The sequence below is a fragment of the Acidovorax sp. SDU_ACID1 genome, assembly GCF_045291395.1.
In the GTDB taxonomy this organism is placed as follows: Bacteria; Pseudomonadota; Gammaproteobacteria; order Burkholderiales; family Burkholderiaceae_C; genus MR-S7.
In genome coordinates this window covers 5,038,056-5,094,492 of record NZ_CP152342.1, presented here as the reverse complement: position 1 = coordinate 5,094,492, position 56,437 = coordinate 5,038,056, and the positions used below count along the sequence as shown (strand labels likewise).

General features: G+C 70.1%; 48 protein-coding genes and 4 pseudogenes (2 of these 52 only partly in view). 30 read left to right on the top strand and 22 right to left on the bottom strand.

The features are described 5' to 3' along the window. The 8 genes from AAG689_RS24710 to AAG689_RS24675 form a co-directional block, all read left to right on the top strand. On the top strand, positions 1-787 hold the 3' portion of the coding sequence (locus AAG689_RS24710; RefSeq protein ID WP_406624207.1) for a PLP-dependent aminotransferase family protein. 395 nt of this gene lie to the left of the window's left edge; the window shows 787 of its 1,182 coding nt (coding positions 396-1,182); the start codon falls outside the window, past its left edge; the stop codon is at positions 785-787. Between the two features lie 153 nt (positions 788-940). Then, complete coding sequence (locus tag AAG689_RS24705; RefSeq protein WP_406624206.1) at positions 941-1,855, top strand: PhzF family phenazine biosynthesis protein; 915 nt, start codon at positions 941-943, stop codon at positions 1,853-1,855. Then, positions 1,852-2,568 (top strand): VOC family protein, encoded by a 717-nt coding sequence (locus tag AAG689_RS24700; protein WP_406624205.1) that lies wholly within the window; start codon positions 1,852-1,854, stop codon positions 2,566-2,568. Before AAG689_RS24705 ends, AAG689_RS24700 begins: the two co-directional genes overlap by 4 nt. Further along, positions 2,565-3,551 carry a threonine dehydratase gene (locus AAG689_RS24695; RefSeq protein ID WP_406624204.1) on the top strand — a complete coding sequence of 329 codons (987 nt, stop codon included), beginning with the start codon at positions 2,565-2,567 and terminating at the stop codon, positions 3,549-3,551. The genes AAG689_RS24700 and AAG689_RS24695 overlap by 4 nt, the downstream gene beginning before the upstream one ends. Before the next feature lie 135 nt (positions 3,552-3,686). Next, entirely contained in the window at positions 3,687-4,778 is a 1,092-nt protein-coding gene (locus AAG689_RS24690; protein WP_406624203.1) for a cyclase family protein, read from the top strand. A 25-nt stretch (positions 4,779-4,803) separates the two neighbouring features. Beyond that, a complete protein-coding gene (locus AAG689_RS24685) occupies positions 4,804-6,045 on the top strand; it encodes an ABC transporter substrate-binding protein (protein ID WP_020229914.1) in 1,242 nt (413 codons plus the stop codon). Next, the gene (locus AAG689_RS24680; RefSeq protein ID WP_406624202.1) at positions 6,042-7,157 is read left to right on the top strand and encodes an SDR family oxidoreductase; all 1,116 of its coding nucleotides are present in this window, start codon (positions 6,042-6,044) and stop codon (positions 7,155-7,157) included. The genes AAG689_RS24685 and AAG689_RS24680 overlap by 4 nt, the downstream gene beginning before the upstream one ends. Before the next feature lie 70 nt (positions 7,158-7,227). Continuing rightward, on the top strand, positions 7,228-7,899 hold the full coding sequence (locus tag AAG689_RS24675) for a histidine phosphatase family protein (RefSeq protein WP_020229912.1): 672 nt from the start codon (positions 7,228-7,230) through the stop codon (positions 7,897-7,899). A gap of 58 nt (positions 7,900-7,957) precedes the next feature. Here the strand turns inward: AAG689_RS24675 and AAG689_RS24670 are convergent, their stop codons facing one another. From AAG689_RS24670 to AAG689_RS24635, 8 genes and pseudogenes are all read right to left on the bottom strand, one after another. Beyond that, a complete protein-coding gene (locus AAG689_RS24670; protein ID WP_406624201.1) occupies positions 7,958-8,779 on the bottom strand; it encodes a creatininase family protein in 822 nt (273 codons plus the stop codon). A 52-nt stretch (positions 8,780-8,831) separates the two neighbouring features. After that, entirely contained in the window at positions 8,832-10,988 is a 2,157-nt protein-coding gene (locus AAG689_RS24665; protein ID WP_406624200.1) for a hypothetical protein, read from the bottom strand. Between the two features lie 69 nt (positions 10,989-11,057). Continuing rightward, positions 11,058-12,965 (bottom strand): IPTL-CTERM sorting domain-containing protein, encoded by a 1,908-nt coding sequence (locus AAG689_RS24660; RefSeq protein ID WP_406626402.1) that lies wholly within the window; start codon positions 12,963-12,965, stop codon positions 11,058-11,060. Between the two features lie 81 nt (positions 12,966-13,046). Beyond that, positions 13,047-13,493: pseudogene (locus tag AAG689_RS24655) on the bottom strand (DUF1566 domain-containing protein); the annotation flags it as partial. Between the two features lie 48 nt (positions 13,494-13,541). After that, a complete protein-coding gene (locus tag AAG689_RS24650) occupies positions 13,542-14,216 on the bottom strand; it encodes a DUF1566 domain-containing protein (protein WP_406624199.1) in 675 nt (224 codons plus the stop codon). Between the two features lie 95 nt (positions 14,217-14,311). Further along, complete coding sequence (locus AAG689_RS24645; RefSeq protein WP_406624198.1) at positions 14,312-14,920, bottom strand: hypothetical protein; 609 nt, start codon at positions 14,918-14,920, stop codon at positions 14,312-14,314. Next, positions 14,920-17,943, bottom strand: coding sequence for a C1 family peptidase (locus AAG689_RS24640; RefSeq protein ID WP_406624197.1), 3,024 nt, complete (start codon positions 17,941-17,943; stop codon positions 14,920-14,922). Before AAG689_RS24640 ends, AAG689_RS24645 begins: the two co-directional genes overlap by 1 nt. Next, positions 17,940-18,398, bottom strand: coding sequence for a hypothetical protein (locus AAG689_RS24635; RefSeq protein WP_406624196.1), 459 nt, complete (start codon positions 18,396-18,398; stop codon positions 17,940-17,942). The genes AAG689_RS24640 and AAG689_RS24635 overlap by 4 nt, the downstream gene beginning before the upstream one ends. Positions 18,399-18,637: 239 nt before the next feature. Here AAG689_RS24635 and AAG689_RS24630 point away from each other — a divergent pair, with 239 nt between their 5' ends. From AAG689_RS24630 to AAG689_RS24620, 3 genes are read left to right on the top strand one after another with little or no spacing between them, the layout of a single operon-like run. Then, a complete protein-coding gene (locus tag AAG689_RS24630) occupies positions 18,638-19,738 on the top strand; it encodes a helix-turn-helix transcriptional regulator (RefSeq protein WP_406624195.1) in 1,101 nt (366 codons plus the stop codon). Positions 19,739-19,743: 5 nt separating this feature from the next. Next, positions 19,744-20,844 (top strand): helix-turn-helix transcriptional regulator, encoded by a 1,101-nt coding sequence (locus AAG689_RS24625; RefSeq protein WP_406624194.1) that lies wholly within the window; start codon positions 19,744-19,746, stop codon positions 20,842-20,844. A 39-nt stretch (positions 20,845-20,883) separates the two neighbouring features. Further along, positions 20,884-21,621 (top strand): alanyl-tRNA editing protein, encoded by a 738-nt coding sequence (locus tag AAG689_RS24620; RefSeq protein WP_406624193.1) that lies wholly within the window; start codon positions 20,884-20,886, stop codon positions 21,619-21,621. Positions 21,622-21,692: 71 nt separating this feature from the next. Here the strand turns inward: AAG689_RS24620 and AAG689_RS24615 are convergent, their stop codons facing one another. Further along, positions 21,693-23,576 carry an IPTL-CTERM sorting domain-containing protein gene (locus tag AAG689_RS24615; protein WP_406624192.1) on the bottom strand — a complete coding sequence of 628 codons (1,884 nt, stop codon included), beginning with the start codon at positions 23,574-23,576 and terminating at the stop codon, positions 21,693-21,695. Beyond that, entirely contained in the window at positions 23,573-24,589 is a 1,017-nt protein-coding gene (locus AAG689_RS24610) for a tail fiber domain-containing protein (RefSeq protein ID WP_406624191.1), read from the bottom strand. Before AAG689_RS24610 ends, AAG689_RS24615 begins: the two co-directional genes overlap by 4 nt. A 201-nt stretch (positions 24,590-24,790) precedes the next feature. Here AAG689_RS24610 and AAG689_RS24605 point away from each other — a divergent pair, with 201 nt between their 5' ends. Then, entirely contained in the window at positions 24,791-26,980 is a 2,190-nt protein-coding gene (locus AAG689_RS24605) for a protein-disulfide reductase DsbD family protein (RefSeq protein ID WP_406624190.1), read from the top strand. 13 nt (positions 26,981-26,993) lie between these two features. Then, on the top strand, positions 26,994-27,617 hold the full coding sequence (locus tag AAG689_RS24600; protein WP_406624189.1) for a thioredoxin family protein: 624 nt from the start codon (positions 26,994-26,996) through the stop codon (positions 27,615-27,617). On the opposite strand, the gene AAG689_RS24595 is transcribed toward AAG689_RS24600, so the two are convergent. From AAG689_RS24595 to AAG689_RS24580, 4 genes and pseudogenes are all read right to left on the bottom strand, one after another. Next, entirely contained in the window at positions 27,614-30,031 is a 2,418-nt protein-coding gene (locus AAG689_RS24595; protein ID WP_406624188.1) for a TonB-dependent siderophore receptor, read from the bottom strand. The genes AAG689_RS24600 and AAG689_RS24595 overlap by 4 nt on opposite strands. An 87-nt stretch (positions 30,032-30,118) precedes the next feature. Further along, positions 30,119-30,571 carry a FecR domain-containing protein gene (locus AAG689_RS24590; RefSeq protein WP_406624187.1) on the bottom strand — a complete coding sequence of 151 codons (453 nt, stop codon included), beginning with the start codon at positions 30,569-30,571 and terminating at the stop codon, positions 30,119-30,121. A gap of 89 nt (positions 30,572-30,660) precedes the next feature. Continuing rightward, a pseudogene (locus AAG689_RS24585) lies at positions 30,661-31,059 on the bottom strand (DUF4880 domain-containing protein); the annotation flags it as partial. Further along, entirely contained in the window at positions 31,056-31,583 is a 528-nt protein-coding gene (locus AAG689_RS24580) for a sigma-70 family RNA polymerase sigma factor (protein ID WP_406624186.1), read from the bottom strand. The pseudogene AAG689_RS24585 and the gene AAG689_RS24580, both read right to left, overlap by 4 nt. Positions 31,584-31,692: 109 nt before the next feature. On the opposite strand from AAG689_RS24580, the gene AAG689_RS24575 reads away from it, so the two are divergent. The 5 genes and pseudogenes from AAG689_RS24575 (at position 31,693) to priA (ending at position 38,424) form a co-directional block, all read left to right on the top strand. Continuing rightward, the gene (locus AAG689_RS24575; protein WP_406624185.1) at positions 31,693-32,208 is read left to right on the top strand and encodes a CoA-binding protein; all 516 of its coding nucleotides are present in this window, start codon (positions 31,693-31,695) and stop codon (positions 32,206-32,208) included. Positions 32,209-32,264: 56 nt separating this feature from the next. After that, positions 32,265-33,599, top strand: a complete 1,335-nt coding sequence (locus AAG689_RS24570) for an O-acetylhomoserine aminocarboxypropyltransferase/cysteine synthase family protein (protein WP_406624184.1) — start codon at positions 32,265-32,267, stop codon at positions 33,597-33,599. A 6-nt stretch (positions 33,600-33,605) separates the two neighbouring features. Further along, the gene (locus AAG689_RS24565) at positions 33,606-34,508 is read left to right on the top strand and encodes a GGDEF domain-containing protein (RefSeq protein WP_406624183.1); all 903 of its coding nucleotides are present in this window, start codon (positions 33,606-33,608) and stop codon (positions 34,506-34,508) included. Positions 34,509-34,572: 64 nt separating this feature from the next. Beyond that, on the top strand, positions 34,573-35,670 hold the full coding sequence (gene hemE / locus AAG689_RS24560; protein ID WP_406624182.1) for a uroporphyrinogen decarboxylase: 1,098 nt from the start codon (positions 34,573-34,575) through the stop codon (positions 35,668-35,670). 625 nt (positions 35,671-36,295) lie between these two features. Then, a pseudogene (priA, locus tag AAG689_RS24555) lies at positions 36,296-38,424 on the top strand (primosomal protein N'). Positions 38,425-38,466: 42 nt separating this feature from the next. On the opposite strand, the gene AAG689_RS24550 reads toward priA, so the two are convergent. Then, on the bottom strand, positions 38,467-39,423 hold the full coding sequence (locus AAG689_RS24550) for an AEC family transporter (RefSeq protein WP_406624181.1): 957 nt from the start codon (positions 39,421-39,423) through the stop codon (positions 38,467-38,469). Positions 39,424-39,495: 72 nt separating this feature from the next. Here AAG689_RS24550 and AAG689_RS24545 point away from each other — a divergent pair, with 72 nt between their 5' ends. The 7 genes from AAG689_RS24545 to AAG689_RS24515 all read left to right on the top strand — a co-directional run bounded on the left by AAG689_RS24545 (position 39,496) and on the right by AAG689_RS24515 (position 46,717). Then, positions 39,496-40,812 carry a CitMHS family transporter gene (locus tag AAG689_RS24545; RefSeq protein ID WP_406624180.1) on the top strand — a complete coding sequence of 439 codons (1,317 nt, stop codon included), beginning with the start codon at positions 39,496-39,498 and terminating at the stop codon, positions 40,810-40,812. Next, positions 40,809-41,294: a universal stress protein gene (locus AAG689_RS24540; RefSeq protein ID WP_406624179.1), complete on the top strand. Its 486-nt coding sequence runs from the start codon at positions 40,809-40,811 to the stop codon at positions 41,292-41,294. The genes AAG689_RS24545 and AAG689_RS24540 overlap by 4 nt, the downstream gene beginning before the upstream one ends. After that, positions 41,294-42,433, top strand: a complete 1,140-nt coding sequence (locus tag AAG689_RS24535; protein ID WP_406624178.1) for an ABC transporter substrate-binding protein — start codon at positions 41,294-41,296, stop codon at positions 42,431-42,433. Before AAG689_RS24540 ends, AAG689_RS24535 begins: the two co-directional genes overlap by 1 nt. 51 nt (positions 42,434-42,484) lie before the next feature. Further along, complete coding sequence (locus AAG689_RS24530) at positions 42,485-44,533, top strand: ATP-dependent helicase (RefSeq protein ID WP_406624177.1); 2,049 nt, start codon at positions 42,485-42,487, stop codon at positions 44,531-44,533. 110 nt (positions 44,534-44,643) lie between these two features. Continuing rightward, the gene (locus AAG689_RS24525; RefSeq protein WP_406624176.1) at positions 44,644-44,973 is read left to right on the top strand and encodes a hypothetical protein; all 330 of its coding nucleotides are present in this window, start codon (positions 44,644-44,646) and stop codon (positions 44,971-44,973) included. Next, positions 44,970-46,139: a phospholipase A gene (locus AAG689_RS24520; protein WP_406624175.1), complete on the top strand. Its 1,170-nt coding sequence runs from the start codon at positions 44,970-44,972 to the stop codon at positions 46,137-46,139. The genes AAG689_RS24525 and AAG689_RS24520 overlap by 4 nt, the downstream gene beginning before the upstream one ends. 191 nt (positions 46,140-46,330) lie before the next feature. Next, complete coding sequence (locus tag AAG689_RS24515) at positions 46,331-46,717, top strand: hypothetical protein (protein WP_020229884.1); 387 nt, start codon at positions 46,331-46,333, stop codon at positions 46,715-46,717. Between the two features lie 57 nt (positions 46,718-46,774). Here AAG689_RS24515 and AAG689_RS24510 read toward each other — a convergent pair whose 3' ends face one another. Continuing rightward, on the bottom strand, positions 46,775-47,548 hold the full coding sequence (locus AAG689_RS24510) for an SDR family NAD(P)-dependent oxidoreductase (protein ID WP_406624174.1): 774 nt from the start codon (positions 47,546-47,548) through the stop codon (positions 46,775-46,777). 102 nt (positions 47,549-47,650) lie between these two features. Here AAG689_RS24510 and AAG689_RS24505 point away from each other — a divergent pair, with 102 nt between their 5' ends. Then, a complete protein-coding gene (locus tag AAG689_RS24505; RefSeq protein WP_406624173.1) occupies positions 47,651-48,565 on the top strand; it encodes a LysR family transcriptional regulator in 915 nt (304 codons plus the stop codon). Here AAG689_RS24505 and AAG689_RS24500 read toward each other — a convergent pair. Then, positions 48,562-49,023, bottom strand: a complete 462-nt coding sequence (locus tag AAG689_RS24500) for a universal stress protein (protein ID WP_020229881.1) — start codon at positions 49,021-49,023, stop codon at positions 48,562-48,564. The two genes, AAG689_RS24505 and AAG689_RS24500, sit on opposite strands and share 4 nt — an antisense overlap. Before the next feature lie 197 nt (positions 49,024-49,220). Between AAG689_RS24500 and AAG689_RS24495 the strand changes: the two genes are divergently transcribed. The 3 genes and pseudogenes from AAG689_RS24495 (at position 49,221) to tgt (ending at position 52,423) form a co-directional block, all read left to right on the top strand. After that, on the top strand, positions 49,221-50,243 hold the full coding sequence (locus AAG689_RS24495) for a Bug family tripartite tricarboxylate transporter substrate binding protein (protein ID WP_406624172.1): 1,023 nt from the start codon (positions 49,221-49,223) through the stop codon (positions 50,241-50,243). A gap of 7 nt (positions 50,244-50,250) precedes the next feature. Continuing rightward, positions 50,251-51,126 (top strand): annotated as a pseudogene (locus tag AAG689_RS24490) (ornithine cyclodeaminase family protein); the annotation flags it as partial. A 124-nt stretch (positions 51,127-51,250) separates the two neighbouring features. Continuing rightward, positions 51,251-52,423, top strand: a complete 1,173-nt coding sequence (gene tgt, locus AAG689_RS24485; protein ID WP_406624171.1) for a tRNA guanosine(34) transglycosylase Tgt — start codon at positions 51,251-51,253, stop codon at positions 52,421-52,423. Between the two features lie 93 nt (positions 52,424-52,516). Here the strand turns inward: tgt and AAG689_RS24480 are convergent, their stop codons facing one another. The 5 genes from AAG689_RS24480 to AAG689_RS24460 all read right to left on the bottom strand — a co-directional run bounded on the left by AAG689_RS24480 (position 52,517) and on the right by AAG689_RS24460 (position 55,811). After that, on the bottom strand, positions 52,517-52,909 hold the full coding sequence (locus tag AAG689_RS24480) for a DUF3597 domain-containing protein (protein ID WP_020229877.1): 393 nt from the start codon (positions 52,907-52,909) through the stop codon (positions 52,517-52,519). A 78-nt stretch (positions 52,910-52,987) separates the two neighbouring features. After that, on the bottom strand, positions 52,988-54,049 hold the full coding sequence (locus AAG689_RS24475) for a serine endopeptidase (RefSeq protein WP_406624170.1): 1,062 nt from the start codon (positions 54,047-54,049) through the stop codon (positions 52,988-52,990). Positions 54,050-54,130: 81 nt separating this feature from the next. Beyond that, positions 54,131-54,916 carry a DUF2145 domain-containing protein gene (locus AAG689_RS24470; RefSeq protein WP_406624169.1) on the bottom strand — a complete coding sequence of 262 codons (786 nt, stop codon included), beginning with the start codon at positions 54,914-54,916 and terminating at the stop codon, positions 54,131-54,133. Between the two features lie 3 nt (positions 54,917-54,919). Continuing rightward, the gene (locus tag AAG689_RS24465; protein ID WP_406624168.1) at positions 54,920-55,348 is read right to left on the bottom strand and encodes a hypothetical protein; all 429 of its coding nucleotides are present in this window, start codon (positions 55,346-55,348) and stop codon (positions 54,920-54,922) included. Positions 55,349-55,358: 10 nt separating this feature from the next. Then, the gene (locus AAG689_RS24460; protein ID WP_406624167.1) at positions 55,359-55,811 is read right to left on the bottom strand and encodes a YiaA/YiaB family inner membrane protein; all 453 of its coding nucleotides are present in this window, start codon (positions 55,809-55,811) and stop codon (positions 55,359-55,361) included. A 271-nt stretch (positions 55,812-56,082) separates the two neighbouring features. Here AAG689_RS24460 and AAG689_RS24455 point away from each other — a divergent pair, with 271 nt between their 5' ends. After that, positions 56,083-56,437 carry the 5' portion of an NAD(P)-binding domain-containing protein gene (locus tag AAG689_RS24455; protein WP_406624166.1) on the top strand. The gene runs 503 nt beyond the window's last position, so 355 of the gene's 858 nt are visible here — the first part of the coding sequence; the start codon lies at positions 56,083-56,085; the stop codon falls past the right edge of the window.

Below are 56,437 nucleotides of genomic sequence, written 5' to 3'. Positions count from 1 at the left end.
GATGGAGCCCCACGTGGTGAGCGTGGCGAGCGACGACGAGGGCGTGGTGGTCGAGGACTTCGCGGCCCAGGCCGGCACGGGCGCGGACAGGGCACGCTTCATGTACGTGCTGCCCAACTTCCAGAACCCCACGGGCCGCACCATGAGCGACGCGCGCCGCGCCGCGCTGGTGGCCAAGGCGGCCGAGCTGGGCGTGCCGCTGGTCGAGGACAACCCCTACGGCGAACTCTGGTTCGACCAGCCCCCGCCCGCGCCGCTCACCGCGCGCAACCCCGAGGGCTGCATCTACCTGGGCAGCTTCTCCAAGGTGCTGGCGCCCGGCCTGCGCCTGGGCTTCATCGTCGCGCCCAAGGCGGTGCTGCCCAAGCTGCTGCAGGCCAAGCAGGCCGCCGACCTGCACACGCCCGGCTTCAACCAGCGCATGGTGGCCGAGGTGATGAAGGGCGGCTTCCTGGAGCACCACGTGCCCACCATCCGCGCGCTCTACAAGCAGCAGCGCGACGCCATGCTGGCCGCGCTGGAGCGCGAGATGGCGGGTCTCTCCGTCACCTGGAACCGCCCCGACGGCGGCATGTTCCTGTGGGTGCGCCTGCCCGAGGGCATGAGCGCCATCGACCTGCTGCCCGCAGCCGTGGAGCGCAACGTGGCCTTCGTGCCCGGCGCGGCCTTCTATGCCGACGAGGCCGATACGCGCACGCTGCGCCTGTCGTTCGTGACGGCCAGCCCGGCGCAGATCGACGCGGGCATTGCCGCGCTGGCCGCCGCTATCCGCGCAACAACTCCCTGAGCGGCTGCGCCGCTTCCCCTCTCTCTACGCGCTGCGCGCTACGGGAAGGGGGACGCCGCCCGTGCGGCGGGGCGGCCCTTGCACGGCGGCCCTGGCTTGGGGCGCGCCAGTTTCACAGGTGGTGGGTCATGCATAGTGCTCTGGAAAATTGAAATGAAACAACGCCCCTTCATGCAGGTCGACGTCTTCTCGCCCACGCCCTACCTCGGCAACCCGCTCGCCGTGGTGCTGGACGGGGAGGGCCTCGCCGACGCCGAGATGCAGCGCTTCGCGCGCTGGACCAACCTGTCGGAGACCACCTTCCTGCTGCCGCCCACGCAGCCCGGCGCCGACTACCGCGTGCGCATCTTCACGCCCGGCGGCGAGCTGCCGTTCGCCGGCCACCCCACGCTGGGCAGCTGCCACGCCTGGCTGGCCGCGGGCGGCCAGCCGATGCAGCCCGGCCGCGTGGTGCAGGAATGCGCCAAGGGCCTGGTGCCGTTGCGCGTGGACGCGCAGGGCGCCCTGGCCTTCGCCGCCCCTCCCAGCCTGCGCCGCCCCATCACCGAGGAGCAGCTGGCGCCCGTGCTGCGCGCACTGGGCCTGGAGCGCAGCGACGTGCGGGCCTGCCAGCAGCTCGACAACGGCCCCAACTTCTGGGCCCTGCTGCTGGACGACCCGGACCGCCTGCTCGCCCTGCAACCCGATCTGGCCACGCTGCACGCCCTGGGGGTGGAAGTGGGTCTGGCTGCGCTCTACCCGCGCCCGCCCGTGGCCCTGATCGGCCGCGCCAGCCGCGAGGCGCGCGCCTTCGCGCAGGCCGCGCCCACAGCGCCAGCACAGCCCGACCTGGAGGTGCGCGTGTTCTTCCGCACCGGCGCCACCGTGCGCGAAGACCCCATCACCGGCAGCTTCAACGCCAGCCTGGCGCAGTGGCTGCTGGGTGAAGGCCACATCCAGGCGCCCTACCGCGCCAGCCAGGGCGTGGCCCTGGGAATGGAAGGCCTGGTGCAGGTGGAGCAGGAAGGCGCCACCGTGTGGGTGGGCGGCCACGTGGCCCCCTGCGTGCACGGGGAGGTCTGGCTGTGACCGATGCATCCTGCTGCCCCGGCATCGACCACCTCGTGGTGCTGGCCGCCGACCTGCGCGAAGGCGCCGACTGGTGCCGCCGCACGCTGGGCGTGGACCCGGCCAAGGGCGGCGAGCACCCGCTCATGGGCACGCACAACCGGCTGCTCAACCTCTCCAGCCCCGCGCACCCGCGCAGCTACCTGGAGATCATCGCTATCAAACCAGGAGCATCCAGCGCACGCCTCATGGGCGCGAGACGCTGGTTCGACATGGACGACCCGGCCCTGCACGCGCAGGTGGCCCGCAGCGGCCCGCAGCTCATCCACTGGGTGGCCTGCGTGCCAGACATCGCCGCCTGCCATGCAGTGCTGGCCGCGCGCGGCGTGGAGCGCGGCGAGGTCATCACCGCCAGCCGCCCCACCTCGCTTGGCCTGCTGGAATGGCGCATCACCGTGCGCGAGGACGGCCAGCGGCTCATGGACGGCTGCCTGCCCACGCTGATCGAATGGGACGATCGCCACCCCTGCCACGGCCTGCCCGACAGCGGCGTGCAGTTGCAGTCGCTGCGCCTGCAGCACCCGCAGGCCGCCGCCCTGGCGGACGCCTGCGCCAGCGCCGGGCTGCGGCACGTGCCCGTGGACTGGGCCGGCGCGCCCCGCCTGGCCGCCACGCTGCACACGCCGCTGGGGCCCGTGTGCATCGCCAGCCATCCCACCGAATGCCACCCATGACCGACACCTCCCTGCCCACACTGGCCGACATCGAAGACGCCGCACGCACCGTCTACCAGGAATTCCAGCCCACGCCCCAGTACCGCTGGGGCCTGCTCGGCGAACGCCTGGGCACGGAATGCTGGGTCAAGCACGAGAACCACAACCCCGTGGGCGCGTTCAAGATCCGCGGCGGCCTGACCTACTTCGGCCAGATGGCCCAGCGCGGCGCGCTGCCGCGCGAGGTCATCAGCGCCACGCGCGGCAACCACGGCCAGAGCATCGGCTGGGCCGCGCGCCGCCACGGCGTGGCCTGCACCATCGTCGTGCCGCACGGCAACTCGGTGGAGAAGAACGCCGCCATGCGCGCGCTGGGCGTGCAGCTCGTCGAGCACGGCGAAGATTTCCAGGCCGCGCGCGAGCACGCCCTGCACCTCGCCGCCGAGCGCGGCGCCCACATGGTGCCCAGCTTCCATGCCGACCTGCTGCGCGGCGTGGCCACGTACTGGTGGGAGTTCCTGCGCGCGGTGCCGCACATGCAGGTGGCCTACGTGCCCATCGGCCTGGGCTCGGGCGCCTGCTCGGCCGTGGCCGCCAAGCGCGCGCTGGGCCACCGCGTGCGCCTGGTCGGCGTGGTGAGCCGGCACGCCACCACCTATGCCGACTCCTTCGCCGCCGGCCAGGTGGTGGCCGCGCCCGTCAGCACCCGCATCGCCGACGGCATGGCCGTGCGCGTGGCCGATCCGCAGGCGCTGGCGCTGCTCATGCCCCACCTGGATCACCTGGTGCAGGTGGGCGACGACGAGGTGGCCGCCGCCATGCGCGCCCTGTTCACCGACACCCACAACGTGGCCGAGGGCGCGGGGGCCGCTGCCTTCGCCGCAGCCCTGCAGGAGAAGGACGCGCTGCGCGGGCAGTGCGTGGGCGTGCCGCTCACGGGCGGCAATGTGGATGCCGCGCTGTTCGCACAGGTTTTGGCAGGCGAAACTCCTGCCCCCGTGTAAGCCGCTTGCGCCAGGGTTTTCCCGGCAATCGATTTCATTGACCAAAATTTCCCGCGCGGCGTTTGACGCGCGGTGCGCCGCGCCAACACCATTGCCTCCGCCGCCGCACGTCCATGCGGCGCAGGAGGCAAACGCATGCAGCGATGGAGACAACGCCCCGCCGGTTCCAACTGGGGCGATTTCGGGCCCGACGACCAACTGGGCCGCGCCAACCTGATCGGCCCCGAGCAGGTGCGCAAGGGCGCTTGGGAAGTGCGCGAAGGCGTGAGCCTGTGCCTGTCGCTGCCGCTGGACTACCCCGGCGGCAACGGCCTGAACCCGCGCCGCCACCCGCCCGTGCTGCGCCCCACGCGGCGCGGCGACGTGCCCTACGTGAACTTCCCGCTGGGCCACGTGTACGCGGGCGCCACCGACGTGGTGAGCGACGACCAGGTGCTGCTGTCGCTGCAGTACTCCACGCAGTGGGACTCGCTGGCCCACGTGGGCGCGCTGTTCGACCCGGAGGGCGACGGCCGCCTGCACACCACGTACTACAACGGCTACCGCGGCCACGAGCACATCCTGGGCCCGCAAGACCACGGCCTGCCCGCGCGCGGCGAGGACGGCGCCCCCGCGCGCTACCAGCCCGTGTGCTGCGAGGGCCGCCCGCCGGATGAAAGCGTGGCCCGCGCGCTGGGCGTGGAGCACCTCGCCGTCAAGGGCATGCAGGGGCGCGGCGTGCTCGTGGACCTGGAGCGCGCCTACGGCATGGACTTCCGCGACATCGGCTACGACGAACTCATGCGCGCCATGGAGCGCAGCGGCGCCACCGTGGAGCCCGGCGACATGCTGCTGCTGCGCACGGGCTTCGCCGAGCTGGTGCTGTCCATGCAGCGCCAGCCCGACGCGCACCGGCTGCACCACAGCTGCGCGGCGCTCGATGGCGGCGACGAGAAGCTGCTGCAATGGATCACCGACAGCGGCATCGCCGCCCTGATCGCCGACAACTACGCCGTGGAGCGCCACCCGCCCCGCCGCGTGCCCGAAGACGGCTCGCCCTACCCCGTGCTGCCGCTGCACGAGCACTGCCTGTTCAAGCTGGGGCTGCCGCTCGGCGAGCTCTGGTACCTCAAGGAGCTGGCCGACCGGCTGCACGCCAGCGGCCGCACGCGCTTCCTGCTCACCGCCCCGCCGCTGCGCCTGCCCGGCGCCGTGGGCTCGCCCGTCACCCCCATCGCCACGCTTTGACCCTCACCACTATCAGGAGACAACCATGCACCCCTCTTCCACCCCCGTCCGCCGCGCCTGCCGCGCGCTGTGCGCCGGCCTCGCCCTGCTGGCCACGGCGGCCGGCGCGCAGAACGCGCAGATCTCCGACGACGTCGTGCGCCTGGGCATCCTCACCGACCTGAACGGGCCGTTCGCCGACATCACCGGGCCGGGCAGCGCCGCCGCCATCCAGATGGCCATCGACGACTTCGGCGGCCAGGTGCTCGGCAAGAAGATCGAGCTGATCGTGGCCGACCACCAGAACAAGGCCGACATCGCGTCGAGCAAGGCGCGCGAGTGGTTCGACACCGGCAAGGTGGACGCGATCATGGACGTGGCCGTCTCCGCCCCTGCGCTGGCGGCACTGGAGATCGCCAAGCAGAAGCAGAAGGTCATCATCTTCAACGGCCCGGGCCTGGACCGCCTGACCAACGACCTGTGCATGCCCAGCACCGTGCACTACGTCTACGACACCTACGCCCTGGCCAACGTGACGGCCAGCGCCATCACCCAGCGCGGCGGCAAGGACTGGTTCTTCGTCACCGCCGACTACGCCTTCGGCCACAGCCTGCAGGAGCAGGCCAGCGCCGTGGTGACGGCCCAGGGCGGCAAGGTGCTGGGCGCGGCCAAGCACCCGATCGGCGCGACCGACTTCGCCTCGTTCCTGCTGAGCGCGCAGAGCAGCAAGGCCCAGGTGGTGGGCCTGGCCAACGCGGGCGGCGACACGGTCAACACCATCAAGGCCGCGCGCGAATTCGGACTGACCCAGGGCAAGAACAAGCAGACCCTGGCCGGCCTGCTCATGTACATCAACGACGTGCACGCCATCGGCCTGCGCACGGCCGCGGGCCTGATGCTCACCGAGGGCTTCTATTGGGACATGAACGACGAGACGCGTGCCTGGTCCAAGCGCTACTTCGAGAAGATGAAGAAGATGCCCAACATGAGCCAGGCGGGCGCCTACTCGTCCACCATGCACTACCTCAAGGCCGTGCAGGCCGCCAAGACCGACGACACCGCCAAGGTCATGGCCCAGATGAAGGCCACGCCCATCAACGACTTCTTCGCCAAGAACGGCCGCATCCGCGAGGACGGGCGCATGGTGCACGACATGTACCTGTTCGAGGTCAAATCCCAGGCCGAGTCCAAGTACCCGTGGGACTACTACAAGCTTGTCGCCACCGTGCCGGGCGACAAGGCCTTCCTGCCGCTGCCGCAGTCCAAGTGCCCGCTGGTGAAAAAATGAGCACGGCCCTCATCGTCGGCGCCACGGGCGTCGTCGGCCAGGCCTGCCTGCGCCACTTCGCCAGCCTGCCCGGCTGGAACGCCATCGGCGTGGCGCGCCGCGCCATCGCGCCGCCGCCCGGCGCGCAAGCCCTGCAGCTCGACCTGCAGGACGGCGCCGCCTGCGCCGCCGCGCTGGGCGGGCGCGACGACATCACCCACGTGGTCTACGCCGCCGTCTACGAGCAGCCCGGCGGCCTGGTGGGCGGCTGGCGCGACCAGGAGCAGATGCGCATCAACCTGGCGATGCTGCGCAACGTGGTCGAGCCGCTGGACCGCCCCGGCGGCCCGCTGCGCCACGTGACCATCATGCAGGGCGGCAAGGCCTACGGCGTGCACATCCACCCGCAGATCGCCGTGCCCGCGCGCGAGCGCTGGCCGCGCGACGCGCACGAGAACTTCTACTGGCTGCAGGAGGACTTCCTGCGCGAGCGGCAGGCGCGCTCGGGCGGTGCGTGGCACTTCAGCATCATGCGCCCGCGCATCGTCTTCGGCGACGCCATGGGCAGCCACATGAACCCGATCCCCGCGATCGGCGTCTACGCTTGGCTGCGCCACGAGCAGGGCCTGCCGCTGGCCTACCCCGGCGGCCCGGCGCGCGTGAACCAGGCCATCGACGCCGACCTGATCGCCCAGGCCTGCGCCTGGGCCGCCGAATCGCCCAACGCACGGGGCGAGACCTTCAACCTGGACAACGGCGACGTGTTCGTCTGGCAGAACGTCTGGCCCGCCATCGCCGACGCGCTGGGCATGGCCGCGGGCGCGCCCGAGCCGCAGTCGCTCGCCGCGCTGCTGCCCACGCAGCAGCCGGCGTGGGAGCGCATCGTGGACAAATACCAGCTCGCTGCGCCGCGCGACCTCGCGTCCTTCATCGGCCAGGGCGCGGCCTATGCCGACTTCCAGATGAACCACGGCCGCGAAGGGCCGCTGGCGCCGGTCATCATGAGCTCGGTGAAGATCCGGCAGGCGGGCTTCCACGCCTGCATCGACACCGAGGACATGTTCCGCAAGTGGTTCAGGCGGCTGCAGGAGCGCCGCCTGCTGCCGGACGCGGCCCGGGCGCGCGCCGGGTAGCTACCAAAACCATAGCTCAGGTCACCCGCGTGACAAGCGCTGGCGGCCCTTTTGACCACAATCGCGGCCCATGGGAACCCTCTACCTCGTGCGCCACGGCCAGGCCTCGTTCGGCGCGGACGACTACGACCAGCTGAGCGCGCGCGGCCGCGAGCAGGCGGTGCGCCTGGGCACTTATTGGCGCGAGCGCGGCCTGCGCTTCGACGCCGTGCTCAGCGGCACGCTGCGCCGCCACGCGCAGACGTTCGAGGGCATCGCCGAAGGCCTGCAGGCCGCGCCCGAGCCGCTGTGCCTGCCCGGCCTGAACGAATACGACAGCCATGCCCTGATCCACGCCATCCACCCCGCGCCGCTACCCCGGCCCGATACGCCCGAGCTGTATCGCCAGCACTTCCGCCTGCTGTGCGACGCGCTGGCGCAGTGGATGGCCGGCACCATCAGCCCCGCCGGCATGCCGAGCTGGGTGGAATTCTCCGGCGGCGTGCGCGACGCGCTGGAGCACGTGCGCCAGCGCCATGCGGGGCAGAACGTGCTGCTGGTCTCCAGCGGCGGCCCCATCTCCACCGCCGTGGGCCTGGTGCTCTCCACCCCGCCCGAGGCCACCATCGCGCTGAACATGCGCATCCGCAACAGCGCGGTGACGGAGTTCTCCATCTCGCCCAAGCGCCTGATGCTGCAGACCTTCAACACCCTGCCGCACCTGGACACGGACGAGCACCGGGGCTGGGCGACGCACGCCTGACGCTCTCATTAGGAGAGCTGCATGCGCTTGACTGGTAAGCGCTGGAGGCAAATTTCTCTTAGATTTTCGCCACCGTCCCGGGCGGCAGCGCATGCAGCTCGCCCAACAGCCGCGCCAGTGCCTCGCCCGCCGCCTGCACCACCGCGCGGCCCTTGTCGGCCGTGGCCGCAGCCGCGTTGCCCACGGCGCCCGCCGGGTGGTAGTCCTCCATGGCCCAGCCCATCTTGGCGCTCTTGCCGTTGCCCAGGATGGCGTGCGCCTCGGCGCGGTCCTGCGAGGTGGAGCGCCAGTCGCGTGCGCGCTCCATGTGCACCGTGTGCGGCGCGAGGTGCAGCATCATCGACGTCTCGATCTCCCCGCCGTGGATGCCGAAGCGGTGCTCCGCGGCGCTGAACAGGCCCTGCACGGCCTCGGGCAGAGGCAGGCTGAACCAGCTCGCGCTGTACACCAGCAGCCCGTGGCGCTGGCGCAGCTCGCGCGCCACGATGTCCATGGCCGCCACGTTGCCGCCGTGGCCGTTGAACAGCAGCAGCTTCTTCACCCCCGCGCGCGCCACGCAGGCGCCCAGCTCGCACCACAGCGCGATCAGCGTGGCGGGCGAGAGCGTGAGCGTGCCGGGATAAGAGAGATGCTCTGTCGACAGCCCCACGGTCATAGGCGGCAGGAACAGCGCCGGCAGATCGACCGGCAGCAGCGGCAGCGCCGCGTCGATCACGCCCTGCAGCAGCGTGGCGTCCACGTGCAGCGGCAGGTGCGGGCCGTGCTGCTCCACGGCGGCCACGGGCAGCACCGCCACCGTCCGCGCCGCGAGGCCCGAAGCCATGGCCTCGGAAAAATCGTGCGTGGACAGGTCGGACCAGAAGCGGGAGGGATGGGGCATGCGCGGATGGTAGCGGCAGGCGCCACCGTCCTTCCACGGCACGCGCTCGAAATCAGCCGCAGCTTCCCGCCGCTGTCTCCAGCGCCTCCTTGCGCGACTGCTCCATGCTCTGCCGAAACTCGGCGATGCCAGGCTCATTCGTGCATTCCCGCGCCAGGGTCTGCGCTATGCGCCCAAACAGATCGGCGGCGGCGCGGCTGGCCTGGCAAATCCCCATGCCGCTGGCGCTCGCCCCAATGCGCTCGATTTCCGGCCCGAAGCGGGCCATCAATCCTGCATCCGTACACGACACGGCAGCGGAACCGCCCCTGGCCTGATCCTGCCGCGCAGCGCCCGCCCCGGCCTCCCATGGGCGCGGGGCGTTGGCCGCCGGGGCGCTGGCCTGCGCAGATGCCGCGCGCTGCTGCAGCGCGGCGACCTGCTGCTCGGCAAATGCCCTGGCGGCGCGCTCGTCCTCCTGCATGGCCGCGTCCAGGCCGTCCAGGGCGATGGGTGCCTTGTCCAGGCCATCGGCCAGGCTTTGCCGCGTGACCGCGGCGGGCAGCGCCGTGGCCGCCGCCACGCGCGCGTCGATCCAGCCCGTCCGGTCCTGGGGGCCGGGCGGGCGGACGGAATCGTCCTTCGGCGCCCACTCCACCACGGCCTCGCGGTCACCCGTCTGCGCATCCAGCGCCACCAGGCGCGCCGCCTGGCCGCCCTGCACGTCCACCGTGTACAGCGCCAGCGGCGCGACGACGACCAGGCTTTCCACCATCGTCCTGCGCTGGTAGTCGCGGTAAACGGGTTCGGTCACCGTGGCAGGGGTGCGCGCCAGGGCCGAACGCAGCTCGCTGACCCGGCTTTCCGCAGCGGCCGTGCCAAAGGCCACGCCCCCCGCCCCCAGCAGGGCCAGCGCCGCCATGCCGCCGGACGTAGCGCTGCGCGACATCTGCCGGATCTGCGCCTCGGCATCGCGCTGGGCCTGCTGCGCCTGCCGCAGATCGCTTTCGGCCGACGCCAGTTGCGCGCGCAGTTGCGCCACCTCGGGGTTGGGCCGGGAATCGTGCCGCTCCACGTAGCGGCCCGGCTGCGCCCCGTAGCCCGTGGGCGCCGCGTGGTGCACGACCGGCGCGGCGCGCTCCAGCACCAGCACGTCGAAGCCCTGCCCCCGCGCCCGCTCCGCCCATTGCGCCACGCTGGCGCCGGGCGCAGCCTCCAGCACCTGGGCATCCAGCGTGCCTTTCAGCACCTGCAGTCTGGACGAGCCGCTGCCCTGCCACGCCGCCACGGCCCAGCGGGGCCGCAGCCCGTGGCCAGGCAGCCATGCATCCAGCGCCGCAGCCATCTCCATCCGCTGGCGCAGGCGCAGCGGCCCGCCGCCATGCTCGCGCACGTAGGCAGCCTGCCATGCGCGCGCCAGCAGGTCGCGCTGCCCGCCGTCGGCCACCTGCGGCCCCAAGGCCTTCAGCAACCGCCCAGCCCGCTCCAGCGGCGCGGACTCCACCTGCTGGCGCAGCGCGCCGAACTGCTCCACCAGCAGCCGCTGGCGCTCACCCGCGTCCGTGGCCAAGGGGTAGGCATCGAAGAACGGCACCGCCGCCGCATGGTCATAGGCCGCGAACTGTGCGGGCCGCGCGGCCTGCAACGCGACCTCGGCCGCCTGCTTCGCCTGCCGCAGTGCCCCCAGACCCGGCGGCTGGTACGGCGGCTGGCCCAGCACGGGGTGCGCCTCCACCTCGCGCACGCGTTCCGATGCCGTCTTCAAGGCGTCCGAGATTGCTGGCCACCGCGCGGCATCGGCCGCCCGGGCAGGCACAGCATTCAGATCGGCCAGCAGGGCCTCGTCCGCCGAAGCCGACGCCGCATGCAGGTGCTGCGCGATGCGCAGCACCGATGCGCGCGCCTCCTCGGACTGGTCGTAGTCGGCCTGGCCCGACAGGTACATCTGCTGCGCCTCCTCCCATTTGCCCTCCTTCACCAGCGCGGCCAGCGCCGCGTCCTGCCCGCCCAGCAAGCGCCCCAACGCGCCAAACGCGCGCTGCACCGCCGTGCCTATCTCCTGCACCGCGGCCTCCAGGCCCGGCCCTTGCGATGGGGATGGCGGCTGCGCCTGTGCATCCGAGAACTCCGAGAACTGCGCCCCCGCAAGCGAGTGGCCGAGCACGATGCCCGCCCCCGCCACGGCCTTGGTCCAGCAAGCCCGGCGCGGGCTGCCACTTGTGTGCTGCATGGTGAAAATTTCCCAACGGAAGATTGAAGTGTTATTGGCCTCTAGCCCTTGCGTTTCAAGCGCAAGCAGCTATCTTTTTGATACTTCATGCGAGCGCATGCAGCCCGGGCCCCGGCGGCCCCGCCATGCCAGCAGGGACAGCGCCACTGCCAACACCACCAGCCCCCATTGCGACAGCGTGGGAATGGCCGCTACCCCGCCCGGCCCCGCCGCCGCCAGCACCGACACCCCGCCGGGATCGACGATGCGGCCGTTGGGCGTGGCCACGCCGTCGTCATCGCCCGCGCCGCCGTCCACCAGCGTCAGCACCGCCGTATTCGCACCCAGCACGGCGCCCGCGAACGGCACCCAGGCGCCGCCCTGGCGCTTCCAGTACTGCGCGCCCTGGGGCAGCGCGCCGGGGTAGGTGACGGTGACCGTGACGGGCGTCGTGTCGCAGGCATGCAGCACGAAGTCCACCACCCCGTGCGGGAAGCTGCGGGTCGCGGGCGCGCCGGCGCCAGCGGCGGATATCAGTTGCACGCTCTCGAACGCGCAGGTGGCGCCGCCGCCCGCAACGGCTACCGACACGGTGCCCGAACCCGTGGGCGACAAGGCCGAGAATGCCTTGGCATCCACCAGCGGCGTGGCCGGGTTGGTGGGCGCGGGCGACGCGGTGCTGCCCGCGCCGTTCTCGGCCTGCACGGTGAAGGTGTAGGTCACCCCGTCCTGCAGCCCCGTCACCGTGCAACTGGTGGCGGGCGGCGCGGCCGTGCAGCCCTGGCCGCTGGGCTGGCCGTTCACCAGCGCCGTCACGGTGTATTGGGTGATGCCGCCGCCGTCGTTGGCGGGCGGCGTCCAGCTCACCGTGACCGCGCCGCTGGCGGTGGGCGTGGCCTGCACGTTGGTGGGGGCACCGGGGGCGGTGGGGACGATCTGCACAGTTTGCGTGGCCTGCGGCGCAGTGCCCCAGTTCGCATCGCCCGCCTGGTTCGCGGCCAACGTACAAGTGCCCGCGCTGACCATGGTCACTGTCGCGCCAGCCACCGAGCAGACGCCGGGGGTCAAGCTGCTGTATGTGACCGCCGCGCTGGACAGGCCCGTGGCTGCCGGGCCGATGACGAACGTGCCGCTCGCCACAAAGGTTTGGCCCGCCTGCGCCGGAAAAGTGATGGCGTTCACCCCCTGGCCGATGGTGACGGTTTGCGTGACCGGCGCGGCGGCCGCCCAGGCATCGCTGCCCGCCTGAGTTGCCTCGATCACGCAGGCACCTGCGCCGGCCATGGTGACAGTAGTGCCCGACACCGTGCAAACCGCAGCATCCTGGCTGCCGTAGCTCACCGCCAGGGGCGACGTGGTGCTGGCCTGGGGGTCGATGGCGAAGGTGCCGCCCTGCGTGTAGGCCCGGCTTGCCGCGGTCTGTGCCAGGAAGGTGATGGCCTGCACGCCTTGCAGCCACACGGCGGTGCTGACGTTGGACACCGCGCCAGCCCCTACGCCGTTGACCGCCTGCACGGTAAAGCTGTGCTGCGTGGCATTGGCAAGGCCCGAAATGGCGCAAGGCGATGCCGTGCAAGGCAACCCCGTGCCCGCCGGCGAGACGGTGAAGCCGGTGATAGCGCTGCCGTTGTCGGCGGGGGCCGTCCAGTTCACCGTGACCTCTCCGCTGCCCGCAGCGCCGGGCGTGGCGGTCACGCCCGTGGGGGCATCGGGCACATTGGGTGTGGTGAAGTCCACCTGCACCACATCCGTCGCATTGCCCGCTACGTCGCGCGCGATGAAATACAGCGCGTAGGCCGTGCCCGCTGTTAGGCCGCTGGCGCTGATGGCGGCTTGCACGCCTGCCGTCAGTTCCACCTGTTGCTCCACACCCAGATTCAGCAGCGTGGCGGCATCGGGGGCGGTGTCGGCGGCGGCGCGCACCTGCCACAAGCCGATGCCGTCTTCGTTCACCGTCACACTGGCGTTGGCCGTGGTGCCATTGGTGCCGGGCGTCACCGTGGGGCCTGCGGTGATTGCAGGTGCCGTGATATCCAAGGAATCCAAGGCAGCGAAAGGCTGACCCTTTCGCACAAGGCGGATCCGATAGGGATCAGCAGAACCCCAGGCTGTCATCCCACCATTATTAAAATCGATCGCCCAAGCAGATTGAATCCAATAATTAGTGGATGACCAAAACACATCGGGAGGAGTATTTGGAAAAGCCGCCAAATCGATGGCTGGAGCATGGGCTTCTATTTTTACCAATGACTCCAGCTCATTGACATTAGGCAGACGCCAATCAGAAAATCCCTTGTAATGACTGGCATTGGCACCCTGAGTAACGGCAAGTGCTTCCCCCCAATTGTGAGGACTGGCAGTGCCAATACAAGTGCTGCCGCTTTGCCCCCAAGCACATTGGTCCCAGACAAGGCCGGTAGCCAAATCAGTGACGGTGCCATCTCCGTTATCTATAAAAGGGGCTGCCCACGAGAAATTTGAGCAAACCGCAGCAAAAATCAGTAAAAAATAAGTGCGAATAGACATAACCATATCACATAAATCCCATCACCTGCCATTGACAAAGCCCCACAATCAATCAAGCCCACTTCTCACAAAACGAGAGTGGTCCTGAAGATTTTTTGGACGCCAGCCCGCACCGCCACTATAAAATTCCACAGTCCACACCTCAGATGTATCAGGAGCATATTCATCAGCCGTATAGTATCTATTGCCGGTTCCCGTACCTGTATTGGGAAAGTAATCTCCATCAATAGCAGGATTCAGAACCCCGCGATATACAATAGATAGCAATTCGCGTCGTGTAGGAAGGCGCCACCCGGAATTTCGACCACACCGCTCATGAATACTCGCCGCATTCACAGCGTCAGTCCAATTACTAGTTAAATTTCTCTCGGAAGACCATAGCAAGCCGGTGACATTGTCATAAACACATTTGTGACTCCCTAGCGTGGTCGTGACGGTGCCACTGGCATCCAAGGCGGTGAAATCAAAGGCAGCCACGCCATCACCAGCTTTGGACAAGACGCCTCGGGCCTGTGCGGCATCGCGGCCGTAGCGTCCGTCCTGACCGGGGTAATTGGCATCATTGCACGCAACGTGGCACGGGACACCAGTGTCGTTGAGCGGGGCCGTGGCCTGGGCTGCGGCCCAGGCGGGGAGCAGGGCTGCCACGGCGGCGGCCATGGTCACGCGGTGCAGCCAAGCTGCGGGGCGGTCCTGGGAGAGGCTTGTCAGAAAATGGTTCATGAAAAATTACTCATGGAATTAATGGAAGACCGGGAGGCAGGTTCACCAACGGCAAGTACGCCATGGCTTTCTGCCCCTTATTGATTCGCCAATAATTAGCGACCCTCGCACACAAGGTAGCCGCCGTTATCCTTGCTGACAGGGCACCATGTCGCCATGTTGACGAGGTATGCATCCGACCGTATTGCCCTCGCCTTTTTCAGCCCTTCCTGCGCATCAGGGCGGAAGTCATAGACTTTCACGCTCCGGTAGGAGCCGGCCCTGAAAAATATCTGGCCGCCCGTGATACCCGCGCCATTGGCTCTTTTAATTTCATCCTGGGCCTCTTTCACCGACTTGTCCGCGCCGAAAACCACGGCCCAGGCGTTCGCTCCAGACGCTTCGACCGTTTTGATCGGGAGCGCCACGTCATTGACCACGGCATCCGCGACCTCCTTCGGCATGGGCACCCCTGAATATCTGTCGATGACGTCGACAGACCACTGCCGCACGCCCTTGGAGCCCTTGCTCTGGTCAGGGTCGGGTTCCTTTGCAAGGATATTGGCGGCCAGTTCCACGAACTTGATTTCGCCCTCTCGCTGCTTGTTCAGCCGGGAGACTTCGTATCCCAGATAGGCGATGGCAGGCGATATCAAAATGGCCGCGACGATTTTCCCGGCGATTTCCAGCTTGCCCCATCCGTCTGTTTTTTTCATCTCCTGCATCACGGCACCTCCGACAGGTCGATCTCGCGATGGAGCAGATCCGTGCCGCGAATGGCCTGGATGGTGCGCAGCACGCCCAGGGCGTCTTCGTCGAACGAGCCGTGCGTGGTGTCGATTTCGCATTGCTTCATCGAATGGCTGTTCGCCTTGACCGGGTGGCCGTTTGCATCCGTCCGTTTGAAGGTCTTCTGGTTGGTCAACCAGGGGTAGCAGAGCAGACCGCCCGTACGGCGCAGGTATTGCACGGATCGGTCGAAGTCGCCCAGCACTTGCTGCGTGCGTTCGTCGGAGCTCCAACTGTGGAACAGCGCGGAGCGGTCCCACGCGCCGTGCATGCCCAGCAGGGGGGTGCGCTCGACTTCCTCGAAGGAGCGGGCCACGAGGTACAGCAGGGATTTACGGTAGACCTTGGCCACGCTGTCGCTTTGCTCCAGCGTGTCGTGCAGCATGCTCAGATGCAGGGGGAAGTTGCCGCTGCCTTCCTTGTATCTGCCGGCGTGGGTAAGCCAGGTTTCGTTGGCGAACTCTACGGTGCAGGCGGGCGCGTAGAGGTGGGCGCCGTGTACGTCCACCCTGCGTTCGCGCAGCAATGCGGGCATGCGCCCGAGCAGGATGCTCCCCGCCGAATGGCCGATCAGGTGCACTTGCAAGCCGGGCACCTGGGCGCGCAGGGTCTTGATGCTTTCGGCCAGATCGGTCAGGCCGCCGGATCGGCTGGCGGCGAGGGCCGCGGAATGCTTCATGTCGCTCCAGAACGCCCTGCCTGGGTACCGGAGGGCGGTTTCGAGGACGGGGTCGGTGGCGTTATCGGCCAGCTTGTTGAGCGCATCGGTGAACCCGTTGCCAGCGCGCTCCATCTCGGCGCGAGGCTTGCCCCACACGAGGTTGGACATCAAGTGGCCCAGGGTTTCACAAAAACCGGTTTTCCAGACGAGGAAGATGGGGTAGCAGCCATTGGCCAGGAACGCGTCGAGCATGTGGGTCGCGCGCTTGAGGCCGTCTTCTTTGCTATTGAGGCCGCCGTGGGCATAGATCACCAGGCGGGCGGGTTCGTCCGGGTGCTCTTTTCGCCACTTCTCGAACCATTGGCGGGGGCGCTGCTCGGCCAGTTCCCCCAGCCCGCGGCCGGACAGGCTGTCGGCGCTGCCCTGCGGTGTGGCAATGCCCCTGTCGAGCACCAGGCAGTGATCCAGCCCGGCCCCGGCCTGGTGGCCGGCCATCGGCATGCCCGCACCCGCTGCGCTGCCGCCCACGTTGTTGACGACGCCGGGTACGCCGGTGGCGGCCACCCAGGCGTCCATGCCGTTGTCCAGCCAGTCCTCGTAGCGCAGCACCGCAAAGCCGTGCAGTCCCCAGCATCGGCCCCAGGAGTTCTGCACGATGAAGCCATCTTCGTTATAGCCCACCAGCGCGAAGGCGTGAGCGCCATGGCGCGGCGTGCGGTGGCGCCGGTAATCCAGGACGGGCAGGTTCTTGTGGCACCACGCGGCGGTCACGGGGCTGGCGTGCAGTTGCTTGTCCCACCCCGCGTGCACATAGGCAGAGGCGAAAATGGCCCCTACGTCGCGGATGGCGGCCTGCATGTCCACCAGATTGCCTTTGTCGATGCGGTAGTACACGCCCAGGCTGATGCCCGCGGCGCGCTGCGCCCACTGGGGGTGCGAGGGCACGGGATCATCGTGGTACTTCCAGTCGCTCTCCATGCACACGCCATGCTTGTGCCAGCCCTTGAGCGCCCCCCGGCAGTTGGAGCCTTCTTCGTCATGGCCTTCGAATTCGTCGTACCGGCGCGCGAACTCGTACAGCATGCGGGGACTGACGGAGGCCAGTTGCCTGCGTTCGGCCTGCGTCCCGCAGGCGCGAAAGCGCAGGTAGTTGATGACGCCCGCCAGCCCGAAGCCGGTGCAGGAGCCTTCCCGGCCCTGGTCGCGCACGAGTTCGACGTAGTCGGGAAAGAACTTGGCGATATCCTGGTCGGGCGGGAATTGCGAGGGCAGGCTGACGACGGAGGGGCGATAGGGCAGGTCGCGCAGGTCGACGGGGTCGCTGCGCACGGGCAGCATGAAGCCGCCCAGGGTGGCAGGGCCTTCCAGGCCCCGGCGGGCGTAGGACGCGGTGCCTTGCGCCCGAGCCTGGCTCTCGCTCATCGCGGGGGCGATATGCTGGTTCCACAGCCGCAGGGCGCTGCTGAAGCGGTCCAGCCCGTGCGTGCCACCGTTGACGAGCTTGCGGGCGGCCTTCCAGCCGGCCTCGCCGTCTTGCCCGAGCGCCGCCAGAATCGCAGCCTCGCTCTGCTGCAAGTAGGCGACGAGCAGCACGGCAGCCACTTCGGGCTGGTTGGCCAGGTAGGGCAAGTAGTCGAGCGGCAGGTTGATGCACTTACCCAGTTCGGTGTAATTGTTCCTGCCGGTGAGTTGCACGAAGCCCCGGCCCTTGTAGCGGTCGCCGTCGCCCGCCTGGGTGTTGCCCAGGCTGCGGCGTTTGTCGTACAGCGCAAAAGGCGGGCCGCCCGGCGGTGTGTTGAAGCGCGACACGCCTTCGGAGATGGGAACAAAACCCTCCGTTTCGGCGCGGATGGTCGCCAGCGCCATGCTGCACATGGCGCGGCCCTTGGCACTGCCGGGACCGTAGCCCGCCACGTCGAGGGCGGCGAACACGTAGGGGGCGTATATCTGCAGGTTCCTGGGCTGGGTGTACGGGAACATCTTGACCAGCCGCTCGGGCGGCAGGCATGCCAGCCAGGTACAGCCTTCTTGCCGCGTCAGCACGCCGCTGTCCTTGTCGCGCCGCTCCAGCAGGTTCCAGGTGAAGGGGCCAGCCACTCCGTCGGCCACCATGCCTCGCCCGGTGTGGAACTGGCTCAGCCGGGTGAAGACCTCTTGCAACGGAGCAGCGGCCGGCAGCCCCAAAAGCGAGCGCAATCGTGCCAGGTCTTGTTTCGCGCCGAGGGGCTGTATGTCATCGCTCCTGATGCCGTCCGTGTCATTTCTCGGATCGGGAACCTGCAAGACCAGTACCGTCATGGTGCATCTCCTGGAAAAACACCTGGGCGCGAAACCGCCGCCGCCTTGCAGCCGCCGCGGTCGGCGGGTTTTGCCACCGATGCCATGCAAAGGGCCGCCAGCACGATGAGCGCGGCCGCGATATGGAACGCCGCCACCATCCATGGCTTCATCGCGCGGATGTGCAGTTGCCGGCCCAGCGGCCCGCTGGCGGCCGCGGCGGAGTTGACGGCATCTCCATACCGCTGCAGTTCCTGCTGCGAATAGAAGACCCCGGTCAGATTGGCTGCCGCAAACACGGCGTAGCTCACTCCTATCAGCACGTAGGCGTTGTCGACCCACTGGGCCTTCTCGCTGCCCACGGCTACGCCCACGACCGCCAGCGATACCACCTGGAAATAGGTCCAGAGCTTGTGCAGGCTGTCGCTCTGCTTCTGGTAGATGTCGAAAGCATCCTTCAAGCCGATGTCGTGCATAGGCCCTCCAAATCGCTCCATCGACGGACACATCGGCCACTTTTCGCGGCAGGCCCATCAGCGCCCCATTGCTGGAAATGCATTGCCTTGGCAACGGACGCGTTTCTCATGGATTTCCCTCACCATTGGTTGCATCTACTGACGTTTGTGCAACTATCGCCAAGACACGCGCCGAGCGCCATACCGCAAATGAGGTAGGCGCGGCGCCATGAAAACGCCAACGGGAGAGGGGAGGCTCCTTGTCGATCGAATCGATCACCGACCAGTTGTACGACGGCGTGCTGATGCCCCAGGACTGGGGGCAGGCACTGCGCGCGGTCAGCCAGGCGGTGGATGCGCATGCGTTTCACCAGATCACCGTGTGCCGCGACGACATGCGCGTGGGCACCGTGGCGGCATGGCTGTCCGACGAGGCGCTGCTGCCCGCCAAGCAGCGGGAGTACGAAACGCATTTCGCCGCGCTGGACGTGCGCATGCCCGGGATGCTGGACCTGCGCGAGGGCGGGCTGCTGCTGGACCACGAACGGTTCGATGGCGGCACGTTCCTGCGCGCGCCCATCTATGCGGAGTTTCTGGCCAGCGTGGACCTGCGGCATACCGCCGCCGTGGGCATGCGCAGCGGCGAAGACGCGCATGAGGTGATGGGCATCATGCGCCACGCCGATCAGCGGCCCTATGGCGAGCGGGAGCACGCGCTGCTGCGGCACTGGGCACCGCACCTGGTGCGCGCGAACCGGATGCGCCACGCATCCCGCCGGCTGGCTGCCGAGGCGGCGCTGGGCATGGCCGCGCTGGATGCGCTGGCCCACTGCGTGGCGGTGCTGGGGCCGCAGTGCCACGTGCGCTACCTGAACGCGGCGGCCGAGGCGGCGCTGGCGCTGCCCCTGGGCCTGGCGGTGGCGCATGGCCGGCTGCGCTGCGCCGCACCGGCCGCGCAGGAGCAACTGGCGCGCCTGGTGGCGGCGGCCTGCGGCGCGGGCGGCCTGCCGCGCATGGCGGGCACGCTGCGCCTGCAGGCGGACGGCGGCGGGCCGGTGCTGCAGGTGCTGCCGCTGCAGGCCACGCACCCGCTGGCGGCGGCCTGGCGGGCCGTGCCCCTGGCGCTGGTGACGTGGCGCGGCGGCGATGCCAGCGTCGCGCGGCTGCAGGTCGCCCTGGGCCTGACCCTCACCGAGGCCCGCCTGGCGCTGTACCTGGTGGAGGGCGGCACGGTCAAGGGCTTCGGCGCGCAGCGGGGAACCAGCTGGCACACGGTGCGCACGCATTTGCGCAACCTGCTGCGCAAGACGGGCTGCAGCGGCCAGGCCGAGCTGGTGCAGCGGGTGCTGGCGCTGGGATGAGCTCCATGCGGCACGACGCACCATCCATTGCCGCGCTGCTGTACGAAGGCGCCTTGCATCCCGATGGCTGGTATCAGGGCCTGGACGCGATCCGCCGCGCCACCGAGGGCGGGCTGTTCTATCACTTCACGGTGGATACGCGCAGCATGGCAGTGGTGCAAAGCTGCCAGAACGAGGCGCTGCCGCCCGATGCGGTGCTCGAATACGAGCGGCACCATGCGCAGCACGATGAGCGCCTGCCCCTGGTCATGGGCTTAGCCGTGGGCGAGCCCATGTTCGACAACGAGCGGTTCACGCCCAGGGAGCTTTCGCGCAGCTTCATCTACAACGAGTGGCTGCCCTCCATCGGCTACCGCAACACATTCAGCGTGCCGCTGTTCGACACGGGCGAAACGCGCGACTTCCTGACCATCGTGCGTCCCGTGGATCACAAGGCCTGGGGCAGAAAAGACCGCCAGTTGATCGAACGGATCATGCCGGACTTGCTGCGGGCCACGCGGCTGCGCCACCGCATGGCAGCCACGGCCGGCCAGGCCGCCCTGGGCATCGCGGGGCTGGACGCCCTGCCCCAGGCCGTGGCGGTGGTGGATGCCACCTGCAAACTGCACTACCTGAACGCTCCAGCCCGCCGCACCCTGGAGGACGCGGGCCACGGCCTGGCGGTGCGCCATGGCCGGCTGGAGGCCGTGCATCCACCCGCGCAGCAGGCCCTGGCGGCCCGGGTGGCGGCGGCCTGCGCGCCGCTGCCCGGCGCGGGCAGCGTGAGCGTGCCGCAAACGGGCCCCGCGCTGTGGATGAACGTGCTGCCCTTGCAGGCCACGCATGCGCTGGCCGCGTGGCACCGGGGCGAGCCGATGGCCCTGCTGGCGTGGCTGCCGCCCGATCCGGGGATGGCGTGCGCGCAGTTGGCGCAGCGGCTGGGCCTGTCGCAGACCGAGGCGCACCTGGCGCTGGCGCTGAGCCGGGGGCTGTCGGTGAAGGACTTCGCGCTGGCCCAGGGGTGCAACTGGCACACGGCGCGCACGCATTTGCGCAACCTGCTGCGCAAGACGGGCTGCCACCGGCAGTTGGACGTGGTGCAGTTGGTGCGGACCCTCCAGGCCTGAGCGCGGCACGCGCCGGGCCCCGGCGTACCATCGCTCTCCATGACCCACGACCTCTTCCGCCAAGACAGCTACCTGCGCGAATGCAGCGCCCGCGTCACCGCGCTCACGCCCGACGGCGGCGTGGTGCTGGACCGCACCGTGTTCTACCCCCTGGGCGGAGGCCAGGCCGGCGACGCCGGCGTGCTGGTGCGCGCGGACGGCAGCCTGCTGCCCATCGCCGACACGCGCAAGGGCAAGGATGCCGACGGCCAGCCCACGGCCGGCATCGTGCACCTGGCCGCGCCCGGGCAGGCCCCGGGCCTGGCTGTGGGCGACGCGGTGACGGCGCGCATCGACTGGGAGCGGCGCCATCGGCTCATGCGCTTTCACACCACCACGCACCTGCTGTGCCACATCGTCGCGCAGCCGGTGAACGGCTGTTCGATCACGCCGGACTACGCGCGCATGGACTTCCACATGGACGGCGCGCTGGACAAGGACCAGCTCACCGCCGCCATCGCCCGCCTGGTGGCCGAGGACCACGCCGTGGCCATCGGCGAGATCACCGACGCCGAGCTGGACGCCAGCCCCCAGTTCGTCAAGAGCATGAGCGTGCAGCCCCCGCGCGGCACGGGCGTGGTGCGCACGGTGCGCGTGGGCAGCGCCGGCACGCAGATCGACCTGCAGCCCTGCGGCGGCACGCACGTGGCGCGCACGGGCGAGATCGGCGCGGTGGTGGTCGCCAAGATCGAGAAGAAGGGCGCCATGGCACGGCGCGTGGTGTTGGGCATGGCCTGACGGCCGGTGGGCCACCCCGTTTTTCATAGCGGCCTGCGCTTTCCAGTCAAGCGCTGCAGGCCTATTTCACTTCAAACCCGGCCGCCCGAACGGAGTCGGCGGCGACCACGCCAACCCAGCAGCAGCGCCAGCAGTGCCAACGCCCACGGCGACAGCGCGGGGATGCTGGCTGCGCCGCCGGCCGCCATCGCGCCCACGCCGCCGGGGTCCACGATGCGGCCGTTGGGTGTGGGCACGCCGTCATCGTCGCCAGGGCCGCCGTCGTACAGCGTGAGCATGGCCGTGGTGGAGCCAGGGCTGGCCTGGGCGCCGCTGAACGGGGCCCAGGCGCCGCCATGCAGCTTCCAGTAGCGCACGCCCTGCGGCAGCGCGCTGGGGTAGGCGACGGTCACCGTGACGGCCGTCGCGTCGCAGCCGTGCAGCACGAAGTCCAGCAAGCCGTGCGGCAGTTCCAGGCCCTGCGGCAGCGGCGTGCTGGCGCTGGCAGCGGGCAGCAGCTGCACGCGCTCGAACGCGCAGGCGCCGCCGCCGGCCACGCTCACCGACACGGAGCCCGTGCCCGTAGGGGACTCGGCCGCGAACGCCTTGGCATCGGCCAGCGGCGTGACGGGGTTGGACGGGGCCGATCCGGTGCCGCCCGCGTCGTTGATGGCCCGCACCGTGAAGGTGTAGGTGCGCCCGTTCTCCAGTCCGTGCACGGTGCATTGGGTGAGCGGCGGCGCAACGGCGCAGGTTCTGGCGGGGTCCTGCACGGCCTGCACCGCATAGCCGGTGATACCGCCGCCATTGGCAGCGGGCTCCGTCCAGTGCACGGATGCCTGGGCATTACCCGGCACTGCCGCCACACCCGTGGGGGCGCCGGGTGCTATGGCTTGGACCGGGAAGCTCTGCTGCACCGGCGCGGCACCGGCCCAGGCCGGGTTGCCGGGCTGGGTGGCCTCAATGGTGCAGGTACCCGATGCCCGCAGCGTGACCGTGCTGCCCGACACCGTGCATACGGCGGGCGTGACGGAGGCGAACGCCACGGGCAGCAGCGAAGTGGCGCTGGCAGACAGCACAGGCGCAGTGCCGAAGGTCTGGCTGCCGGGGTTGGGGAAGGTGATGGCCTGCGCCCCCTGGGTTGTGACAGGGCTGCTGGGGCCGGAAGGCGTACCCGGGCCGGAATCGTTGCTGGCCGCGACGATGAAGGTATAGGCCACGCCATTGGTCAGGCCTGCGACGAGGCAACTGGTGTCGGCCGGCCCGGCCGTACAAGAGCCGCCAGGCGACCCCGTGACGGTATAGCCCGTGATGGCGCTGCCGCCGCTGATGGAGGGAGCCGACCAGGACACGGTGGCCTGGCCGCCGCCCGGCACGGGCGTGGCAACCACGTTCGCGGGCGCGCCTGGAGCGGCGCCGCCGGTGAAGTGCACGTCCGCTGCCACATGCGCATTCGTTTGCATGCGCCATGCCGCAGGGCCCAGGGCGATGGTCGCATCGCCCCCGCCAGAAGACTCGACCTGGATCGGCGTTCCACCCGTGCCTGCCAGGGTCAGCGAACCAGAGACTGTGGTGTCGGCTCCCGGCGGGAAGACGAAGCTGCGCCCCGCCGCACTGGTCAGCACGAGGTGATGGAAGGCGTTGGCGCCGGTCAGCACGGCCGGCGCGGACGAGCAGCCATCCGAGAAAGCGATCGTGCCGGCTCCCGCGCCAAAGCTGCCCGCATTGCTCCAGCTACCACCCACCTCCAGAGTCCCGGTGGTCACGGCCACCGAAGCGCCCACGGCGATGGCCACGTCACCCGCCTCTTCCACACTGCCACCGAGCAGGGCCAGCGCACCGTGCACGTCGAGCGCGCCGCAATGCAGGGCGACCGCGCCCGGCGACGCGATCTCGACCGTGGCGCCCGGCGCCACCTCCACAGCGGCCTGCGCCGCGCCCACGGCCAGCAGCGCTACAGCAGCCAGGGCCTTCATTGACCAGCCGCGCCCAGCGCGCGCTCGATGGCGGCCAGCCGCTCGCGCAGCGCCTGGTTCTCGGCGCGCAGCGCGGCGATCTCGTCGCCCTGGCGCAGCGTCCGCGCGTCCAGCGCCTGCACGCCGGCAAGCGCCACGCCGTCGGCATCTACCGTGCCGATGCTCTTGTCGTCCTGGCCCAGACCGAATGCCGCGCGGAAGTCCTGCGAGGTGGGTCCCAGATGGCGCACCTCGTCCGGTTCGGCGCGATAGCTCCACTCCTGGATGGGCACTGAGCGCAAGCGGGCCAGCACCGCCTCGCCATCCACCGGTGCGAACAGGTGCTTGCGATTCACATCCGATACGTTCTGCCACACCCCACCAGTGGTGAGCATGGCCCCGGTAGAGGTGGAGATCACCGCGCTCGCCTGCCCCCAGTTGCTTACCGAGGCGCCCGACTGGATGGTCACACCGGTGGACAGATTAGACGAGGTGAAGATGCGAAAGCCTCCACTGACGCGCCAGTTGGCGGAGTGGTTCACGCCTGCCCGTACCTCGTCCATGCTGGAGCGGTCGCTAAACACGAAACTGCCCTGCCGGGCATTGGTATGCGCGTGGTAGCCCAGCGCAACGGAGGCTGCACCGCTGGCGGTATTCGTGTCCCCGGCGGCGAACGAGGCGCCACCTGCCGCGACGGAGCCGTTGCCGAATGCCACTGCATGGGCGCCCAGGGCCCGCGTATCCAGCCCGGCGGCGAACGAGTAGTCGCCCAAGTTCGCGCTGTCCCACTGCGTGCCAGTGACCTGCCCTACTCGAAAGGCCGCTTTTTCGGGAACCCAGACCAGGCGAGTGCCCGCCCCCTCCACCGGCGCCACAGGAGTGAATACGGTGTTGTCATAAGCCCCGCCCACGTACAGGGCGCCCGTGCCATGCACACTGGCCCGCGCCGTGCCGCCGCCATCGCGCACGGTAAACAGCGGGTCGGGTGACTGGGCATGGACCCAGGCAGCAGCCGCGCACAGAGCGGTGGACATGATCGTCGAGCGGGTGAGGGCAGCAGGCATGGCAAGCGTCCGTGAACGGAGGGCGTCAAAAAAGCAAGAGGGTGATTTAAACCGAACTCACAATTATTCACAATCCATCACACTCCCTAGCCTCCCCTACCATTGGCCAGTTCCCGAAGTCGATAAGCCTTGCAGGAACCAAACCATCGCCCTGCTGCTCCCACCCCAGCCATGCCCCACCGCCTGCCGCAGCGCCTGCTGCACGCTTTATTTTTCATAGCAGCCAGCGCTTTATCCACAGGCGCTGCAGCCCAATTTCACCTCAAAACCTCGGCCGCCGCAGGCAGCAGCACGGTGGTCACGCCGCACGTGCAGGCCGAGCTGGTCGCGCAGGCGCCCGATGGCGTGGGGCCGGGCAAGCCGCTGTGGCTGGGCCTGTCGATCACGCACCAGCCCGACTGGCACACCTACTGGAAGAACCCTGGCGACTCCGGCCTGCCCACGCAGCTCGAATGGACGCTGCCGCCCGGCATGGATGCGGGCGAGGTGGCCTGGCCCGTGCCGCGCAAGATTCCCATCGGCAACCTGGCCAACTACGGCTACGAGGGCACGGTGCTGCTGCCCGTGCCGGTCACCGTGTCGCCCGCCTTCCAGGCCGGGCCGCTGGCCAAGGAGGTGACGGTGCAGCTGCAGGCCTCGTGGCTGGTGTGCCGCAAGGAATGCATTCCGGAGGAAGGCACGTTCACGCTGCAGTTGCCCATCCAGGGCACGACGGCGCTGCACGCGGCGGCGTTCGCGGCGGCCGCGCAGGCCCATCCCCGGCCGCTGGCCGCGCCGGCCACGGATGAGGGCAGCAGCGCGCACGTGGAGGGCAACGCCCTCGCGGTGAAGGTGGCAGGCCTGCCGCCCGCGCTGCACGGGCAGACGCTGGAGGTGTTCGCCGAGACCACGGGCGTCGTGGAGACCGCCGCCGACGTGGCGCAGCAGTGGCAGGGCGATACCTGGGTGGCGCGCCTGCCGCTGTCGCCCCAGCGCAGCGCCAGCCCCGACCCGATGCCGGTGGTGCTGGCCCACGGCGGCCAGGGCTGGCGGGTGGCACTGCCGGTGGCCAGCGGCTGGCCGCAGGTGGCGGCTCCGGCCACCGTCTCGCCCGCGCTGGAGGCGGCGCTGCGCGCGAATGCTGCCGCTGGCGCGCCAGCCCCCGCCCCGGTGCCTGCGGGCCTGTGGCTGGCGGCGCTGGGTGGCGCGCTGCTGGGCGGGCTGCTGCTCAACCTGATGCCCTGCGTGTTCCCGGTGCTGGCGATCAAGGTGGTGGGTTTCGCGCGCCACGCGCAGGACCGCCGCGCGCACCGCATCGGCGGGCTGGCCTATACGGTGGGCGTGGTGCTGTCGTTCCTGCTGCTGGGCGCGGGCATGCTCGCGCTGCGCGCGGCGGGCGAGGCCGTGGGCTGGGGCTTCCAGCTGCAGTCGCCCGCCGTGGTGGCGGGCCTGGCCGCGCTGTTCACGCTGATCGGGCTCAACCTGGGCGGCGTGTTCGAGTTCGGGCGCATGCTGCCATCGTCGCTCGCCAGCCTGCAGGCGCGCCACCCGGTGGCCGACGCCTTCCTGACCGGCGTGCTGGCCGTGGCCGTGGCCTCGCCCTGCACGGCGCCGTTCATGGGCGCCTCGCTCGGGCTCACGGCCATGCTGCCGGGGGCGCAGGCGCTTTCCATCTTCGCGGCGCTGGGTCTGGGGCTGGCGCTGCCGTACCTGCTGGCGAGCTGGCTGCCCGGCTTCGCGCGCGCCCTGCCCCGCCCCGGCGCATGGATGGAGACACTGCGCCGCGCCATGGCCTTTCCCATGTTCGCCACCGTGGTCTGGCTGGTGTGGGTGCTGGGCCAGCAAAGCGGCATCGACGGCGCGGCGGTGCTGCTGGCGCTGCTGGTGGTGCTGTCCATGGCGGTCTGGGCGCTCACGCTGCGCGGGCGCGGGCGGGCCGTGCTTGCTCCGCTTTCGATAGCTGCTTGCGCTTGGCTGGTCTGGACCTGGGGCCCAAAGATCACTGAAATCCAGGCGGAACAAGCGCAGCCAGCTATCGCATCAGGAGCATGGCAGCCCTGGCAGCCGGACCTGCCCGGTCAGCTGCTGGCCCAGGGCCAGCCGGTCTTCGTTGACTACACCGCCGCGTGGTGCGTGACCTGCCAGTACAACAAGCAGACCACGCTGGCCGACACCGACGTGCTGCGCGACTTCGCCGCGAAGAACGTGGCGCTGCTGCGCGCCGACTGGACTCGGCGCGACCCGGCCATCACCGCCGCGCTGGCGCAGCTCGGCCGCAGCGGCGTGCCGGTGTACGTGCTGCACGCCCCGGGCCGGGCGCCCGTGGTGTTCAGCGAAATCCTCGGCGCGCGCGAGCTGCGCGCGGCCATCGCCAACCTCTGACTGGAGAAACGCCATGCCAACGCTTTGCCGCCGCAGCCTGATCGCCACCGCCGCCCTGCTGGCCTTCGCCGCCGGCGCATCGGCCCAGACCGCCGCCGTGGGCCAGCCCGCGCCCGCCTTCACGCTGCAGGACATGGCGGGCAAGACGGTGCGCCTGTCGGATTTCAAGGGCAAGTACGTGGTGCTGGAGTGGACCAACCCCGGCTGCCCCTTCGTGCGCAAGCACTACGACAGCGGCAACATGCCCGCCACGCAGAAGGCCGCGCGCGAGCAGGGCTGGGTGTGGCTCGCCATCAACTCCACCGAGAAGGCCAGCGGCGACTACCTGGCGCCGCCCCAGCTCGCCGCCTGGCTGGCCGAGCGCAAGGCCCAGCCCACGGCCGTGCTGATGGACGAGGACGGCGCCACGGGCCATGCCTACGGCGCGCGTACCACGCCGCACATGTACATCGTCAACCCGCAAGGTGTGCTGGTGTATGCGGGCGGCATCGACAGCATCCCCTCGGCCCGCGTGGCCGACATCGAGAAGGCCACCAACTACGTGAAGGCGGCGCTGGCCGACGTGGCGGGGGGCAAGCCCATCGCGGCGGCCACCACCCAAGCGTATGGCTGCACGATCAAGTACAAGCCGTCCTAAAAACGGTACTTCATGCTCACGGTGACGCTGCGCGAGTCGCCGTAGCGGCCGGACCCGCCCACGGCGGCGTAATACGTCTTGTCGAACAGGTTGTTGACGTTGAGCTGGAAGTCCAGCCTGGGCGTGGCCTGGTAGATCCCGAAGAGATGGACCAGGGCATGACCGCTCTGCTCCACGTCCGCCCCGGTCGGGCTGCCGTTGCGGCCCGTGGCGTAGATCCGGCTCTGCCAGCTCAGGTGCCCGCCCAGCGTGACCCGGTGCAGGGCGCCCGGCAGCCGATGGGCGCTGGTCAGGCGCAGCAGGCTCGACGGCTCGGTGGTCTGCACGCGCACGCCCATGCGGTCCTTGAAGATGCGCCGCGTGAACCCGGCCGACAGTTCCCATCCGCGCAGGGGCTCGCCCGAAACCTCCAGCTCGTAGCCGCGCGTCGTGGCGCCGTCCACCGTCTTGTAGCGGTACTCGCCCTCGATGATCTCGTCCAGTTCGGCCAGGTTGTCCTGTCTCACCTTGAAGATGGCGGCGGAGACGTTCAGCCGCCCGCCATACAGCTCGCCCTTCAGGCCCGCCTCGACGTTCGTGCCGACGAGGGGCTTCAGCAGCGCGTTGTGCCGGTCCCGCAGCGTTTGCGTCTGGAAGATGTCGGTGTAGCTGGCATAGGCGGAGACGTTGCGCGAGACGTCGTAGACGATGCCCGCGTAGGGCGTCAGCTCGTTGCGGTACGAGGCGGTGGTGACCGTGCCGCGCCAGTCCTGCGCATAGTCGGCATGCGTGAGGCGGGCCCCGGCGATCAGCTTGAGCGGCTCGGCCAGGTGCCAGCGGGTGGCGGCATAGAGGGCCTCTTCCTTGCGCTGCTCGCGGTTGAAGTGGCTGTAGGCCGTGCCGTACTCCGGCGCGGGGTAGCTCTGGCGGTCGTTGTAGCTCGCCAATGCGCTGGAGCGCAGCAGCGTGTGGTAGCTCGCCACATAGGGCTGGCTGCTGCGCGCATAGCCCAGGATCAGCTCATGGGTGCGGCCCAGCAGGGAGAACGGGCCGCTGGCGTGCACGTTCACGGCCCGCTGGCGGCCTCGCGTGTCGTAGCTGTTGAACCAGGGCGACACGCCTTCGCCCGTGGCGCGGTCCGGATAGCCGTCGAGCCCCATCACGCGCACGCTGCCGCGCGTATCCCGGTGCGCGAGGTGCAGCTTGGCCTGCCATCCGTTCCCGAACCGCTGCTCCAGCGTGGCGAAACCCACCACGCGCCGCACATCGGCGTAGGTCCACGGCGGGCTGGAACTGGTGGAGCGGGGAAACCGCGCGGGGCTGCCGTCCGAATAGAACAGCGGCACGGTGGAGCCGAACGTGGTGCCGCCGGCATGCCGGTTCTGGTAGTCGATGCCGGCGGTCAGCAGCATGCCGGGGGCCAGGTCCGCCTCCAGCACGCCGTACAGCCCGGAGATGTCCTTGCTGTAGCTTTCCAGGTAGGACTTGCGGTCGAGGTACGAGGCCACCATGCGCCCCCGGATGCGGCCGTCGGCCGCCAGCGGGCCCGAGAGGTCCAGCTCCGTGCGGTACGCATCCCAGCTGCCGGCGCTCAGCTGGACATGCCCCTGGAGTTCGGCCGTGGGTTTCTTGCGCACCAGGTTGATGGCGGCCGAAGGCTGCCCCGTGCCGGACAGCAGGCCCGTCGCTCCGCGGACGATTTCCACGCGGTCGTAGATGGCGGTGTCGGAGACGAAGTCCGTGTCGTACCGGTTGTCCTCCACGAGGGGAATGCCGTCGTACTGGATCTTGCTGATGTCGAAGCCGCGGGCGCGGAAGACCACGCGGTCGGTCTCGCTGGCGCTGGTGGTGATGCCCGTGGTGCGCTCCAGCACCTGGGCCACGTTGCCGAGCCCCTGGTCGTCCATCTGCTGGCGCGTCACCACCGTCACCGACTGCGGCGTTTCGCGCATGGACAGGTTCAGGCCCGTGGCGGTGCCCATGCTGCGCGTGGTGTAGCTGCCCGTGCCTTCGGTCGTGTCGCCGCGTTCGGCCTGGGCGGTCACCCGCACGGCATCCAGCGTGGCAGGCGCGGCGGAATGCACTTCGGGAACGGCCCGCAGCTGGTACACGCCGGGGCCGCGCACCACGGCCTCCAGGCCGGTGCCGGCCAGCAGCCGCGCCAGTCCTTCGCGCACGCCGAAGCGCCCCTGCAGCCCCGGGCTGCTGCGGCCCCGTACCAGGGGCTGGGGCATGTCCAGGCTGATGCCCGCCTGGGTGGCGTAGCGCGCCAGCGCATCATCCAGCGCGCCGGGGGCGATGCGGTATTCCTGCGCGGCCTGGGCCGGCTGGGGCGCGCCCTCGGCGGGCTGGGCCGGCGCGCCCGTGGCGGCGCAGGCCAGGGCCAGCAAGGCAGCGCGGGCCGCTGGGCGGATGAGGGAATGGCAGCGGGCCATGGGAATTCTCCTGAAGAGGGTTGAGCGACATTTCTTCAGGTTTCACACGCCAGCCGCGGAAAAGGGACACGGCGGCGCGAGGAAATTTCAGGGGCCGGGCGCGGTCACCACCACCCAGTAGCGCGTGCGGTAGGCCACGGCCACGGGCAGCAGCTGCGGCAGGCTTTCGATCACCGCCGTGGTGTCGCGCAGCTGGAACACGCCGGAGATGCGCAGGCCGGCCACGGCCGGGTCGCAGCGCAGCACGCCCGGGCGGTAGCGGTCGAGCTCGGCGGTGAATTCCGCCAGGCGCATGTCGCGCACGTGGAGCACGCCGCGCGTCCAGCTGTCGGCCTGGGGCTCCACGGGCTGCGGCGGCCCCGCCCGCTCGCGCGCCATGCGCGCCTGCTGGCCTGCGCGCAGCACCAGCGCGGCGGCCCCGGAGGCGGCGGGCTGCGCCTGCACCGCGCCCTCGAACACTGCCACGCGCGTGTGGCCGTCCTGCTGGCGCACGGTGAAGCGCGTGCCCAGGGCCTGCAGCACGCCCTGGGCGGTGGCCACGCGCAGGGGCGCGGCGGCGCCTGCGTGTCGGGGGCGGTTTGTATGTGAATCGCCCCCGAGCGCAGGCGAATCAAGCGCTGGGCGCTATCGAATTCGATGTCCACGGCGCTGGCCGTGTCCAGTTGCAGGCGGCTGCCGTCGGCCAGCGCCAGCGTCCGGCCCTCGCCCGTGGCGGTGCGGTGGCCGGCCGCAGGCGCGTGGCGCCAGGCCAGCCAGCCGGCGGGCGCGGCCACCAGCAGCAGCGCCAGCGCCCGCACGGCGGCGCGGCGCCGCTCGCGCCCCAGCACGGGCAGAGCCACGGCCGGCGGCAGTTGCGCGAAGGCCTGGCCCACGCGCTGGGCGCGCTCCCAGGCGAGCGCGTGGCTGGGGTGCGCCTCGCGCCAGCGCGTCCAGCGCTGGCGGTCGGCCTCGGTGGCCCCGCCCGACTGCAGCAGGAAGAACCATTCGGCCGCCTGCAGCGCGACGGCTTCGTCCACCACGCCGCTCATGGCAGGTGCACGATGCAGCAGGCCATGGCCTGGACCATGTAGCGCTTGACGGTGCGCTCGCTGCGGCCCAGGCGCGCGGCGATCGCGGCGTGGCCCAGCCCTTCGAGCTGGGCCAGCAGGAAGGCGGTGCGCACGGGCGCGGGCAGGCCGTCGAGCGCGGCGTCGATCTGCTGCAGTGCCTCCAGCAGCAACGCGCGCTGCTCGGGCGAGGGGGCGAGCGACTCGGGCAGCCGGGCCAGCGTTTCCAGATAGGCCTGCTCCAGCGCGCGGCGGCGGTGCAGGTTGACCAGCAGGCGCTTGGCGACCAGCGCGAGATAGGCGCGGGGCTCGTCGAACTGCCAGCCGCGCTGCTTCTCGGGCGTGGTGTCGGGGGCGGCCAGCAGGCGCACGAAGGTGTCCTGCGCGAGGTCGGCCGCATCCCAGCCATTGCCGATCCTGCGGCGCAGCCAGCCCAGCAGCCAGCCGTGGTGGGCGGTGTACAGGTGGGCAATCGCGCGGTCGTGAACGCTCTGGACGGCAGGCATGGGCGGAGGTGATTCGCCGGCAGGGGCGGCGAACGCAGGAATGACGGTATTGGGAATGATTCCTATTATGAGGCAGCCACCCCGGCAAGGCGCACCTACACTCCGGGACATGAGCCGCACTCCCGACACCATCAGCACCCTGCGCGACCTCCTCACGCGCTGCCGCACCCTGGCCGTGGTCGGCCTGTCGCCGCAATGGCACCGGCCCAGCTACTTCGCGGCCAAGTACATGCAGGCGCACGGCTACCGCATCGTTCCGGTGAACCCGCTCGTCGCGCGCGAGCGCGGGCAGATCCTCGGCGAGACCGCCTACGCCAGCGTGGCGGAGGCCGCCGCCGCCCTGGCCGCGCAGGGCGCGAAGATCGACATGGTGGACTGCTTCCGCAAGAGCGAGGACATCCCGCCCTTGGCCGAAGAGGCCATCGCCATCGGCGCGCAATGCCTGTGGCTGCAGCTCGGCGTGTTCAACGAGGAAGCCGTGCGGCGCGCGGAAAGCGCGGGCCTGCGCACCGTGCAGAACCGCTGCGTGAAGATCGAGCATGCGCGCCTCTTCGGCGGCCTGGGCTGGATGGGCGTGAACACCCAGGTGATCTCGGCCAAGCGCCTGCGCCAGCTCCCTTATTGATAGCTGCTTGCGCTTGAATTGCAAGCGCTAGAGGCATATTCCACTCAAAGAACACCATGCGAGACGACACCCCCTCCGGCACCGACCGCGCCTTCGGCTTCGGCACCCGCGCCATCCATGCCGGCGCCCAGCCCGACCCCGTGACCGGCGCGCGCGCCACGCCCATCCACCAGACGACGAGCTTCGTCTTCGACGACGCCGAGCACGCGAGCAGCCTGTTCAACCTGCAGACCTTCGGCAACGTCTACAGCCGCATCAGCAACCCCACGGTGGCCGTACTGGAGGAGCGCATCGCCAGCCTCGAAGGCGGCCGCGCAGCCCTGGCCTGCGCGAGCGGCATGGCGGCGCAGATGGCGGCGCTGCTCGCCATCCTGAAGGCCGGCGACCACATCGTGGCGGCCAGCACGCTCTACGGCGGCACGGTGGGGCAGCTCGGCGTGGGCTTTTCGCGCCTGGGGATCGAGACCACCTTCGTCGATCCCGCCGACCCCGAGAACTTCGCGCGCGCCATGCGCCCGAACACGCGCGCCGTGTACGGCGAGACCATCGGCAACCCGCTGGTCAACGTGCTCGACATCGGCGCCATCTCCGAGGTGGCCCGTGCCCACGGCGTGCCGCTGGTCATCGACAACACCGTCGCCAGCCCCTACCTCTGCAACCCGCTCGCCCTGGGCGCCGACATCGTGGTGCACAGCGCCACCAAGTACATCGGCGGCCACGGCACCACGATGGGCGGCGTGGTGGTGGAAGGCGGCAAGTTCCCGTGGGACAACGGCAAATTCCCCGAGATGGTCGAGCCCAGCCGCGCCTACCACGGCGTGAAGTTCTACGAGACCTTCGGCGACTTCGGCTACACCATGAAGGCGCGCATGGAAGTCAACCGCACCTTCGGCGGCGTGCTCTCCCCCATGAATGCGTGGCAACTGCTGCAAGGCGCCGAGACACTGCACCTGCGCATGCGCGAGCACTGCCGCAACACGCTGGCGGTGGCGAAATTCCTGCAGCAGCACCCGCAGGTGGCCTGGGTCAACTACCCCGGCCTGCCCGATTCGCCGTATTTCGAACTGGCGCGCAAACAGTTCCGCGCGGTGGATGGCAGCCCCGGCGCGTCGGGCATCTTGACCTTCGGCGTCAAAAGTGGAAAGGGTGGCGGCGCCGCGGCGGGCGAGAAGTTCATCGACGCCTGCGAGTTCCTGAGCCACCTGGCCAACATCGGCGATGCGAAGACGCTGGTGATCCACCCCGCATCGACCACACACCGGCAGCTCAGCGAGGAGGAGCTGGCCCGCGCGGGCGTGGGCGCGGACATGGTGCGGCTGTCGGTGGGCATCGAGGACGTGGAGGACATCCTCTGGGACATCGACCAGGCGCTGGAGCGCGCCGCAGGCTGACCCGCCATGCCCGACGCCGCCCTGCCCTCCATGGTGCTCGACCTGCTCGCCGCCAGCGAGCTGATCGTGGGCGTCTTCGACGAGCGGGACGTGCTGCGCTTCGCCAACACGGCCTTTGAAAACGCCTTTCACCTGCGCCCCGACGGCCGCAGCACCTGGCTGGACCTCATGCGCGCGAACCATGCGCACCGGCGCGGCTCGGTGGTGAGCGCGGAGGATGTCGAGGCCTGGCTCGCCGCCGCCAAGTCGCGGCGCGGCAAGCTGCCCTTCCGCGCCTTCGAGGCCGACCTCTACGACGGGCGCTGGATCTGGATGACCGAGACCCTGCTGGGCAATGGCTGGATGCTGTGCGTCGCCAGCGACATCACCGCCGTCCACCAGGACGGGCGCGCCCTGCGCCAGGCCTACGACCAGGCCCTGCGCACCGCTCAGACCGATGCGCTGACGGGCCTGTCCAACCGCACGCACATCGTGCAGCAGGCGGGCCAGCTCATCGCCCAGGGCTGCCCCTTCGCGCTGGTGCTGCTCGACCTGGACCATTTCAAGCACATCAACGACCGCTACGGCCACCCGGCGGGCGACGAGGTGATCCGCGACTTCGCGCGGCACCTGCAGGCCAGCATCCGGCGCGAGGACGGCGCGGGACGCGTGGGCGGGGAAGAGTTCACCCTGGTGCTGCCCGACTGCGGCCGGGAGCAGACCGAGGCCATCGCCTCCCGCCTGTTCGCGCGCGTGCGCGCGTCCCGCCCGCTGGCCGGCGCGCCCGCGCAAGGCTACACCGCCAGCGCCGGCCTGGCGCTGCACCAGCCCGGCGAAAGCGCCACGCAGCTCTACAACCGGGCCGACCGGGCGCTGTACCGCGCCAAGGACGCGGGGCGCGACCAGTGGGCCTGGGCCACCGCCTCTTGATCTACGACAAGCCCGGCGGGCTTGCCGGCGCCGCGGCCGGGGCAGCCTGCGACAATCCCCGCCCATGAGCTTCGCCCCCCTCCAGAACGACACCTTCCTGCGCGCCTGCCGCCGCCAAGCCACCGACTACACGCCCCTGTGGCTCATGCGCCAGGCCGGGCGCTACCTGCCCGAGTACAAGGCTACGCGCGCCAAGGCCGGTAGCTTCATGGGCCTGGCGACCAACGTCCAGTACGCCACCGAGGTCACGCTGCAGCCTTTGGAGCGCTTTCCGCTCGATGCGGCCATCCTGTTTTCCGACATCCTCACCGTGCCCGACGCGATGGGCCTGGGCCTGTCGTTCGCCGAGGGCGAGGGCCCGCGCTTCGCCCAGGTGGTGCGGGGCGAAGCCGAGGTCGACCGACTGGCCGTACCCGACATGGACAAGCTGCGCTACGTGTTCGACGCCGTCACCAGCATCCGCCGCGCGCTGGACGGCCGCGTGCCGCTGATCGGCTTCTCGGGCAGCCCCTGGACGCTGGCCTGCTACATGGTCGAGGGCAAGGGCTCGGACGACTACCGCCTGGTCAAGAGCCTGATGTACGCCCGCCCGGACCTGATGCACCGCATCCTGGCGGTGAACGCCGACGCCGTGGCCGCCTACCTCAACGCGCAGATCGACGCGGGCGCGCAGGCCGTCATGGTGTTCGACTCCTGGGGCGGCGTGCTGGCCGACGGCGCGTTCCAGCAGTTCAGCCTGGCCTACACCCGCCGCGTGCTGAGCGCATTGAAGCGCACGGGCGTGGACGGCCAGGACGTGCCGCGCATCGTCTTCACCAAGGGCGGCGGCATCTGGCTGCCCGAGATGCAGGACCTCGGCTGCGAGGTGCTGGGCCTGGACTGGACGGCCAACCTGGGCAAGGCCCGCGCCATCGTGGGCGCCACCCATGCGTTGCAGGGCAACATCGACCCCAACGTGCTGTTCGCCCCGCCCGAGCAGATCGCGGCCCAGGCGCGTGCCGTGCTCGACAGCTTCGGCGCGCCGCACACCGACCCGGCCACCACGGGCCCCACGCACATCTTCAACCTGGGCCACGGCATCAGCCAGTTCACGCCGCCCGAGCACGTCGCCGCGCTGGTGGAGACGGTGCACAGCCATTCGCGCCGCCTGCGCGCACGCTGAAAAAGACGCCGGCGCCCCGCGCTGCCGGCTTGACTTATGCACACTGCCGCGCTAGCCGCGCGGCGCCGCAGCGCGCGGCGGCACACCCGCCGCGCAGGCCGCGAAATCCCACGGATGGCGCGCAAGCCGTTGATTCATATAAGCGGCCTGTTCATGCCGCTTTTGTGTGCAGGATAAGAAGAGCGCGCAGTGACAAGGCTTTGCGACGGGTCCAGCCGGGATATCAACAAAGTTATCCACAGAAAAGCTGAACTTCTCTCAAATTCCTTGCAAAATCAAACACTTGCCGGATGCTGTACATGCGAAGTCTCTTTTTCGGCATTTCTCCTAGCATATTTCCAGCCATGCGCAGCGCTTGACAGGCCAGTTGTACACATGCTTGGCCGAGCGGAGACCACCCCGCCGCGACGCCCGGGGGTGCGCGCCGGCTATCTTGCGGTGCAGCAAAGATCATTGATTCATATGCTTTTTTTGGCGCCAACCCCTGCGAATGTGCTAGCACCCGCGCACGCATCCACGGCACGTAGCGGGGCATGGAGGGCAGCTATCAACAAAGTTATCCACAGAACGGCCATTTTCTGGGGACAAGACTGTGGAATCATGCGAACCCGCCGCTGACCGACCGATGCCCGATTCCGCTCCACCCGCCCCTCCCGCCGCTGCCGACTGCCTGGTGCACGTGGCCGTCAACACACCTGCGCACAGCGCCGTGGGCGAGCTGCTGACCTATGCCAGCACCCAGCCCCTGCCGCCCGGCACGCTGGTGCGCGTGCCCCTGGGCACGCGCGAGGTGCTGGGCGTGGCGTGGGATGCGCCCGCGGACGCCACCGCCCTGCCGCCCGGCACGGCGCCCCGCGCGGTGGCGGGCGTGCTGGACGGCGTGCAGCCCCTGCAGGCCGCCTGGCGCCGGCTGGTGGCCTTCACCGCGCGCTACTACCAGCGCGCCCTGGGCGAGGTGGCGCTGGCCGCCCTGCCGCCGCAGCTGCGCGACCTGACGCCCGCGCAGATGGCGCGCCGCCTGCGCCGCCCCGCCGCCCCGCCCGCAGACGCGCAAGAACTTGCAAAAACCATAGCGCTTACCGCAGAGCAGGCAAGCGCCTGCGGCCAAATTGACTCACAACCCGGCCCCTTCCTGCTGTACGGCAGCACGGGCAGCGGCAAGACCGAGGTCTACCTGCACTGCGTGCAGCAGGCCCTGGCCGCCGCCCCCGAGGCCCAGGCGCTGGTGATGGTGCCGGAGATCAACCTCACCCCCCAGCTGGAGGCGCGCTTCCGCGAGCGCTTCGCGCCGCTCTACGGCGAGGCCGCCGTGGTCAGCCTGCACAGCGGCATGACCAACCCCCAGCGCCTCAAGAGCTGGCTGGCCGCGCACACCGGCGCGGCGCGCATCGTGCTGGGCACGCGCATGGCCGTGTTCGCCAGCCTGCCGGGGCTGGCGCTCATCGTGGTCGACGAGGAACACGACGCCAGCTATAAGCAGCAGGAGGGCGCGCGCTACTCCGCGCGCGACCTGGCCGTGTGGCGCGGGCGCGAGCAGGGCGCGAAGGTCATCCTGGGCAGCGCCACGCCGTCGCTGGAGAGCTGGCACGCCAGCAGCCCCGAGGTGGGCCGCTACCAACGGCTGGCCATGCCCAGCCGCATCGGAGAAGGCGAGCTGCCGCGCCTGCGCCTGGTGGACATGGCCCAGCAGCCGCGCGGCGCCGTGTTCGCGCCGCCGCTCGTGGCCGCCATCACCGAGCGCGTGGAGCGCGGCGAGCAGTGCCTGGTGCTGCTCAACCGCCGCGGCTTCGCGCCCGTGCTGCACTGCCACGACTGCGGCTGGAAGAGCGACTGCCCCCACTGCAGCGCCCACCAGGTGTTCCACAAGAGCGACCGCACGCTGCGCTGCCACCACTGCGGCTTCGCCCAGCGCGTGCCGCGCGCCTGCCCCGCGTGCGGCAACCCGGACATCGCCCCCGTCGGCCGCGGCACCGAGCAGCTCGAGGAACAACTGGCCGCGCTGCTGCGCAACGTCATCACGCCCGAGCGCCGCGCCGCGCGCGTGGCCCGCATCGACGCGGACACCACCCGCGCCAAGGGTGCGCTGGAGGAGCAGCTCGCCCAGGTGCACGCCGGCGAGGTGGACGTGCTCGTGGGCACGCAGATGATTGCCAAGGGCCACGACTTCCGCCGCATCACCCTGGTGGCCGCCGTGCAGCCCGACGGAGCGCTCTTCAGCAGCGACTTCCGCGCGCCCGAGCGCCTGTTCGCGCTGCTGCTGCAGGCGGCCGGCCGCGCCGGGCGCGACGCGCGCTACGTGGCCGCCCAGGGTGGCCAGCCGCCCGAGATGTGGCTGCAGACCTGGCACCCCGACCACGCCGTGTACGCCGCGCTGCGCCGCCACGACTACCCGGCCTTCGCCGCCCGGCAGCTCGCCGAGCGGCAGGAGGCCGGCATGCCCCCTTCGCCCACCAGGCCCTGGTGCGCGCCGACGCACGCACGCAGGAGGCCGCGCAGGCTTTCCTGCAGGCCGCCGCCGGCGCGGCCCGCGCCGCCGCGCTGCCGGGCATGGACGCCATCTTCCTGTTCCCGCCCGTGCCCCTGGCCGTGCAGCGCGTGGCGAACGTCGAGCGCGCCCAGATGCTGCTGGAATCCCCCAGCCGCGCCGCGCTGCAGCGCTTCCTGGCCGCATGGCAGCCGCTGCTGCACGCCGAGCGTGCGCGGCACAAGGGGCTGGCGCGCTGGCTGGTGGACGTGGACCCGCAGGCGATTTGAGGCCAAAACAGCCTCCAGCGCTTGTCCAGCAAGCGCAAGCAGCTACTCGATCAATAGCGCCACGGCCGCCGAGAAGCTGAGGAACGCCAGCGCGGTGGACACCAGGATCACCCGCGCCACGCGCCCGCCGTGCGCGCCGAAGCGCTCCACCAGCAGCGCCACGTTGCTCGCGCTGGGCAGCGCTGCCACCAGCACCATCACCGTCAGCGCGAAGGGCGGCAGCGGCGCGCCCAGCGCCATGGCCGCGCGGCCCACGCACCACACCAGCAGCGGGTGCAGCACCAGCTTGGCCAGCGCCAGCGGCACATAGAGGCGCGCCGGCACGCGCTCGTGCTGGTTCATCTGCGAGCGCGCCAGCACCGCGCCGATGGTGAACAGCGCCACGGGCGAGGCCGCGCCCGCGAGCATGGCCAGCGTCTGGTCCACGGGGCCGGGCAGGCGCCACTGCAGCGCCGAGGCCACGCCGCCCAGCACGATGGACCAGGGCATGGGGTTGGTCGCCATGCCCTTGAACGCGTTGCGCAGCGCCACCGCCACGCCGTGCGCGCCCGCGCCGTCCAGGCGCGAGAGGGCGATGCACAGCGAGCTGGTGATGACCATGTCGATGGTCAGCACCAGGATGACCGGCCCCGCGCTGCGCTCGCCCATCAGCGCCACGAGCAGCGGCACGCCCATGAAGCCGGTGTTGGGAAACGCGGTGACCAGCGCGCCGAAGGCCGCGTCGTTCCAGCCGATCGACCCGCGCCGCGTGAGCGCGATGGTGGCGCCCACCACGAGCAGCGCGCACAGCAGGTAGACGCCGGCCACGGCCGGGTCCAGCAGCTGCGCGATGGGCGTGCCCGCGCCGAAGCGGTAGAGCATGCACGGCAGCGCGAAATACAGCACGAAGGTGTTGAGCCCGCCGATCGCCGTCGTGGGCAGCGCGCCCGCGCGCGTGGCGAGGTAGCCGCAGAGCACGAGGGCGAAGAAGGGGAAGGTGACGAGCAGGACGGACAGCACGGACGGCATTCTCGCCTGAGCTCCGGCCGGCATCCGCTACCATCGAAGCGCTACCCCAAGGAGACAACGACGATGCTGACCGCCCTCGCCTACACCATGATCGTCGTCTTCATGGCGCTGATCATGACCAAGCGCCTGTCGGCCATGGTGGCGCTGATCCTGGTGCCCATCGTGTTCGGCCTGATCGGCGGCTTCGGCATGGGGCTGGGGCCGATGATGCTCGACGGCATCAAGAAGCTCGCGCCCACGGGCGTGATGCTGATGTTCGCCATCCTCTACTTCGGCATCATGATCGACGCGGGCCTGTTCGACCCGGTCGTGAAGCTGGTGCTGCGCCTGGTGGGCGGCAGCCCGACGAAGATCGTGGTGGGCACCTTCCTGCTGGCCGCGGGCGTCTCGCTCGACGGCGACGGCTCCACCACCTACATGATCACCTGCGCCGCCATGCTGCCGCTCTACCAGCGGCTGGGCATGAACCGGCTGGTGCTGGCCTGCGTGGTGATGATGGCCGGCCAGCTCATGAACATCCTGCCCTGGGGCGGGCCCACCGCGCGGGCCGTGAGCGCTTTAGGCGTGGAGATGGGCCAGGTCTTCGTGCCGATGATCGCGCCCATGGTGGTCACCGGCGCGTGGTGCACCTTCGTGGCCTTCATCCTCGGGCGGCGCGAGGCGCGGCGCCTGGGCGCCATCCGCCTGGACGGCACGCGCGGCGGCAGCCAGTCCATCGCCGAGGTAACGGGCGGCGACCCCACGCTCGCGCGGCCCCGGCTGCTGTGGGTCAACGCGCTGCTCACGCTGGCGCTGATGGTGCTGCTGGTGATGGACGTGTTCCCGCTGCAGGTGCTGTTCATGGTGGCCTCGGCCATCGCGCTGATGATCAACTATCCCCAGTTGCAGCAGCAGAAGGAGCGGCTGGAGGCCCACGCGGTGAACATCGTGCCCGTGGTGTCGCTGATCTTCGCGGCCGGCATCTTCGTGGGCATTCTCTCGGGCACCAGGATGGTGGACGCCATCGCCACCAGCGTGATCGCCATGGTGCCGGACTGGATGGGCCCCTACATGGCGGTGGTCACGGCGGTCCTAAGCATCCCGTTTACCTTCTTCATCTCCAACGACGCGTTCTATTTCGGCATCCTGCCCATCCTGGCCAAGACGGCGGCCGTCTACGGCATCGGCGCGGCCGAGATCGCGCGCGCCTCGCTCGTGGGCCAGCAGGTGCACCTGCTCAGCCCGCTCGTGGCCTCGACCTACCTGCTGGTCGGGCTGGTCAAGGTGGAGTTCGGCGACCACCAGCGCTTCACGCTGCTGTGGGCGCTTTCCGCCGCCTTCGTGATGCTGGCGGCCATGCTGGTGCTGGGCGTCATTCCACTGGTAGGGAGCGCAGCATGAACCCCGACATCCGCACCATCCTCTACGCCTCGGACCTGGGCGAGGGCTGCGAGGCCGCGCTGGCCTACGCCATCGGCCTGGCCGACCGCCTGGGCGCCCGGCTGCAGGTGCTCACGGTGATCAGCGACGAGCGCGAGCGCTCGCTCGTGGACATCGACTCTCACGTGCCCCAGCAGGCGCTGGACCAGTACCACGACCGCCGCGCCGTGCGCACGCTGGCACACATCGAGGCGCAGGTCGCCGGCTTCTACGCCGCGCGCGGCGGCAGTGCGCCGCGCCAGCCCGTGACCGAGCTGATCGTGCACGAAGGCGACGACGTGCCCCAGGCCATCCTCGACGCGGCCGACCGCGGCGGGGCCGACCTGGTGCTGATGGCCTCGCGCGGCAAGGGCGTGCTCGCCGGCCTGCTGTTCGGCTCGGCCACGCAGGAGGTGCTGCGCCGCACGCGCAAGCCGCTGCTGCTGGTGCCGGTGGGGGAGTGATGACGGAACGCCCGCTCTCCCGCCGCGCCGCGCTGTGCCAGCTGGGCGGCCTGGCGGCCGCGCCCGCGCTGGCGCAGCCGGCCGACGAGCTGCTCGACTACGCCCCGCGCGCCCGCCCGCCCGAGGGCTATCCGGCCGCCTACGCCACCACGGTGCGCGCGGCGGAGGACGAAGGGCGCCTGTCCATCCACTCCACCACCGACGAGCGCGTGGCCGCGCCGCTGGTGGCGGACTTCCGGCGGCTGTACCCGCGCATCGCCGTCGCGTACGAAGACCTGGGCAGCACCGAGCTGTACCACCGCTTCATCGCAGAGAACCAGCTCGGCCGCGAGGCCGCCGACGTGCTCTGGAGCTCGGCCATGGACCACATGGTGGCGCTCGCCACCGCCGGCCATGCGCTGGCCTACGCCTCGCCCGAGCAGGCGCACCTGCCCGCCTGGGCACAGTGGCAGGACCGCCTGTGGGCCACCACCTACGAGCCCGTGGTGTTCGCGCACCACAAACCCTCGCTGCCCGAAGGCGAGGTGCCGCGCAGCCACGCCGCGCTGGCCCGCTGGCTCGCCGGCGCGCAGGGCGGCGCGGTGAGCTACGACATCCAGAAATCCGGCGTGGGCTATTTCCTCGCCGCGCAGGACGCCGCCGCCAGTGAGGCCACCTTCTGGGCCACCGCCCAGGCCCTGGGCGCGGGCCGCGCCCGCCTGCTGCTGACCACCGACGCCATGGTGCGCCAGATCGCCGACGGCCGCGCGCGCTTGGGGCTGAACCTGCTGGGCGCCTACACCGTGGCCCAGGCGCGCGAGCGGCCCGCGCTCGGCGTGGTCTTTCCCGAGGACTACACGCTGGTCACCTCGCGCGTGCTGCTCATCAACAGCCGCGCCGCGCACCCGAATGCGGCCCGGCTGTGGCTGGACTACCTGCTCTCGCGGCGCGGCCAGACGGTGATGGCCACCGCCGCGCGCCTGTACGCGCTGCGCGAGGACGCCACGGGCGAGACCACCGGCGCCGCCCTGCGCCAGCTGCTGGGCAGCCGCGCGCGCCCGGTGGCGCTGGGCCCCGGCCTCGCGGCGCCGCTGGCCAACGCGGCCTACCGCGACTTCATCCTGCGCTGGCGGGCCGCGCTGGGGTACGGGAAGGGGTAGGCCGGTATCATCGGCGGCCCTCTCGCGCTTTCGCGCCCTGCTCGCCCTTCAATGTCCGGTCTCAATCTCGCGCAACTCCAGGCTGTCCACTACACCGAAGGCCCCTGCCTGGTGCTGGCCGGCGCGGGCTCGGGCAAGACGCGGGTGATCACGCACAAGATCGCGCGGCTCATCGAGACGGGCCTCGCCCCCCGGCGCATCGCCGCCATCACCTTCACCAACAAGGCCGCGGCCGAGATGCGCGAGCGCGCCGCCGGGCTCATCGGCCGCCAGGCCAAGGACGTGCTGGTCTGCACCTTCCACGCCCTGGGCGTGCGCATGGTGCGCGAGGACGGGCACGTGCTCGGACTCAAGCCCTCGTTCAGCATCCTCGACCAGGACGACGTGACCGGCATCCTCAAGGACTGCGCGGGCGGCACCACCGACCTGGCCACGGCGCGCCAGTGGCAGTGGACCATCAGCGCCTGGAAGAACCAGGGCTGGGATGCGCGCAAGGCCCTGGCGATGGCCAAGGACGACAACGAGCGCAGCATCGCCCTCGTCATGCAGCGCTACGAGGAGCGCCTCTCCGCCTACCAGAGCGTGGACTTCGACGACCTGATCGGCATGCCCATGCGCCTGCTGCGCCACCACCCCGAGGTGCGCGAGAAATGGCAGCGCATCCTGGGCCACGTGCTGGTCGATGAATACCAGGACACGAACGCCACGCAGTACGAGTTGCTGAAGTTCCTCGTGGGCGAGCGCGCGCGCTTCACGGCCGTGGGCGACGACGACCAGAGCATCTACGGCTGGCGCGGCGCCACGCTGGAGAACCTCAAAAAACTGCCGCAGGACTTCCCCCAGCTCAAGGTGATCAAGCTGGAGCAGAACTACCGCTCCACCAGCGCCATCCTGCGCGCGGCCAACAACGTCATCCAGCCCAACCCCAAGCTCTACCCCAAGACCCTGTTCAGCGAACTCGGCGAGGGCGAGCCCGTGCGCGTGGTGGACTGCGACAACGAGGAGCACGAGGCCGAGCGCGCCGTGGCCCGCATCCAGGGCCTGCGCGCTGCGAGCAACCCGCCGCCCGCGTGGAAGGACTTCGCCATCCTCTACCGCGCCAACCACCAGGCCAAGCCGTTCGAGAAGGCCTTGCGCAAGGCCAACATCCCCTACAAGGTCTCGGGCGGCACGTCGTTTTTCGACCGCGCCGAGATCAAGGACCTGTGCGCATGGTTCCGCCTGTGGATCAACAACGACGACGACCCCGCCTTCCTGCGCGCCGTCGCCAACCCGCGCCGGGGCGTCGGCCACACCACGCTGGGAGCCTTGGGCGAATTCGCCACGCAGCACAAGCAGAGCATGTTCGGCGCGCTCTTCAACGCCATGCTGCCCGCGGTGATCCCCAAGCGCGGCATGGACGGGCTGCTGGAATTCGGCCGCGCCATCAACGACCTGGAGCACCGCGCGCGCCACACGCACGGCCACGAGGCCGCGCGCGCGTTCCTGGCCGACTGGCTCCAGGAGATCGGCTACGAGCAGCACCTCTACGACGGCGAGGACAGCGAGAAGGTGGCCGCCGCGCGCTGGAGCAACGTGCTGGAGTTCTGCGACTGGATGGCCCAGCGCGCGGGCGGGCAGGTCGAGGAGGGCCTGCAAAGCGAGACCAAGAGCCTGCTCGAAGTCGCGCAGACCATCGCGCTGCTCTCCACCATCTCGGAGCGCGAACAGGAGCAGGACATGGTCGTGCTCTCCACCCTGCACGCCAGCAAGGGCCTGGAATGGCCCCACGTGGTGCTGGCCGGCGTGACAGAGGGCATGCTGCCCTTCAAGCTCGACGACGACGAGGGCCGCCAGCAGAAGGTCGCGGACGACGTGCTGCAGCGCCTGCAGGAGGAGCGCCGCCTGATGTACGTGGGCATCACCCGCGCCCAGCGCACGCTGGCCGTGGGCTGGACCAAGAAACGCAAGAAGGGCCGCGAGATGGTGGCCTGCCAGCCCAGCCGCTTCATCGCCGAGATGAAGCTCGACGCCACCACCATGCGCGAAGACCCGCGCGAGAAGCTCAAGGCGCTGCGCGCCGAATTCGCGGCGCGCAAGGCGCAGGCCGCCACCCCCTGAACACACCCATGCGCATTACTCCTCTTTTGATAGCTGCCAGCGCTTGCCTGATAAGCGCCTGCGCCCAAAACCCCTCTCAGAACCGTCCCGCCTGCCCCACCGCCGCGCAAATGGACCAGCCCGAGCTGGTCGGCCGCTGGCAGGCCGACATGCCGGGCCAGAGCGGCCCCATCGTGCTGGAGCTGGGGCCCCACCCCGAGTGGGACGGCACCGTGAAGGGCCGCATCCTGCGGCCCGGCGGAAGCAGCATCGTGGTGGGCGACGTGAACAAGGGCGCGCTCACCCTGGAAGAATCGCGCGACGGCAAGAAAGTGACCGGCAACTGGTTCGGCGACGTCGTCGAAGGCAGCTGCGCCCGCGAGATCCGCGGCGAGTGGACGGACGAAGCCGACCGCCCCTTCCGCTTCACCCTGCGCAAACTCGGCCCCGTCCATCCATGAAACGCACCCTGCTCGCCTCCCTGATCGCCCCCCTGGGCGCCACCTGCATGGGCACCGCGCTGCCGCTGGCCGCCCATGCGCAGGACACCGCCGCCGGCAACGCCGGCTGGCGCCAGTGCGCCGCCCTGACGGGCGACAGCCAGGCGCGCCTGGCCTGCTTCGACCAGTGGGCCGGCAACCAGGCCTGGCAGGCGCCTGCCGCCGCGGCCAGCGCGCAGCCCGAGGCGGCCGCGAGCGCGCCGCCCCCGCCCGTGGACGCCACGCTGCCCGCCACCCGCATCATCGAGGTGGCCCAGGTGGATGGCTGCCGCGACGGGCAGTACAGCACCCTGTCGCGGTTCTGGGAGCTGGAGAGCGGCACCGACTGCGGCGCGTTCCGCTTCCGCGGCTACCGGCCCATGAACGTGTCCGTGGTGGGTGCCAGCAACGTCAACCGCCTGCCCACCTCGGGCAACCCCAACAACAGCGCCGAAGACCCCGTCGCCTACCGCCGCACCGAGATGCGCGTGCAGCTCTCGGTGCGCACCAAGCTCGCCCAGGGCCTGCTCACGCGCGGCGATCCCCAGCTGCGCGACTCGCTGTGGGTGGGCTACACGCAGCAGTCGTACTGGCAACTGTTCTCCGCCAACATCTCGCGGCCCTTCCGCAACACCGACCACGAGCCGGAGATCGTCTACGTCTACCCCACCGACGCCAAGCTGCCCTTCGGCTGGCGCTGGCGCTACAGCGGCCTGGGCCTGGTGCACCAGTCCAACGGCCAGAGCGACCCGCTCTCGCGCAGCTGGAACCGCGTCTACCTCATGACCGGCATGGAGCTGGACAACCGCTGGACCGTCACCGGCCGCATCTGGAAGCGCCTGCACGAAAGCGCCGACAGCGACAACAACCCCGGCATCAGCGGCTACGTGGGCCGCGCCGAGCTGGGCCTGGGCTGGAACGTGGACAAGGACAACCTGCTCACGCTCACCGCGCGCCATTCGCTGGACTCCGCGGGGCGCGGCTCGGTGCGCCTGGAATGGCTGCAGAGCCTGGGCACCAGCCTCGTGGGCAACCGCACCAACCTGCGCCTGCACACGCAGCTCTTCAGCGGTTACGGCGACAGCCTGATCGACTACAACCGCAAGCGCACCGTGTTCAGCGTGGGCGTGAGTCTGGTCGATTTCTGATCCGCATCACATCCGGTTACCGTTTGAACGGCCCCGTGGCTTGAAGCCCCCACCCGGGGCCGACACAATCGCACGCAACCCGAGGCCCCGGCGGCACGCCCCGCCACGGGAAAAGCGCCTGTTTCACACCGCTTTCCGCGCCATTGCCGCCCGCCTCCCCCCGGAGAATGCCCCCTCGGAGGACGACGACCATGGACATGCAATACCAGCTCAAGGCAGGCAGCTACTACCTGTACGACATGCGTGAGGCGCCCAGCGCCGTCACCGGCGAGCGCAGGTTCAAGCTGAAGACCGACACCGTGGCCATCGCCTTCGACGTGCACACCGGCGAGGTGCACCAGCACGGCAACCCGGCGCGCATCCAGTCCTGGGCCACGCACACCCGCCGGCGCCTGCGCGCGGCCGGGGCGCAGCAGGCGGCCAACGACATCGTCGTCGTCTCCGGCCCGCTGCCCGTGGACGAGCTCAACAAGTGCCTGTGGATCACCGGCTACTGCCGCCGCATGCTCCAGCGCCTGGCCAGCCTGCCGCACGGCAAGTTCCCGCGTGCGGCGGAACAATGGAGAAAAGCGGCTTGATCGCTTACCCACCAAGCGCAAGCAGCTCCTGATTGAATAGCAAACCTCCCCAAAAAATCACAGGAACATCCCGCCCGACGCTTCGATGCGCTGGGCATTCACCCAGCGGCTCGCGGGCAGCAGCAGCGAGGCCACCACGCCGCCGATGTCCTCCGGCACGCCCACGCGGCCCAGCGCCGTCTGCGAGGCGATGAAGGCATTCACCTGGGCGTTGTCGCGCACCGCGCCGCCGCCGAAATCGGTGGCGATCGCCCCCGGCGCCACGACGTTCACCGCAATGCCGCGCGGCCCCAGCTCCTTGGCCAGGTAGCGCGTGAGCACTTCCACCCCGCCCTTCATCGCCGCGTAGGCGGCATAGCCCGGCAGCGCGAAGCGCGCCAGGCCGGACGACAGGTTGACGATGCGCCCGCCATCGCGCAGCAGCGGCAGCAGCGCCTGGGTGAGGAAGAACGGCCCCTTGAGGTGGATCGCCACCAGCTCGTCGAACTGCGCCTCGGTCGTATCGGCGAAGGCCGCGTGAATGCCGATGCCCGCGTTGTTCACGAGGAAGTCGAAGCGGTCGCACGCCCACACGCGCGCCAGCGCCTCGCGCAACTGCTCCACGAAGGCCGGGAACGTGCCGCTGCGCGCCACGTCGAGCGGCAGTGCCACGGCACGGCGCCCCAGGGCCTCGATCTCCGCGACCACGGCCTGCGCCTCGTCGGCGCGGCTGCGGTAGGTCAGGACCACGTCGATGCCCTGGCGCGCGATCTGGAGCGCCGCGTTGCGGCCCAGGCCCCGGCTGCCGCCGGTGACGAGCGCGATGGGAGTAGCGGGGGTGGAAGAAGTCATGGCAGGTGTCCTTGGTAGAGGGAATGCCTGCACTGTATTGGGCGATGAGATTTTGATAAACAATCCAAAATTGGTTTGTTTGTTCAAATATTCCGATCAATCATGAACCCCGTCGAATGCATGCAGGTCTTCGCCCGCGTGGCCGAGCTGGCCAGCTTCACGCAGGCCGCCCAGGCGCTGGGCCTGCCCAAGGCCAGCGCCTCGCTGGCCGTGCAGCAGCTCGAGGCGCAGCTCGGCACGCGGCTGCTGCACCGCACCACCCGGCGCGTGCAGCTCACGCAGGACGGCCAGGTCTGCTACGAGCGCTGCAAGGGGCTGCTGGCGGACCTGGACGAATTCCAGGCCATGTTCCAGCACCCCGGGGGCGCCCCGCTGCGCGGGCGGGTGCGCATCGACATGACCACGGGGCTGGCGCGCAACGTGGTGATCCCGCGCCTGCCCGAGCTGCTGCGCCGCCATCCCGCGCTGGAGGTGGAGCTCAGCAGCACCGACCGCCGTGTGGACCTGGTGCGCGAGGGTTTCGACTGCGTGCTGCGCGCCGGCCCGGTGGGCGACGCGAACCTCGTCGCGCGGCCCCTGGGCGTGCTGCACCAGGGCAACTACGCCAGCCCCGCCTATGTGGAGGCGATGGGCACGCCGCGCACGCTGGAAGACCTGCCGCGCCACCGGCTCGTGCACTACGCGGGCACGCTGGGCGCGCGCCCGGCGGGCTTCGAGGTACAGGACGGCAGCGGCGCCGTGGCGCGCCACGCCATGGCCGGCGCGGTGACCGTCAACAACGCCGAGGCCTACCTGTCGGCCGGCCTGGCGGGCCTGGGGCTGATCCAGGTGCCGCGCCTGAGCGTGGAAGACCTGCTCGCACGCGGCCTGCTGGTGGAGGTGCTGCCCGCGCATGCGGCCCCGCACATGCCGCTCACGCTGATCTATGCCCACCAGCGCAACCTGTCGCGGCGCGTGCGCCTGGTGATGGACTGGCTGGCCGACGTGGTCCGGGCCCGGCTGGGCGGCGACGCTTAGGCTTCGCCGTCTTCCGCCTGCTGTGGCTCCGCGTGCTTGACCACCGTGACAGGCACCGGGCTCTGGTGCACCAGCGCCTGCGACACCGAGCCCAGCAGCGCCCCGCGCAAGCCCCCGAGGCCGCGCGCGCCGATGAAGAGCGCGTCGCAGCCGCAACGCTCCACCATGTCCACCAGCGTGGCGGCCACGGGGCCCAGGCCGATCTCGGTCTCGTAGGGCACGCGCGCGGCTTCCACCAGGGCCACGGCGCCGGCCATCAGGTGCTGGCCGGCCTCCACGCTGGCCTGGGCCACGGCATCGGCACCCTGCGTGGCCAGCTCGATCAGCGAGGCCTCTTCCTGCACGTGGCCCAGCACCAGCGTGGCCTGCAGGCCACCCCGGCGCACCAGTTCCAGGCCGTGGCGCACGGCGTCCAGCGCGAGTTCGGAGCCATCGACGGCGATCAGGATTCGGAGCATCGGTCACCTCTTTTCTTCAGAAACGTCAATGCCCCCAGTGTAGACAGCGGACGTGGCCGTCCGCGCATGTGCGGGCCTTGGCCGGGGCTTTGCGCCAACACCCCACTATTGAAAATTCTTTCTGCAATAGTGATTAGTGTTATGCAATTACTTTTAATCGGGATAAGATTGTTGCAAACAACCCAGGAGACAACCGCATGACCTCCATCACCCCCACCGCGCTGCGGCTGCGCCGCCGGCTGGCCCTGTCCCTCGCCGCGGCCTGCTGCGTGCTCGGCACCCACGCAGCCGCCGCGGAAAGCCAATGCAAGCAGACCGCCGAGGGCTATCCCGCGCGCCCCGTCACGCTCGTCGTGGGCTTCCCGCCGGGCGGCCAGACGGACCAGGTGGCACGCTTCGTGGCCGAGGCGCTGGGTTCCCGGCTGGGGCAGCCCGTGGTGGTGGACAACCGCGGCGGCGCGGGCGGCACCATCGGCGCGGCCTCGGTCGCCAAGGCACCGGCGGACGGCTACACGCTGATGCTCGGCACCCTGGGCACGCAGGCGATCAACGCCTCGCTCTACCCCAAGCTGCCCTACGACCACCTCAAGGACTTCAAGGCCGTGGCCTACGTGAGCACGGCGCCCAACGTGTTCCTGGTGCGCGCCGACTCGCCCGTCACGTCCATGAAGGACCTGGTGGCCGCGGTGAAGGCCAAGGCACGGCCGATCAACATCGCGCTGCCCGGCAACGGCACCAGCCCGCACCTGTCGTCGGCGCTGTTCGAGAACATGGCGGGCATCCAGATGCAGAGCATCATGTACCGCGGCAACGCGCCGGCGCTGGCCGACGTGCTCGGCGGGCAGGTCGAATTTCTGGTGGATTCGGTGACCACCGCGCTGCCGCACGTGCAGCGCGGCACGCTGCGCGCCCTGGGCGTGACGACCGTGCAGCGCAGCCCGCTGCTGCCCGACGTGCCATCGGTCTCCGAAACGCTGCCGGGCTACGAGGTCAACCCCTGGTGGGGCGTGGTGGCGCCCGGCGCCACGCCGGCCCCGGTGGTGCAGCGGCTCAACTGCGAAATCAACGAGGCGCTCAAGGACCCCAAGCTGGTGAAGCGCTTCCAGGACCTGGGCGCGATGACGCAGCCCATGTCGTCCGACGCCTTCGGCCAGCTCATCGCACGCGAGACCGCCAAGTGGGAGAAGGTGATCAAGGCGGCCAACATCCGGCTGGAGTGAGGCCCGCATGGATGCCTCCCTGCTGTACCTGGGCGCGCAGGCGCTGCAAACACTCGACCTGACACCGCGCGCGGTGTGCGACGCACTGGCCGAGGCGTTCGCGCGCCACGCGGCCAGCGGCTTCATCGCCCCGCCCAAGCAGACGCTGGCGCTGGGGCCGGGCCATTTCTTCCAGTCGCTGTCCGTCGCGGCGGCGGGCCAGCCGCACGCGGCCACGAAGTGGGTGGGCATCGCCAGCGCCAACGCCGGCCGGGGCCTGGCCAACGTGAACGGGCTGATCCTGCTGAGCGACACGGACACCGGCGAGCCCCTGGCCGTGATGGATGCGAACCTGCTCACGGTGATGCGCACGGCAGGCATGTCGGCGCTCGCGGCGCGCCACCTGGCACGGCCGGACAGCCGCAGCATCGGCTTCATCGGCTGCGGCCAGCAGGCCCGGGGGCACCTGCGCGCGCTGCGGGACGTGCTGCCGCATCTCTCCTGCGCCGTGGCCTATTCATGCCGGCTGGAGACGGCCCAGGCCTTCGCCGCCGACGCGAATACCCTGGGCCTGACCGCCCGCGCGGTGAGCGCGCCGGACGAGGTGCTGGCCTGCGACGTGGTCGTGACCTCGGTCGCCGGCGGCCCGTCGCTGCAGCCCTTCCTCGATGCGCGCCAGGTTCAGCCGGGGTGCTTCGCCACGGCAGTGGACCTGGGCCGCTCGTGGCTGCCGCAGACGCTGGAGGCCTTCGACCTCAAAGTCACCGACGACCACGCCCAGGCCGACGACCCGCAGAACCGCCGCAAGCTCGCCTACCAGGGCCGCTTCGATGCCGACCTGGCCCGGCTGGTCGCCGCGCCCGGCAGCGGGCGCACCAGCGATGCGCAGCGCATCCTGTTCCTGTTCCCCGGGTTCGCCGTCGCCGACCTGGCCATCGCCAGCCTGGCCTACCGCACGGCCCTGGCCGCGGGCGCGGGGTGCGGCTGCCGCGCTGAGCACGCTCCGGGACACTGGGACAATGGCGGCCATGCTGCAATTCCAACTTCTCGCCACCGACCCCCACAGCCACGCCCGGCGCGGCACCCTCACGCTGAACCACGGCGTGGTCCAGACCCCCATCTTCATGCCCGTGGGCACCTACGGCACCGTCAAGGGCGTGATGCCGCGCAGCCTGCAGGAGATGGGCGCGCAGATCATCCTGGGCAACACCTTCCACCTGTGGATGCGCCCGGGGCTGGACATCATGCAGAGCTTCGGCGGGCTGCACGGCTTCGAGAAGTGGGACAAGCCCATCCTCACCGACTCGGGCGGCTTCCAGGTCTGGAGCCTGGGCGCCATGCGCAAGATCACCGAGGAGGGCGTGCACTTCGCCTCGCCCGTGAACGGCGACAAGCTGTTCATGTCGCCCGAGGTCAGCATGCAGATCCAGACGACCCTCAACTCCGACATCGTCATGCAGCTCGACGAGTGCACGCCCTACGAGACCAACGGCCACAAGACCACCGAGGCCGAGGCGCGCAAGAGCATGGAGATGAGCCTGCGCTGGGCCACGCGGTCGAAGAACGAATTCGAGCGCCTGGGCAACCCCAACGCCCTCTTCGGCATCGTGCAGGGCGGCATGTTCAAGCACCTGCGCGAGGAATCGCTGCAGGCGCTGGTGGAGATGGACTTCCCCGGCTACGCCGTGGGCGGCGTGAGCGTGGGAGAGCCCAAGGACGAGATGCTGGACATCATGGCCCACACGCCCCATCGGCTGCCCGCGCACAAGCCGCGCTACCTGATGGGCGTGGGCACGCCCGAGGACCTGGTGCAGGGCGTGGCCGACGGCGTGGACATGTTCGACTGCGTGATGCCCACGCGCAACGCGCGCAACGGCACCCTCTTCACGCGCTACGGCGACCTGAAGATCCGCAACGCGCGGCACAAGAGCGACCACCAGCCGCTCGACCCCAGCTGCACCTGCCACGCCTGCGCCGGCGCCGAGGGCGTCTCGTGGAACGACGGCGGGCGCGGCGGCTTCTCGCGCGCCTATCTGCACCACCTGGACCGCTGCGGCGAGATGCTGGGCCCCATGCTCACCACCGTCCACAACCTGCACTATTACCTGAACCTGATGCGCGAGGTGCGCGAGGCGCTGGACGCGGGCACCTTCGCCGCCTTCCGCGCCCGTTTCAAGGCCGACCGGGCGCGCGGGGTCTGACGAACCCCGAGGAGCCTGGCCTCCGCCGCTCCTGTTTGTATAGCTGCCAGCGCTTGATACAAAAGCGCTGGAGCCTTGAATCACCGAAGAATATCAACCGCGCAGATCCGGCGGCAGCGTGCCCCCGTTGGCGGCGATGCTGCGCATCACCTGCTTGTGCAGGCCGATGTTCCAGCCGGCCGAGCCGGGCTCGTCGCTGGTTTGGTAGAACAGCTCGCCCGCCAGCTCCTTGCGCGCGGCCAGGCTGCTGTCCAGGCCCAGGAGCTTGAGCAGATCGACGATGGAGGTGCGCCAGTTCAGGCCGCTGGCGCCGGGCATGGCGTCCAGGATGGGGGCCACGTCGCCCAGCGGGATCGGCGCTGGCGCCGGCGCGGCGGCGGGTGCGCTGGCGGCGGTGGCGGACGCTGCAGCCGGCGGCGCGGGCACGACCTCGGCGGCGTTGGCCGACGGAAAGATCTTGGAAAAGATGTTGGAGAAAAAGCCCATGGTTGCTCCCGAAGGTGAGGTTGAGATGGCTGGATCACACGGCGCGGGGCCAAGCCCGGCGCGCCGCCAGCCGTTGTATCACGCCATAGGGGGCGCTGGCGGCCGGGCGTGCGTCCCGGTGCCGCAGGCATGGCAGAAGCGTGCGAACGCGCTCTTGCGCGTGCGGCAGGCACCGCAGCGGTCGAACAGGCCGATGCCGCAGTGCGGGCAGAAGTCGATCTGCTCGTTCTTCAGATCCACCGGGCGCTCGCAGCCCGGGCACACGCCCTTGGCCAGGCGCGCCAGGGCCACGTCGTAGCTCAGCTCCTTGCGGCGCTCCTGGTCGGGCAGCGACTCGGCCTGCTTCTGGCGCTCCAGGTAGCGGTTCAGCGCCAGGATGGCGTAGCGCCCCACGAGCGCGGTGCCCACGATGCCGACCACGTAGCGCACGTAGCCGCCATAGCTCGGCAGGTAAGGCACCAGCTCCACGAAGAACGCGAACAGCGCGAAGAAGATGAAGCCCCAGACGAAAGGCCAGTACGTGCTCTTGCGCTTCTTCGCGAACAGCCAGCCCGCGGCGACGAGCAACGGCAGCGTGAGCGCCAGTCGGTAGAGGAACACGCGCAGCTCCACCCGGCGCTGCTCGGCCGCCATCTTCTCGTAGCCCGCCTGCTCCAGATCATCCAGCCGCTGCTGCGCGCTGCCCAGGGCCTGGCGCGCATCGAGCTGGGCCTGCTGCTGCGCCTGCACGGCCTGCTGCGCGCGGCGCTCCTGGCCCTTGAGCGCGTCGAGCGCCTGCGTGCGCGCGATCACCTCGGGGTCGTGCTCGGAGCGCTGCGTGGCGCTGCGCGCGGCCAGCCAGTTGCCGAAGGTCTCGCGCGCGGCCTGCGTCTCCCCGCGCGCCTTGGCGTGCTGCAGCCGCGCCTGCTCCAGCGCGGCCTGCGCTTCTTCCTCGGCCTGCCGCGCGGCCTTGGCCTGCGCGCGCAGCGGCTGCGCGGCGGACTGGTCGACGAAGTCGTCCAGGCGCAGCGGCGTCTCCACCTTGGGCAGGTCGCCGACGATGGTGCCGCCCAGACCGATCAGGAAGCTCGCGAACACCAGCGCCACCAGCCACAGGCCGCGGCGGAACCATTTCTCGGACAGGCGCAGTGCCTTGCTCATGCTGCTCTCCACTTGTAAGGAAATACTACGTTTTTAATAGCTGCTTGCGCTTGCTGGACAAGCGCTGAAGGCCATTTTGACTCAAAACCCGCCCAGCACCTGCGGCGCGCCGGCCAGCTGGGCGCGTTGCAGCCAGGCCAGCGCCGAATCCACCGTGACGGTCTCGATGCGGTCGGCGAAGCGCTTGTCGTTGGGATGGTCGTCGAACGCGATGTTGGCCGCCGTCATGCGCCCGCCCAGGCGCGCGAGCGGCCCGATGGCGAGCGCCGTGGGCTCATAGCCCTTGAACCGCAGCCACGCCTGGGCCTGCGCACGGGTGTGCACGCTGGCGGGCTCCATCGCGGCGGCCAGCGTCTCCAGCGCCCACTGGTTGGACTGCTGGTAGCGCGTGCCCCAGGCGTAGCTCACCATGCTGTAGGGCCGCTGGTGCAGCACGGTGGTGCGCGCGCGGTCCTGCAGCAGCGGCAACAGGCGCTGCTGCACCTCGGGCGCGGGCACGGCCCACACGGCCTCGTGGCGCCACAGGTCGTCGAGGAAGAACTCGCCCAGTCCCTGGCGGTAGACCGCGGCCACGGCCGTACCGCATTCGTTGAGCTTGTGCGCCACGCGCCAGGGGCCCTCGGGTGTCCTGTAGGCCCAGCCCAGGTGCGAATAGCGCAGGCCGTACTTCGACAAATCCTGCCCCGCGCGCGCCAGCAGCACCACGCTGGCGCCGCTCGCATCCAGCGCGCGCGCCGTGCGCTCGGCCAGTTGCATGCCGCGTTCGATGGTCTGCACCGTGGGCCTGTGCTGCTCGCACGAGCGGCCCGCATGTGCCTGACAGGCCATGGCCGCCCATACGGCCGACCAGAGGATGGAGCTGCGCATGGTTCAGAGCCTTTCGTTGTGCAGCAGCGCGCGGCCCAGTGCATTGGGCACGAAGGCCAGCACCTCGCCCGCGGCCGACAGGACCACCCCCGTGCCGATCACGCTGCAGGCCACCACCGTGCCCACGCCATGCGCGGCGCGGCCGGCCAACCGCACGCTGGCCTGCGCGCCGTCCGACGCGCGCTCCAGCAGGTACACCGTGCCCGTGGCCGAAGCCTCCACGGCCTTCACCGTGAGCACCGCGCCGCCCACCGACAGCGCCACCGGCAGGGCCGCCACGGCGCCCGCCGTGGCCGACGCGGCACCCGAAGCCACGAAGGCGGACGCCACGGGCATCAGCGACAGCGCGGCCGATGCCTCGCTCTGCGCGCGGGCCGCGCCTACGAGCATGCCCAGCGACAGCAGGGCGCACAGACAAGTCTTGCGGATCATGGCGGTCTCCTTATTCCTGGCCAGCTTTGGCGCGGCCGGCCTCGGCCAGATCGGCTTCATGGCGGTCGCGCAGCATCTTGGCCAGCGTGAAGGCGGTGGTGATGAGGTAGAGCCAGCTCACGCCCAGGAACGCCTTGTACGTGGCGCTGACCGCCATGCCCCACAGGCCCCAGCCCGTCAGGCCCATGGCCACGGCGAAGCCGCCCCAGACGACGAGCTTCCAGAGGGGTGTGTCACCCGCGCTGCGCCGCGCCTGCTGGCTGTCGCGCACGAACTTGGCGAGCACGAACGCGGCCGAGAGGCAGAACACGTAGCCCATGAACATGAAGGCCACCTCCAGCCGCTCGCCCGGCAGCCAGGCCAGCCCCGTGGCGCACAGGAAGACGGCGATGCCGAACGAGACCCAGACCTGGAGCTGCCAGGCGCGGGTGTCGCGCTGGAGGGGCGTAGAGGAGGCTTGCATGGTGCGTAAGGCCCGGGGGCCGCTGTTGAACATGGCCCGCATGGTGGGGCCGCGCGTTCGCAAAGTCTCGAATGGATCACCCGGGTATCCATCTCCGGGCTCCGAGGTATCCGACTGCGATACCAACCGGAGAGCATGCAGGCCACCCCAAGATTTTCACTCCTCAACCAGAAAAAGAACAACAAAAATACAAACAAACCCTAATCCAGCCCTATTGACGGCAAATTCCGGAAAGAATCCAATCCGATTCGTACTTTTTTTGTTCTTTTCCATGAAAACCATCCTGCTTGGCGGCGGCATGGTGGGACAGTGCTACGCACAAGCCCTCCAGGCCCAGGGCCACCACATCGTGGCGTTCTGCGACCACGCGCCTTCTGATGCTCTGCGCGCGCTGGCCGCGGAGCTTGGCGCATCCATCCATGCGGCGCCCGGCCCCTGGCTGGCGGAGGCCGGGCTCGTCGTGAGCGCGGTCTTCGGCACGGCAGCACTCGACCTGGCGCGCGCCGCCTTCCCGCACCTGCAGGCCGGCGCCCTGTACCTGGACATGACCACCGCCGATCCGCAGGCTATGCGCGACGCCGAGGCGCTGGCGCACGAACGCGGCGTGCGCTTCGTGGACGTGGCGA

What these genes read in the sequence shown, in the direction of transcription:
- AAG689_RS24635 (WP_406624196.1), bottom strand. Translation starts at nt 18,398, where the DNA reads ATGCACGACATCGGCTTGAAGGATGCTTTCGACATCTACCAGAAGCAG.
- AAG689_RS24580 (WP_406624186.1), bottom strand. Translation starts at nt 31,583, where the DNA reads ATGCCTGCCGTCCAGAGCGTTCACGACCGCGCGATTGCCCACCTGTAC.
- AAG689_RS24570 (WP_406624184.1), top strand. Translation starts at nt 32,265, where the DNA reads ATGCGAGACGACACCCCCTCCGGCACCGACCGCGCCTTCGGCTTCGGC.
- AAG689_RS24670 (WP_406624201.1), bottom strand. Translation starts at nt 8,779, where the DNA reads ATGCCCCATCCCTCCCGCTTCTGGTCCGACCTGTCCACGCACGATTTT.
- AAG689_RS24625 (WP_406624194.1), top strand. Translation starts at nt 19,744, where the DNA reads ATGCGGCACGACGCACCATCCATTGCCGCGCTGCTGTACGAAGGCGCC.
- AAG689_RS24465 (WP_406624168.1), bottom strand. Translation starts at nt 55,348, where the DNA reads ATGATCCGCAAGACTTGTCTGTGCGCCCTGCTGTCGCTGGGCATGCTC.
- AAG689_RS24480 (WP_020229877.1), bottom strand. Translation starts at nt 52,909, where the DNA reads ATGGGCTTTTTCTCCAACATCTTTTCCAAGATCTTTCCGTCGGCCAAC.
- AAG689_RS24595 (WP_406624188.1), bottom strand. Translation starts at nt 30,031, where the DNA reads ATGGCCCGCTGCCATTCCCTCATCCGCCCAGCGGCCCGCGCTGCCTTG.
- AAG689_RS24675 (WP_020229912.1), top strand. Translation starts at nt 7,228, where the DNA reads ATGGGAACCCTCTACCTCGTGCGCCACGGCCAGGCCTCGTTCGGCGCG.
- AAG689_RS24545 (WP_406624180.1), top strand. Translation starts at nt 39,496, where the DNA reads ATGCTGACCGCCCTCGCCTACACCATGATCGTCGTCTTCATGGCGCTG.
- AAG689_RS24650 (WP_406624199.1), bottom strand. Translation starts at nt 14,216, where the DNA reads ATGAACCATTTTCTGACAAGCCTCTCCCAGGACCGCCCCGCAGCTTGG.
- AAG689_RS24615 (WP_406624192.1), bottom strand. Translation starts at nt 23,576, where the DNA reads ATGAAGGCCCTGGCTGCTGTAGCGCTGCTGGCCGTGGGCGCGGCGCAG.
- hemE (WP_406624182.1), top strand. Translation starts at nt 34,573, where the DNA reads ATGAGCTTCGCCCCCCTCCAGAACGACACCTTCCTGCGCGCCTGCCGC.
- AAG689_RS24530 (WP_406624177.1), top strand. Translation starts at nt 42,485, where the DNA reads ATGTCCGGTCTCAATCTCGCGCAACTCCAGGCTGTCCACTACACCGAA.
- AAG689_RS24470 (WP_406624169.1), bottom strand. Translation starts at nt 54,916, where the DNA reads ATGCGCAGCTCCATCCTCTGGTCGGCCGTATGGGCGGCCATGGCCTGT.
- AAG689_RS24460 (WP_406624167.1), bottom strand. Translation starts at nt 55,811, where the DNA reads ATGCAAGCCTCCTCTACGCCCCTCCAGCGCGACACCCGCGCCTGGCAG.
- AAG689_RS24665 (WP_406624200.1), bottom strand. Translation starts at nt 10,988, where the DNA reads ATGCAGCACACAAGTGGCAGCCCGCGCCGGGCTTGCTGGACCAAGGCC.
- tgt (WP_406624171.1), top strand. Translation starts at nt 51,251, where the DNA reads ATGCTGCAATTCCAACTTCTCGCCACCGACCCCCACAGCCACGCCCGG.
- AAG689_RS24525 (WP_406624176.1), top strand. Translation starts at nt 44,644, where the DNA reads ATGGACCAGCCCGAGCTGGTCGGCCGCTGGCAGGCCGACATGCCGGGC.
- AAG689_RS24640 (WP_406624197.1), bottom strand. Translation starts at nt 17,943, where the DNA reads ATGACGGTACTGGTCTTGCAGGTTCCCGATCCGAGAAATGACACGGAC.
- AAG689_RS24535 (WP_406624178.1), top strand. Translation starts at nt 41,294, where the DNA reads ATGACGGAACGCCCGCTCTCCCGCCGCGCCGCGCTGTGCCAGCTGGGC.
- AAG689_RS24475 (WP_406624170.1), bottom strand. Translation starts at nt 54,049, where the DNA reads ATGAGCAAGGCACTGCGCCTGTCCGAGAAATGGTTCCGCCGCGGCCTG.
- AAG689_RS24605 (WP_406624190.1), top strand. Translation starts at nt 24,791, where the DNA reads ATGCCCCACCGCCTGCCGCAGCGCCTGCTGCACGCTTTATTTTTCATA.
- AAG689_RS24500 (WP_020229881.1), bottom strand. Translation starts at nt 49,023, where the DNA reads ATGCTCCGAATCCTGATCGCCGTCGATGGCTCCGAACTCGCGCTGGAC.
- AAG689_RS24540 (WP_406624179.1), top strand. Translation starts at nt 40,809, where the DNA reads ATGAACCCCGACATCCGCACCATCCTCTACGCCTCGGACCTGGGCGAG.
- AAG689_RS24680 (WP_406624202.1), top strand. Translation starts at nt 6,042, where the DNA reads ATGAGCACGGCCCTCATCGTCGGCGCCACGGGCGTCGTCGGCCAGGCC.
- AAG689_RS24695 (WP_406624204.1), top strand. Translation starts at nt 2,565, where the DNA reads ATGACCGACACCTCCCTGCCCACACTGGCCGACATCGAAGACGCCGCA.
- AAG689_RS24645 (WP_406624198.1), bottom strand. Translation starts at nt 14,920, where the DNA reads ATGCAGGAGATGAAAAAAACAGACGGATGGGGCAAGCTGGAAATCGCC.
- AAG689_RS24600 (WP_406624189.1), top strand. Translation starts at nt 26,994, where the DNA reads ATGCCAACGCTTTGCCGCCGCAGCCTGATCGCCACCGCCGCCCTGCTG.
- AAG689_RS24690 (WP_406624203.1), top strand. Translation starts at nt 3,687, where the DNA reads ATGCAGCGATGGAGACAACGCCCCGCCGGTTCCAACTGGGGCGATTTC.
- AAG689_RS24575 (WP_406624185.1), top strand. Translation starts at nt 31,693, where the DNA reads ATGAGCCGCACTCCCGACACCATCAGCACCCTGCGCGACCTCCTCACG.
- AAG689_RS24565 (WP_406624183.1), top strand. Translation starts at nt 33,606, where the DNA reads ATGCCCGACGCCGCCCTGCCCTCCATGGTGCTCGACCTGCTCGCCGCC.
- AAG689_RS24705 (WP_406624206.1), top strand. Translation starts at nt 941, where the DNA reads ATGAAACAACGCCCCTTCATGCAGGTCGACGTCTTCTCGCCCACGCCC.
- AAG689_RS24510 (WP_406624174.1), bottom strand. Translation starts at nt 47,548, where the DNA reads ATGACTTCTTCCACCCCCGCTACTCCCATCGCGCTCGTCACCGGCGGC.
- AAG689_RS24520 (WP_406624175.1), top strand. Translation starts at nt 44,970, where the DNA reads ATGAAACGCACCCTGCTCGCCTCCCTGATCGCCCCCCTGGGCGCCACC.
- AAG689_RS24515 (WP_020229884.1), top strand. Translation starts at nt 46,331, where the DNA reads ATGGACATGCAATACCAGCTCAAGGCAGGCAGCTACTACCTGTACGAC.
- AAG689_RS24610 (WP_406624191.1), bottom strand. Translation starts at nt 24,589, where the DNA reads ATGTCCACCGCTCTGTGCGCGGCTGCTGCCTGGGTCCATGCCCAGTCA.
- AAG689_RS24685 (WP_020229914.1), top strand. Translation starts at nt 4,804, where the DNA reads ATGCACCCCTCTTCCACCCCCGTCCGCCGCGCCTGCCGCGCGCTGTGC.
- AAG689_RS24495 (WP_406624172.1), top strand. Translation starts at nt 49,221, where the DNA reads ATGACCTCCATCACCCCCACCGCGCTGCGGCTGCGCCGCCGGCTGGCC.
- AAG689_RS24620 (WP_406624193.1), top strand. Translation starts at nt 20,884, where the DNA reads ATGACCCACGACCTCTTCCGCCAAGACAGCTACCTGCGCGAATGCAGC.
- AAG689_RS24505 (WP_406624173.1), top strand. Translation starts at nt 47,651, where the DNA reads ATGAACCCCGTCGAATGCATGCAGGTCTTCGCCCGCGTGGCCGAGCTG.